Annotated in this window: 59 protein-coding genes, 1 pseudogene and 1 other annotated feature (1 of these 61 running past the window's edge); of the genes and pseudogenes, 17 read left to right on the plus strand and 43 right to left on the minus strand. The window is 39.9% G+C overall.

The features are described 5' to 3' along the window. Together AC2YHV_RS18695 and AC2YHV_RS18700 are read right to left on the minus strand one after the other, a co-directional pair. A protein-coding gene (locus AC2YHV_RS18695; protein WP_063575149.1) for a sugar phosphate isomerase/epimerase family protein crosses the window boundary here: on the minus strand, position 1 shows a 1-nt sliver of it. 770 nt of this gene lie to the left of the window's left edge; just 1 of its 771 coding nucleotides falls inside the window; the start codon is cut by the window's left edge — 1 of its three bases falls inside, at position 1; its stop codon lies off the left edge, out of view. A gap of 72 nt (positions 2 to 73) precedes the next feature. After that, the gene (locus tag AC2YHV_RS18700; RefSeq protein WP_487373812.1) at positions 74 to 1,111 is read right to left on the minus strand and encodes a LacI family DNA-binding transcriptional regulator; all 1,038 of its coding nucleotides are present in this window, start codon (positions 1,109 to 1,111) and stop codon (positions 74 to 76) included. 228 nt (positions 1,112 to 1,339) lie between these two features. Between AC2YHV_RS18700 and AC2YHV_RS18705 the strand changes: the two genes are divergently transcribed. Beyond that, the gene (locus tag AC2YHV_RS18705) at positions 1,340 to 1,762 is read left to right on the plus strand and encodes a hypothetical protein (protein WP_098936237.1); all 423 of its coding nucleotides are present in this window, start codon (positions 1,340 to 1,342) and stop codon (positions 1,760 to 1,762) included. A gap of 82 nt (positions 1,763 to 1,844) precedes the next feature. Here the strand turns inward: AC2YHV_RS18705 and argS are convergent, their stop codons facing one another. From argS to AC2YHV_RS18725, 4 genes are all read right to left on the minus strand, one after another. Further along, the gene (argS, locus tag AC2YHV_RS18710; protein WP_487373814.1) at positions 1,845 to 3,524 is read right to left on the minus strand and encodes an arginine--tRNA ligase; all 1,680 of its coding nucleotides are present in this window, start codon (positions 3,522 to 3,524) and stop codon (positions 1,845 to 1,847) included. A 34-nt stretch (positions 3,525 to 3,558) separates the two neighbouring features. Continuing rightward, positions 3,559 to 3,777, minus strand: a binding site (T-box leader). A gap of 67 nt (positions 3,778 to 3,844) precedes the next feature. After that, positions 3,845 to 4,387, minus strand: coding sequence for a response regulator (locus tag AC2YHV_RS18715; RefSeq protein ID WP_487373815.1), 543 nt, complete (start codon positions 4,385 to 4,387; stop codon positions 3,845 to 3,847). Between the two features lie 93 nt (positions 4,388 to 4,480). Continuing rightward, a complete protein-coding gene (gene desA / locus AC2YHV_RS18720; protein ID WP_202311864.1) occupies positions 4,481 to 5,512 on the minus strand; it encodes a Delta(5) desaturase DesA in 1,032 nt (343 codons plus the stop codon). Between the two features lie 268 nt (positions 5,513 to 5,780). Beyond that, positions 5,781 to 6,290: a DinB family protein gene (locus AC2YHV_RS18725; protein ID WP_487373816.1), complete on the minus strand. Its 510-nt coding sequence runs from the start codon at positions 6,288 to 6,290 to the stop codon at positions 5,781 to 5,783. A 270-nt stretch (positions 6,291 to 6,560) separates the two neighbouring features. On the opposite strand from AC2YHV_RS18725, the gene AC2YHV_RS18730 reads away from it, so the two are divergent. After that, complete coding sequence (locus AC2YHV_RS18730) at positions 6,561 to 7,970, plus strand: LysM peptidoglycan-binding domain-containing protein (protein ID WP_487373817.1); 1,410 nt, start codon at positions 6,561 to 6,563, stop codon at positions 7,968 to 7,970. 24 nt (positions 7,971 to 7,994) lie between these two features. Here the strand turns inward: AC2YHV_RS18730 and AC2YHV_RS18735 are convergent, their stop codons facing one another. Together AC2YHV_RS18735 and AC2YHV_RS18740 are read right to left on the minus strand one after the other, a co-directional pair. Beyond that, complete coding sequence (locus tag AC2YHV_RS18735; protein ID WP_487373818.1) at positions 7,995 to 8,891, minus strand: DMT family transporter; 897 nt, start codon at positions 8,889 to 8,891, stop codon at positions 7,995 to 7,997. 43 nt (positions 8,892 to 8,934) lie between these two features. After that, positions 8,935 to 10,068, minus strand: coding sequence for an NADH-dependent flavin oxidoreductase (locus AC2YHV_RS18740; protein WP_487373819.1), 1,134 nt, complete (start codon positions 10,066 to 10,068; stop codon positions 8,935 to 8,937). A gap of 133 nt (positions 10,069 to 10,201) precedes the next feature. On the opposite strand from AC2YHV_RS18740, the gene AC2YHV_RS18745 reads away from it, so the two are divergent. Continuing rightward, the gene (locus tag AC2YHV_RS18745) at positions 10,202 to 11,068 is read left to right on the plus strand and encodes a LysR family transcriptional regulator (RefSeq protein WP_106028572.1); all 867 of its coding nucleotides are present in this window, start codon (positions 10,202 to 10,204) and stop codon (positions 11,066 to 11,068) included. Positions 11,069 to 11,131: 63 nt separating this feature from the next. Here the strand turns inward: AC2YHV_RS18745 and AC2YHV_RS18750 are convergent, their stop codons facing one another. From AC2YHV_RS18750 to AC2YHV_RS18785, 8 genes are all read right to left on the minus strand, one after another. Continuing rightward, a complete protein-coding gene (locus AC2YHV_RS18750; RefSeq protein ID WP_057276417.1) occupies positions 11,132 to 11,335 on the minus strand; it encodes a zinc ribbon domain-containing protein in 204 nt (67 codons plus the stop codon). A gap of 428 nt (positions 11,336 to 11,763) precedes the next feature. Further along, positions 11,764 to 12,306, minus strand: a complete 543-nt coding sequence (locus AC2YHV_RS18755; protein WP_487373820.1) for a hypothetical protein — start codon at positions 12,304 to 12,306, stop codon at positions 11,764 to 11,766. Between the two features lie 80 nt (positions 12,307 to 12,386). Continuing rightward, positions 12,387 to 12,542: a hypothetical protein gene (locus tag AC2YHV_RS18760; RefSeq protein WP_164468796.1), complete on the minus strand. Its 156-nt coding sequence runs from the start codon at positions 12,540 to 12,542 to the stop codon at positions 12,387 to 12,389. Positions 12,543 to 12,694: 152 nt separating this feature from the next. Then, positions 12,695 to 13,648 (minus strand): DUF2705 family protein, encoded by a 954-nt coding sequence (locus AC2YHV_RS18765; RefSeq protein ID WP_191929407.1) that lies wholly within the window; start codon positions 13,646 to 13,648, stop codon positions 12,695 to 12,697. Beyond that, positions 13,648 to 14,580 (minus strand): ABC transporter ATP-binding protein, encoded by a 933-nt coding sequence (locus tag AC2YHV_RS18770; RefSeq protein WP_098866310.1) that lies wholly within the window; start codon positions 14,578 to 14,580, stop codon positions 13,648 to 13,650. The genes AC2YHV_RS18765 and AC2YHV_RS18770 overlap by 1 nt, the downstream gene beginning before the upstream one ends. A 266-nt stretch (positions 14,581 to 14,846) precedes the next feature. Next, positions 14,847 to 15,086: a hypothetical protein gene (locus tag AC2YHV_RS18775; RefSeq protein WP_487373822.1), complete on the minus strand. Its 240-nt coding sequence runs from the start codon at positions 15,084 to 15,086 to the stop codon at positions 14,847 to 14,849. A gap of 49 nt (positions 15,087 to 15,135) precedes the next feature. After that, positions 15,136 to 15,630: a GNAT family N-acetyltransferase gene (locus AC2YHV_RS18780; RefSeq protein ID WP_487373823.1), complete on the minus strand. Its 495-nt coding sequence runs from the start codon at positions 15,628 to 15,630 to the stop codon at positions 15,136 to 15,138. 113 nt (positions 15,631 to 15,743) lie between these two features. Next, positions 15,744 to 16,397 carry an HAD family hydrolase gene (locus tag AC2YHV_RS18785; protein WP_487373824.1) on the minus strand — a complete coding sequence of 218 codons (654 nt, stop codon included), beginning with the start codon at positions 16,395 to 16,397 and terminating at the stop codon, positions 15,744 to 15,746. Positions 16,398 to 16,687: 290 nt separating this feature from the next. On the opposite strand from AC2YHV_RS18785, the gene AC2YHV_RS18790 reads away from it, so the two are divergent. Further along, complete coding sequence (locus AC2YHV_RS18790; RefSeq protein WP_063575137.1) at positions 16,688 to 17,485, plus strand: peptidoglycan-binding protein; 798 nt, start codon at positions 16,688 to 16,690, stop codon at positions 17,483 to 17,485. 93 nt (positions 17,486 to 17,578) lie between these two features. Here AC2YHV_RS18790 and AC2YHV_RS18795 read toward each other — a convergent pair whose 3' ends face one another. From AC2YHV_RS18795 to AC2YHV_RS18810, 4 genes are all read right to left on the minus strand, one after another. Beyond that, a complete protein-coding gene (locus AC2YHV_RS18795) occupies positions 17,579 to 18,103 on the minus strand; it encodes an N-acetyltransferase family protein (RefSeq protein WP_487373855.1) in 525 nt (174 codons plus the stop codon). 20 nt (positions 18,104 to 18,123) lie between these two features. After that, on the minus strand, positions 18,124 to 19,128 hold the full coding sequence (locus tag AC2YHV_RS18800) for a phosphotransferase enzyme family protein (protein WP_487373825.1): 1,005 nt from the start codon (positions 19,126 to 19,128) through the stop codon (positions 18,124 to 18,126). A gap of 404 nt (positions 19,129 to 19,532) precedes the next feature. Further along, positions 19,533 to 19,730, minus strand: a complete 198-nt coding sequence (locus AC2YHV_RS18805; protein ID WP_063575134.1) for a hypothetical protein — start codon at positions 19,728 to 19,730, stop codon at positions 19,533 to 19,535. A 63-nt stretch (positions 19,731 to 19,793) separates the two neighbouring features. Continuing rightward, positions 19,794 to 20,057, minus strand: coding sequence for a hypothetical protein (locus tag AC2YHV_RS18810; protein ID WP_057276427.1), 264 nt, complete (start codon positions 20,055 to 20,057; stop codon positions 19,794 to 19,796). A 479-nt stretch (positions 20,058 to 20,536) separates the two neighbouring features. Here AC2YHV_RS18810 and AC2YHV_RS18815 point away from each other — a divergent pair. Continuing rightward, positions 20,537 to 20,725, plus strand: a pseudogene (locus tag AC2YHV_RS18815) (SDR family oxidoreductase); the annotation flags it as partial. A gap of 51 nt (positions 20,726 to 20,776) precedes the next feature. Here AC2YHV_RS18815 and AC2YHV_RS18820 read toward each other — a convergent pair. The 6 genes from AC2YHV_RS18820 to AC2YHV_RS18845 all read right to left on the minus strand — a co-directional run bounded on the left by AC2YHV_RS18820 (position 20,777) and on the right by AC2YHV_RS18845 (position 25,313). Next, on the minus strand, positions 20,777 to 21,196 hold the full coding sequence (locus tag AC2YHV_RS18820) for a VOC family protein (RefSeq protein ID WP_487373826.1): 420 nt from the start codon (positions 21,194 to 21,196) through the stop codon (positions 20,777 to 20,779). Between the two features lie 26 nt (positions 21,197 to 21,222). Continuing rightward, positions 21,223 to 22,122, minus strand: coding sequence for a DMT family transporter (locus AC2YHV_RS18825; protein ID WP_487373827.1), 900 nt, complete (start codon positions 22,120 to 22,122; stop codon positions 21,223 to 21,225). A 541-nt stretch (positions 22,123 to 22,663) separates the two neighbouring features. Then, entirely contained in the window at positions 22,664 to 23,161 is a 498-nt protein-coding gene (locus AC2YHV_RS18830; RefSeq protein WP_454861769.1) for an SRPBCC family protein, read from the minus strand. 26 nt (positions 23,162 to 23,187) lie between these two features. Further along, a complete protein-coding gene (locus tag AC2YHV_RS18835) occupies positions 23,188 to 23,499 on the minus strand; it encodes a hypothetical protein (protein WP_487373828.1) in 312 nt (103 codons plus the stop codon). 95 nt (positions 23,500 to 23,594) lie between these two features. After that, positions 23,595 to 24,239 (minus strand): Type 1 glutamine amidotransferase-like domain-containing protein, encoded by a 645-nt coding sequence (locus tag AC2YHV_RS18840; RefSeq protein ID WP_487373829.1) that lies wholly within the window; start codon positions 24,237 to 24,239, stop codon positions 23,595 to 23,597. 195 nt (positions 24,240 to 24,434) lie between these two features. Further along, positions 24,435 to 25,313, minus strand: a complete 879-nt coding sequence (locus AC2YHV_RS18845) for a LysR family transcriptional regulator (RefSeq protein ID WP_096340491.1) — start codon at positions 25,311 to 25,313, stop codon at positions 24,435 to 24,437. 127 nt (positions 25,314 to 25,440) lie between these two features. Between AC2YHV_RS18845 and AC2YHV_RS18850 the strand changes: the two genes are divergently transcribed. The 4 genes from AC2YHV_RS18850 (at position 25,441) to AC2YHV_RS18865 (ending at position 28,793) form a co-directional block, all read left to right on the plus strand. Next, entirely contained in the window at positions 25,441 to 26,418 is a 978-nt protein-coding gene (locus tag AC2YHV_RS18850) for a 2-hydroxyacid dehydrogenase (RefSeq protein ID WP_487373830.1), read from the plus strand. A gap of 42 nt (positions 26,419 to 26,460) precedes the next feature. Next, entirely contained in the window at positions 26,461 to 27,180 is a 720-nt protein-coding gene (locus AC2YHV_RS18855; RefSeq protein WP_487373831.1) for an RraA family protein, read from the plus strand. Between the two features lie 254 nt (positions 27,181 to 27,434). Further along, the gene (locus tag AC2YHV_RS18860; protein ID WP_487373832.1) at positions 27,435 to 27,695 is read left to right on the plus strand and encodes a hypothetical protein; all 261 of its coding nucleotides are present in this window, start codon (positions 27,435 to 27,437) and stop codon (positions 27,693 to 27,695) included. Further along, positions 27,696 to 28,793, plus strand: coding sequence for an MFS transporter (locus AC2YHV_RS18865; RefSeq protein ID WP_487373833.1), 1,098 nt, complete (start codon positions 27,696 to 27,698; stop codon positions 28,791 to 28,793). Between the two features lie 379 nt (positions 28,794 to 29,172). Here AC2YHV_RS18865 and AC2YHV_RS18870 read toward each other — a convergent pair whose 3' ends face one another. Further along, positions 29,173 to 30,375, minus strand: a complete 1,203-nt coding sequence (locus AC2YHV_RS18870) for a macrolide family glycosyltransferase (RefSeq protein ID WP_487373834.1) — start codon at positions 30,373 to 30,375, stop codon at positions 29,173 to 29,175. Between the two features lie 289 nt (positions 30,376 to 30,664). On the opposite strand from AC2YHV_RS18870, the gene AC2YHV_RS18875 reads away from it, so the two are divergent. Further along, entirely contained in the window at positions 30,665 to 31,240 is a 576-nt protein-coding gene (locus AC2YHV_RS18875; RefSeq protein WP_145504811.1) for a pyridoxamine 5'-phosphate oxidase family protein, read from the plus strand. A 44-nt stretch (positions 31,241 to 31,284) separates the two neighbouring features. Next, a complete protein-coding gene (locus AC2YHV_RS18880) occupies positions 31,285 to 31,926 on the plus strand; it encodes a DUF2306 domain-containing protein (RefSeq protein ID WP_487373835.1) in 642 nt (213 codons plus the stop codon). Positions 31,927 to 32,265: 339 nt separating this feature from the next. Here AC2YHV_RS18880 and map read toward each other — a convergent pair whose 3' ends face one another. Next, positions 32,266 to 33,006 carry a type I methionyl aminopeptidase gene (gene map, locus AC2YHV_RS18885; RefSeq protein WP_487373836.1) on the minus strand — a complete coding sequence of 247 codons (741 nt, stop codon included), beginning with the start codon at positions 33,004 to 33,006 and terminating at the stop codon, positions 32,266 to 32,268. Positions 33,007 to 33,197: 191 nt separating this feature from the next. Then, entirely contained in the window at positions 33,198 to 33,458 is a 261-nt protein-coding gene (locus tag AC2YHV_RS18890) for a hypothetical protein (protein ID WP_487373837.1), read from the minus strand. Positions 33,459 to 33,768: 310 nt separating this feature from the next. Here AC2YHV_RS18890 and AC2YHV_RS18895 point away from each other — a divergent pair, with 310 nt between their 5' ends. From AC2YHV_RS18895 to uraD, 3 genes are all read left to right on the plus strand, one after another. Next, complete coding sequence (locus tag AC2YHV_RS18895; RefSeq protein WP_487373838.1) at positions 33,769 to 34,110, plus strand: Na-translocating system protein MpsC family protein; 342 nt, start codon at positions 33,769 to 33,771, stop codon at positions 34,108 to 34,110. A gap of 209 nt (positions 34,111 to 34,319) precedes the next feature. Then, entirely contained in the window at positions 34,320 to 35,585 is a 1,266-nt protein-coding gene (locus AC2YHV_RS18900) for a nucleobase:cation symporter-2 family protein (protein ID WP_336059329.1), read from the plus strand. Positions 35,586 to 35,606: 21 nt separating this feature from the next. Then, positions 35,607 to 35,981: a 2-oxo-4-hydroxy-4-carboxy-5-ureidoimidazoline decarboxylase gene (gene uraD / locus AC2YHV_RS18905; RefSeq protein WP_487373839.1), complete on the plus strand. Its 375-nt coding sequence runs from the start codon at positions 35,607 to 35,609 to the stop codon at positions 35,979 to 35,981. 95 nt (positions 35,982 to 36,076) lie between these two features. Here uraD and AC2YHV_RS18910 read toward each other — a convergent pair whose 3' ends face one another. After that, on the minus strand, positions 36,077 to 36,310 hold the full coding sequence (locus AC2YHV_RS18910) for a hypothetical protein (RefSeq protein ID WP_063575122.1): 234 nt from the start codon (positions 36,308 to 36,310) through the stop codon (positions 36,077 to 36,079). Between the two features lie 258 nt (positions 36,311 to 36,568). On the opposite strand from AC2YHV_RS18910, the gene AC2YHV_RS18915 reads away from it, so the two are divergent. Next, a complete protein-coding gene (locus AC2YHV_RS18915) occupies positions 36,569 to 38,026 on the plus strand; it encodes a S8 family serine peptidase (RefSeq protein ID WP_487373840.1) in 1,458 nt (485 codons plus the stop codon). A 538-nt stretch (positions 38,027 to 38,564) separates the two neighbouring features. Here AC2YHV_RS18915 and catA read toward each other — a convergent pair. From catA to AC2YHV_RS18940, 5 genes are all read right to left on the minus strand, one after another. Then, positions 38,565 to 39,212, minus strand: a complete 648-nt coding sequence (gene catA, locus AC2YHV_RS18920; protein ID WP_487373841.1) for a type A chloramphenicol O-acetyltransferase — start codon at positions 39,210 to 39,212, stop codon at positions 38,565 to 38,567. A gap of 266 nt (positions 39,213 to 39,478) precedes the next feature. After that, a complete protein-coding gene (locus tag AC2YHV_RS18925) occupies positions 39,479 to 42,550 on the minus strand; it encodes a collagen-like protein (protein ID WP_487373842.1) in 3,072 nt (1,023 codons plus the stop codon). Positions 42,551 to 42,759: 209 nt separating this feature from the next. Next, entirely contained in the window at positions 42,760 to 43,848 is a 1,089-nt protein-coding gene (locus AC2YHV_RS18930; protein WP_487373843.1) for a tetratricopeptide repeat-containing glycosyltransferase family 2 protein, read from the minus strand. A 606-nt stretch (positions 43,849 to 44,454) separates the two neighbouring features. Continuing rightward, positions 44,455 to 44,838, minus strand: a complete 384-nt coding sequence (locus AC2YHV_RS18935; protein WP_487373844.1) for a VOC family protein — start codon at positions 44,836 to 44,838, stop codon at positions 44,455 to 44,457. Between the two features lie 108 nt (positions 44,839 to 44,946). Then, positions 44,947 to 45,222 carry an ArsR/SmtB family transcription factor gene (locus tag AC2YHV_RS18940; protein WP_034304356.1) on the minus strand — a complete coding sequence of 92 codons (276 nt, stop codon included), beginning with the start codon at positions 45,220 to 45,222 and terminating at the stop codon, positions 44,947 to 44,949. Positions 45,223 to 45,593: 371 nt separating this feature from the next. Between AC2YHV_RS18940 and AC2YHV_RS18945 the strand changes: the two genes are divergently transcribed. Continuing rightward, the gene (locus tag AC2YHV_RS18945; protein ID WP_487373845.1) at positions 45,594 to 47,009 is read left to right on the plus strand and encodes a PQQ-dependent sugar dehydrogenase; all 1,416 of its coding nucleotides are present in this window, start codon (positions 45,594 to 45,596) and stop codon (positions 47,007 to 47,009) included. 57 nt (positions 47,010 to 47,066) lie between these two features. On the opposite strand, the gene AC2YHV_RS18950 is transcribed toward AC2YHV_RS18945, so the two are convergent. Next, positions 47,067 to 47,621 carry a hypothetical protein gene (locus AC2YHV_RS18950; RefSeq protein WP_487373846.1) on the minus strand — a complete coding sequence of 185 codons (555 nt, stop codon included), beginning with the start codon at positions 47,619 to 47,621 and terminating at the stop codon, positions 47,067 to 47,069. Between the two features lie 158 nt (positions 47,622 to 47,779). After that, entirely contained in the window at positions 47,780 to 48,163 is a 384-nt protein-coding gene (locus AC2YHV_RS18955; RefSeq protein WP_063575117.1) for a cupredoxin domain-containing protein, read from the minus strand. Positions 48,164 to 48,551: 388 nt separating this feature from the next. On the opposite strand from AC2YHV_RS18955, the gene AC2YHV_RS18960 reads away from it, so the two are divergent. Next, positions 48,552 to 49,322, plus strand: a complete 771-nt coding sequence (locus AC2YHV_RS18960; protein WP_057216934.1) for a sporulation protein — start codon at positions 48,552 to 48,554, stop codon at positions 49,320 to 49,322. Positions 49,323 to 49,919: 597 nt separating this feature from the next. Here AC2YHV_RS18960 and AC2YHV_RS18965 read toward each other — a convergent pair. The 6 genes from AC2YHV_RS18965 to AC2YHV_RS18990 all read right to left on the minus strand — a co-directional run. Continuing rightward, the gene (locus AC2YHV_RS18965; RefSeq protein WP_487373847.1) at positions 49,920 to 51,071 is read right to left on the minus strand and encodes a DUF4179 domain-containing protein; all 1,152 of its coding nucleotides are present in this window, start codon (positions 51,069 to 51,071) and stop codon (positions 49,920 to 49,922) included. Next, entirely contained in the window at positions 51,055 to 51,582 is a 528-nt protein-coding gene (locus AC2YHV_RS18970) for an RNA polymerase sigma factor (protein WP_487373848.1), read from the minus strand. Before AC2YHV_RS18970 ends, AC2YHV_RS18965 begins: the two co-directional genes overlap by 17 nt. A gap of 268 nt (positions 51,583 to 51,850) precedes the next feature. Beyond that, complete coding sequence (locus tag AC2YHV_RS18975) at positions 51,851 to 52,072, minus strand: DUF3953 domain-containing protein (protein ID WP_239861535.1); 222 nt, start codon at positions 52,070 to 52,072, stop codon at positions 51,851 to 51,853. A gap of 196 nt (positions 52,073 to 52,268) precedes the next feature. Then, positions 52,269 to 52,529: a hypothetical protein gene (locus tag AC2YHV_RS18980; protein WP_487373849.1), complete on the minus strand. Its 261-nt coding sequence runs from the start codon at positions 52,527 to 52,529 to the stop codon at positions 52,269 to 52,271. Between the two features lie 595 nt (positions 52,530 to 53,124). After that, positions 53,125 to 53,670 carry a hypothetical protein gene (locus AC2YHV_RS18985; RefSeq protein WP_487373850.1) on the minus strand — a complete coding sequence of 182 codons (546 nt, stop codon included), beginning with the start codon at positions 53,668 to 53,670 and terminating at the stop codon, positions 53,125 to 53,127. A 424-nt stretch (positions 53,671 to 54,094) separates the two neighbouring features. Further along, positions 54,095 to 54,627: collagen-like triple helix repeat-containing protein (locus AC2YHV_RS18990; protein WP_487373851.1), on the minus strand; the 533-nt coding region annotated here is incomplete at its 5' end.

A 54,627-nucleotide genomic window follows, 5' to 3' on the forward strand; every position in this document is an offset into this window, starting at 1 on the left:
TATTAATCCTCCTGACCCCAAAATGGTATCGGTACCATTTTGTGAGTTAATAAAGTCTTCAAGTTTAGAAGACTTATGATTTTTGTATAAATGGAGTCGTTTCCCTTATATTCAATTTCGCTTGATACGCCATTGTCTGCGCTGGGGAAGCCTGTCCATCAATGCGGCGCAGGATCATTTCCATAGCAGCGACCCCGATTTGGTATGTGGGCTGTTCAATCGTTGTAATGCCCGAATAAACGATGGTGCTCCAATCCGGATTATCAAATCCCATCATTGCTAAATCTTCCGGGACTGACAGTTTCTTTTCTTGTAAAAGTAGAATTAATTTTAATAGCACGACACTATTTGCCGTCAATATAGCTCTTGATGCGCCTTTTGAGTCATCTAAAAAATGCTTGAGCTTGGACTCGACATCTTTTAAATCATCGACATTGACCTCATAAACATCACCTGAACTCGGATGGCTGTGGCTCATCAACGTTTGCTGAAAGGATAGCCGCCGCTCATGCCTGGTACTGACATTGCTGGCAGGTTCGCTGAAAAAAGCAATTCGTTCATAGTTTTGGCCAACCAAATAATTGACCGCTTGTGAAGTAGCCTGAAAATTATCCAATCCTACCGTATCGATTTCAAGATCTGGCACCTTCCGATCCAAAAGGATGATCGGGGTCTTTTGCTCTTGCATCTGTTTTAGCATGTCGTGATTACCGCCAGTCGTATGAATGATAAGCCCGTCGATGCGATGGGATAAAAGCATATCAAAATAGCCTCTTTCCTTCTCGGGGTTATTATCCGAATTGCAAATCATCAGATTATATCCATTCTGGCTGCATATATCCTCAGCCCCCCGAAGGATGGCCGTCGTATATGGATTGTTGATGTCCGCCACGATGATTCCAATCAAATAACTCTTATTGCTTTTGAGCCCTCTTGCCATCGTGTTTGGGCGGTAATCCATTTTGTTGATTGCCAGCTCGATTTTCTTACGGGTTTTGTCAGAGAGTTCATCAAATCTCCCCCCTAAATACCGGGAAACAGAGGTCTTTGAAACACCTGCTTCTCTAGCAACATCGTAAATTGTAACCTTTACGTTTTCTTGTTTAACCATTACATTCATCCATTCGCGAATTTTGGAACCGCTTCCATTTTTATAAATATTAACACATTACCAATGAATGTCAATCCATTTTATTCAAATTCTTTTTCTTCCGCTGAAAATGCGTAGCTAAGCTGACAGCCCGTTGTTTTTTTTCACCGCACTCCTTCATTTCCCTATACTAAAATATATTAACTAAACTGTATAATATAAACAGTTACAGAGAGGGGAAGGCTTTTTTTGATGAAAAATAAATATTCAAAATGGTTACTTGTTGTAGTTATATGTATGGGTGTTGCTATCGGAGGTTATTTGTATTATTCCAGTATTGCAATTGGAGGCACATCTGATAATGGTATGTGGAAAGCAAATTATAAGAAAAACTCTGATGAAACAGTTGGCGGATGGATTGGACATCTTCAACAAAAGTCTGGTGGCAAGGTCAAGATAAAAGTAGTAACCTTTACTGATAATGGAAAAATAGTAGTGGAACATAAGGGATTTACAGAAGGAAAAAGTGAAGATGGCTCTGTTACAAAATTAAATCCGTTATCAACGGATTTTTATTTGGGTGATCCTCCAAAAAAAGAGCATGTGTACAAGTTGCATATTACATGGGAGAAAAAAGGACAGCCCAAGACAGATACTTTTCTTCTAAAATAAAAGAGCTTACGTTCATGCAAGGATATATCTGATAAATTATGGAGCCATTTTGAAACAAAATGGCTCCTTTTATAGACATGCATTACATTTTATTCGGCGTTGAAATTCCCAATAAACTTAGCGCATCCTTCAATACGATCGCAACGGAAAAAGCGAATGAGAGCTTCATTTGTTTCCATTCATCTTCCACTAGGATTTTCGAATGTGCATAATACTTATTGAATGCACGCGATACATGCAAGCTGAATTTCGCGATTTGTGATGGATCGGCTTGTTCAAATGATTTTTGGACAATGATCGGGTATTGCTCCAGCAGCTGGATGACTGGCCACGCATATTCGCCTAAAGCTTCATATTGGATGGCCTGCTCTTTAAAATCACCTTTTTCAAGCAAGGAGGAAATTCGCGCATATGTGTACTGTACATATGGGCCCGTTTCTCCCTCAAAATTCATCATTTGCTCTAATGAAAAATCAATATCGTTCATGCGGTTATTTTTTAAATCATTAAAGATTACCGCTCCGACACCGACCTGTCTTGCAACCAGTTCTTTCTGTTCAAGCGCTTGATTTTTTTCTTCAATATTGCGCTTCGCAGTTTCGATCGCCTCTGCCAATACATCCGCAAGCAGCACGACTTTCCCTTTACGGGTCGACATTTTCTTACCGTCTTTTAGCATCATGCCAAATGCTACGTGCTGTAAGTCTTTTGACCACTCATACCCCATTTTTTCAATGACGTTAAAGAGTTGTTTAAAGTGCAGGGATTGTTCATTTCCGACCACATAAAATGTCTTCTTTGCCTCATACTGTTTTTTACGATACATGGCTGCAGCTAAATCACGTGTGGCATAAAGTGTCGCACCATCGGTTTTCGTAATCAAACAAGGCGGCATATCTTCCAATTGCACGACATAGGCACCTTCTGAAAGGGCAAGCAGGCCTTTTTCTTTTAGTTCCCCGACAACCGCATCCATTTTATCATTGTAAAATGCTTCGCCGGCATAGGAATCAAAACGGATGCCCAATAAATCATAAATCGTCTCGAATTCTTTTAAAGACGCATCCCTGAACCATTTCCACAATGCCAGTGCTTCCTCGTCCCCGTCTTCAAGCGACTTGAAGCTTGCTCGTGCTTGGTCATTCAACGATTCATCGGTTTCTGCTCTTTCATGGAACTTCACATAGATTTTCAATAATTCCTGAATCGGCGAAGCTTCGATTGCCTCTTTGTCTCCCCACAGCTTATACGCGACAATCAACTTGCCGAATTGCGTGCCCCAATCTCCTAAATGATTGATACGCACGGCATTGTAGCCATTTTTTTCGGCAATGTTGGCCAGTGCATTTCCTATGACCGTAGAGCGTAAGTGCCCCATGGAAAAAGGCTTGGCAATATTCGGGGAGGAATAATCAATCACGACATTTCCCTGTCCAGGCTGCATCGAACCATACTGATCCTTTTCCCTTAATATCGTTTGCAGCACGTTTTCCGTCACCATCTGTTGATTGACGAAGATATTCAGATAACCTCCCACTACGTTCACTTCTTGAATCAACGTACTGTTTAGTTGTTGAGCTATTTCCGACGCAATCACCTGAGGCGATTTTTTGAATTTTTTCGCAAGAGTAAAGCATGGGAAGGCGACATCACCTAACTCCATCAATTTCGGCTTTTCCATTAATTTTTCTATTTCACTTGCTGGCATTTCATTGTTCAAAGCAGTTGAAATCAATTCTGCAATTGGTTTATTCATCGACATTTTCCCTCCTAAACAAAAAAGCCCCCGCCTCTAAATAAGAGACGAGAGCATGAATTCCCGTGGTACCACTCTAGTTGCCACAAATTGCGGCCACTTTCCATTGTTAACGAGGTGACTCCCCGATATTCCCTACTGAACGTTTCAAGAAATTTCTCCAAAGTGCGCTTCATTCATCCGACCTGCATTAGGCTCCCACCATCCCTAACTCGCTTTCCATTTCAAAATGAACTACTCTCTTCATCACAGAATTTTCAATATTATAATTTAATCCATCGTACACAATTTAAAAAAACGTGTCAACACAATTTAAGAAACAAATCCTAACCAGCCGGTAACTTCATTTTATCCTTGATCGTCGAAAAATACTTCCGTACTGTCCCAATTGTGCCGCTTTGATTGGACGGCTCAATATTGGATGGACCATCGGCTAACAGCCCTAACACTCCCATTTCCCGGCCATTATGGCTGGTAGGCCCATCAATAAGCTCTGGGGAGTATATTCGCTTGCCATCCATTATGCTGCGAATCGAGCAGACTAACTCTTCACCCGGGTTATCCTTCAATAAATAACCACTTACATCAGCCTTTAATGCGAGTTGAAAATAACCAGTCCTTCGAAATGTCGTTAAAATGACCACTTTGCATTCAAATGACCTTAATGCTTCCGCTGCCTCAAGTCCGCTCATTACAGGCATCTCCATATCCAAGATGCAAACATCAGGCCGTAATTGCTGTACAAGAGCCATCGCTTCTTCTCCGTTACTGGCTTGCCCGACAATTTCTATATCTTCTTCAAGATTGAGTAGAGAACTTATTGCCTCTAAAAGCATTTGCTGATTTTCTGCAATGACAATTCGAATCATTTTTAAGTTCTCTCCTTTATCGAGTTCCTTATATGAAACAAAGACTCCCCAAATCCGAGGATTATTAAGGGAGTCTTGAATGATACATGAACGTTACAGTTCAGATTTCACTTGAGCGGGAACACTTTTTTTCGTTAAATATTTTATGTCCTTGAAACTGACGAAATTCTTGGATTCCTCATCCCATAAACGGAAACGGAGTGAGCGCAAGCTTGTCGCAAGAGTGATCGTCGGAACGTTCTCTAAAGGCTGCGTATTATTATGCGCCATTTCCAATTTATAGTTAGGCACCCTTGGACTTAAATGATGAACATGATGGTAACCGATATTGCCAGTAAGGAACTGCATCAGTTTTGGAAGCTTATAAAAAGAACTTCCCTCCACTGCTGCCAATACATATTCCCACTCTTCATTTTCTTCAAAATAAGAGTCCTCGAATGTGTGCTGGACGTAAAACAGCCAAATGCCGATTGAACCGGAAATCATGAAAATGGAACCTTGTACCAGAAGGAACGACTGCCAGCCTACTGCCAGGCAAAGCAATGCCGCAAAAACGACGATTAATACATTCGTCAAATACGTATTATTTTTTTCCTTCTTTCTAGCACCTTTACGGTTAAATCTATTTTTAAGAAGGAAAACATAAATCGGCCCCAAACCAAACATGACCAACGGATTACGATAAAAACGATAAGCAAAACGAAGTTTAAACGGTGCAGCCAAATACTCATCTACCGTAAGGGTCCAAATATCACCTGTACCCCGCTTATCCAAATTACCGCTTGTTGCGTGATGCACAGAATGCTCATGTCCCCATTGATCAAACGGGAATAAAGTCAAAACACCCATGATCGTACCGACGATTCTATTCGCACGGCGGTCTTTGAAAAATGAATGATGCGTACAATCATGAAAAATGATGAATATTCTCGTCAAGAATCCTGCAGCAAACACAGCTGGGATTAAAGCTAACCAATAAGAAACGGAAAGACTTATATATGCTAGGTACCATAAAATGATGAACGGCCCCAAGGTATTGATGATCTGCCATATACTTTGCTTTGTCGTTGATTGTTCAAAAGGAGCAATTTGTTTTTTCAAGGATTTCGTATTTTGCAAGGTCATATTTCAATTGCACTTCCTTTTATTTGTCGTTATCCATAGTATAAAGAATCCAACCTGATTTTATTAGTACCAGGTGTCATGACTAGAAGATGACAAATGTCATGTACAAGTCATTTCCAGTGACAAACGTAAAAAAGGCCAACCAGGAAGAACCGGTTAACCTGTACACAAATATAGGATTTCTTTATCTTCAAAATAACAGGCGGCCTTACTTTAAGAACAGGACTGTCAATGCTTACAGTCCCATCAGTAAGCAAATGAAGGCCCGTTACTCTCCTTTTAAAAATAAATAAAGACCATAATCCGTCGAAGTTGAGGCATAACCCATTTGGCGCAGCATGGCCGTGATATTGCCGCGATGATAGGTTCCATGATTCACGACATGCGGTACCAGTTCGGCTGCACTTGTTTTCATTTGTCCGCCAGCTGGATTCTCAATCATTAGAGGCTTATCTAAATTTTCTTTTTGGCCAAGCAGCGATTTGTACCGCTCGGACAACTCAATAAACATGGCCTCCATTTCCTCCAATTCCTTTGACTTCATTTGTTCCTTCCGTTGTTCAGCCAGCTCCAATGCATGATTCATGCTTTTACCGGAAAAAACCTCCGCCCACCCCAGATCGGAAAGATACACATGGGCCATCACACTCGATATTGATGAAAACACACTTTGAACTTCTTGATGGTATACATCCTTTGGAAGCTCTTTTAAACGGTTGAAAATCTGATTATTTGCCCATATGTTGTAATCATAAAACTGTAATGCAAAATTTGACATATAAACCCTCCCCTTCTACTTACAAATCACTTGTCCTTCTTACGGAATAATTCGTCCCACACGATGGTTAGAAATGCCTTTCCACAATGTACCTCTATTTATATGGCTATTCTCCATAGTAAACTAGTAAAGTTAAATTTTACAAAGGGGAATAAAATCATTGTGAAAAAATTCTTTGGATGTTTTATCATGCTAAGCCTTCTTTGTATGTGTCTCTTTCCAACCAGTGGTCATTCATCAAGTAAAACCCAATCCATAGGTTTTGTTAAAGTGGACAATACAAAAGTTTTTAGTTCTCCTAAATTAGGTTCCACTCTATTAAAGACATTAAAGAAGGGCGAAGAGTTTCCCATCATTTCTTCTTCCGTTGGGGATTCCGCAGGGCCCATCATTCATAAAGTGAAGTCTGGAAACACACTATGGAAAATAGCAAATCAATATGGTGCTTCAGTAAGTGAGCTGCAAAAAGTAAATAAATTAACTTCTTCCGAAATAACTGTTGGCCAAAGCCTGAAGATTCCCCAGAAATATAAGATCCATAAGGTTGTATCAGGCGATACATTGTGGAAGATTTCTACTAAATACAAGGTAACAACAAATGATTTGACGAAATTAAATAACTTACGCACGGTTACCCTTAAAGTGGGCCAAAAATTGAAGGTTCCTGATTATTACTACCAGGTTCAATTGCTTGGCGGAAAAAAGGGCTGGATAAAGAAATCCCAGCTTCAAAATAAGGTGCAAAATCGTATCGTCATGGGCTGGAAGCATAACGGATCGAAAGAAAGCTATACCCAGCAACTTAAACACCCCAATTTGAATGTAGTATCTCCCCGTTCTTATACGCTGACGGATACCGGTAATTACGTTTCCGTTTCTGTAGATACAAAATACATCCAAGCTGCCCATAAACAAGGAAAACAAGTTTGGCAGCTTATCGGGAATAAATTTGACCCTGTATTAACTGGTTCTGTACTAGGCAATACAAAAAAACGCCAGAAATTAGTTTCAGCTTTACGCGATTCACTTGTTAAAACGAAAAGTGATGGAATAAATGTAGATTTCGAAAACATCGATCCAAAAAATAAGAAGCACTTTGTACTTTTCATAGGCGAACTGAAAAAGGCACTAAAACCGCATGGAATTAAAGTGTCTGTGGATGTCACCCGAGAAAATGAAGACCCTTATTGGTCAAAAAGCTTAGATAGGAAAGCACTTGGCAAAGTAGCCGACTATATAATCATAATGGGTTATGACGAGCATTGGGGAGGGAGCCCAGTAGCCGGGTCCGTTTCCTCGTTACCTTGGATCAAAGAAGGAACCAAGCTTTTAATGAAAGAAGTTCCTGCTCATAAGATCATATTGGCTGTACCATTTTATACGAGAGAATGGGTGACCGATTTGTCGACCAAAAAAGTGAAAAGTCATGACCTTACCATGGCTGAGGTCAACAAAATCATTTCAACTCAAAAACTTAATAAGGTATGGGATAAAAATACGCAACAAAATTACGTGGTGTATACTTCCAAAGGGAATAAGCATCAAATTTGGATAGAAGATAAAAAATCGATGAAGCTCCGTATGGACCTGGTTAAACAAAATCATCTAGGCGGTGCAGCTGCTTGGTACATTGGATCAGAAACCCCTGACATTTGGGATGTCTATCATTTTAATCAATAGGTACATGCATAAAGGAAAAAGGCCTCACATTGTGTGCGGCCTTTTTTGCATGACATCATTTTCAGTCGGTCCAGTCGTTTTAAGTGAATAGACCACCCCAATAAATATCAAGGAAATACCCAGAATTTGAATCCCGTCCGGTTTAAATCCTGAAAGCAGAATATCCAAAAGGATGGCAACTGCCGGATCGACAAAAATCATGAAAGATACTACATTTGTAGGCAAATGGCGAATACTATTAAAAAACAGCAAATACACGACGCCTGTATGGATGATGCCGGTAAGCACCGTATAAAACCATTCGGAAGATTTTAACGTTGAATATACGGAATAATCGACAAAAGGAATCAGTAATAGAAATCCAATGAACATTTGCAGAAATGTGGTCGCATATACACTGGTCTTTGTAATGCTCTTTCCTAAAAGCATGGTTGCCGCATAGAAAAAGGCAGCAATGATCCCATACATGATGCCCTCCCATTCAGGAGATGATGATCGAAATCCATCTGTCCCCATAATGAGTAATGTGCCAATGAAGCAAAGGGAAATGGCCAAGATGGAGAATACATTCATTTTCTCCCTAAAAATGAGGCTCCCTATAATGAGTACAAGGATCGGCGCTAAATGATAAAGCGAAATGGCGATTGTCACCGATATCAGCTCAAAAGATTTAAAGAGGAATATCCAGTTTAACAAGTTGGCCACCGCGCAGAAAATGATGAGCATTACCTCCCTGCCATTCCATATTTCGTTCTTGAAATGTCCGGTAATCATCCAGGCTGCACATAAGAAAACGGCAGCACAAATGCAGCGAACAAAAACAAGTTCCAATGCAGGAAGTCCTGATAGTTCCGAAAAGAAACCGACAGAACCGAAGATTGTCATGGCTAGAGACAGTTGAAGAAGTGCTATTTTATTCATTTAATTTCCCCTCATGAAATTTCCATTTTTTACATTTATACTATCATTTCTCGGGCATGCCGTCACGAGTAATGATATTCGCCCACATTTGATCCGGAATCATTAATGCACACCTGCTATCGCGCGGTAAGGTCGTCTTGATCTCGTCTTCCCTGCCTTCCATTATTTTGGCAGCCCAGTCCGGTTCCATCAGCAATTCCCTTCCTAAAGCGAAAAGCGGTATATTTTTCTCAAGCACAGCATTTGCTTCCTCTGGAGTATGAATCGATCCAAGTGATATGAAACTGGTCCTGCCAGCGATGACATCGCGGAGAATTTCGGTCCTTGTCAATCCCCTGTTCAATCCGCTTCTAGGCATGGACCAGACATTTTTAACAGAAAGATGTAAATAGGAAAGCCCCTGAGTTGCCAATTCATCTACCCATGCAGCTGTATCATCCATTTTCAATCCGCCTTCTTCCGGTTCTTCGGGGGAGAACCGATACCCAATAACGAATTCCTTGTCTGCATATAGATCACGGATCCGCTTCACCTCCGCGATGACGGCAAGTGGAAAATGCATTCTATTCTTCAAACTCCCTCCCCAATGATCTCTCCGTCTGTTAGAGTGGGGGGAGAAAAACTGCTGCAGGAGATAGCCATTCGCTCCATGGATTTCCACACCGTCGAATCCTGAACGAATGGCATGGCGGGTGGCTCTTCCAAAGTCTTGAATAGTGGATAGAATCTCAGTGTGGCTCATTGACCTTGGAATGTACTCTTCGCCCATTCCTTTATAAACGCTTGCAATGATTCCGCTCGGACTAACCATTTTTTCTCCGCCTGTACAGCTTGGAAGGCTCTCGCTTCCGCCATGATGAAGCTGGAGAATGGCTTTTGCACCTTTGGATTTGATGGTTTTTGAAAGCTCAGTGAGTCCAGCGATGCTTTGTTCATCATATACTTTCATTTGCCGGGGAAAGCTTGTCGCAACAGGGGAAATGGCGGCAGCAGCAGTAATGAACATGGCAGGTCCATCCGCCCTTCTTTTATAGTAGGCTAATTCCTCGTCAGAAACCAAGCCATCCTCTTGACCTGAATAAGTGGTCATCGGCGCAACTACAATCCTGTTTTTAAGAACCGTTCCATTAGAAAGCGTGTACGGTGAAAAAATTTGCCCGTATTTCCGTTTCATCATTTTCCATCACCCATTCGTATTTTAATTTGTAATGTTATTGTATTCTCGACCACATCATAAGTAAAATGAATGTTTTTCATTACTTGGATTAGAGTTTCTCATGTATAATTCATAGAAGAAGGGTGTGGGGCATTTGAATTTTTTTCAACTGGAAGTCTTTTTACATGTTGTTGAACACGGAAGTTTTACGAAAGCGGGAGACCGGATCGGACTGACTCAATCAGGCGTGAGCCATAACATTACAGCACTTGAAACGGAACTTGGTGTGACTTTATTGAAGCGTGACCGAAAAGGTATAACACTCACGACTGCGGGAGAACAAGTCATTCCACATATGCGGGCCATTGCTGCCAACCTTGCACATATCGAACAAAAGATTGCAGCTGTGAATGGAATGGAAATCGGTAAAATAACGATTGGCAGTTTTCCAAGCTTCACTGCCAGATTCATACCAAAGCTATTCTCCATCTTTAAAGAAAAATACCCTAATATCGATTTGCTGATTCATGAAGGTGGATATGAGGAAATCTTAACATGGATCGAAGAAGGAACAGTGGACATCGGCTTTGCAGCAAAACCAGTAAAGAACGTGGAATTCATCCCTCTGCTAACAGATCCTCTATCAGCTGTCGTGTACGAAGACCATCCGCTTTCAGGGAAAACCTCATTGAACCTGGAAGACTTCGTTGATCAACCATTCATCATGCTGAGATCTGGCTGTGAAACACTCATAGAAGATAGATTCCTGGAAGCCAAGATAAAACCAAACATTTCATACGACATTAAAGACAATCAAACGGTGCTCTCAATGGTAGCAGGAAAATTAGGCATCACGATTATGCCAGACCTGGCTTTACCGGAAAAACCCGAACGCATCAAAAGCCTGCCCTTGAACCCGGAACTTTCCCGGGAGATCGGATTGGTCATGAAATCAGCTAAACACCTTTCACCCGTCGCCAAGGAATTTACAAAAGTCGTTCAAAATCACTTCATCGGGTAATGGGCAGTATGAAAAAAACAAGAATCCTCTTTTCATGAAAGGGGATTCTTGTCGTGCCGATGATCATCCAAAGAATAGATCCAGCAGATTACTGCCTGCAGATGATTGCCTATTATAAAACTCCGAATAACCGCACTGCTTGCAATACACAACCGTAAATTGATTATTCTGGACATCGAACATTTTTGACAAGCCTGTTCCTGTCATGGCTACATCCTTCTTGGCAGCATCATTGCTTCCGCATTTCATACAACCCTTTTCGCTCATGATCCTTCATCTCCCAAATTTATTAAAATGATAAATGCTTATAAATACCGGAGCTTCCCGGCACCGTTCATACTTACATATACGGATAACGTGGATAAATGGTTTCGGAATTCATGCAAAAATATGTAAATTCCAATGAGTACTGTTTTATTGGCTGCCTTTTTTATTACGGTTAGACTTAATGGTAGGCAAAGCATTATACACACTACTTGCAAAATAATAGATTAAAATCATATGCATGGCATCACTTATAGGAACGGGGTATCATCAAGCTTAAAAATAGCAAATAATGCATATACCCCAACAAATATGATCGGATAAATGATGTAATGATAGATGAAATTTTTTATGAACATATTATTTTATCGCATCGCTTTCTTATTCACTTAAACAGCTAAAACCGATAATCGGGGACGCTGGTGAAATCATTAAATGACATCTGCATCATCCAATCGTATTTCGGCGACCCTTCCACCTGGTACACACCAGAATTCCAAGGTAATATTTCGTTTATGGTCAATGTATCCGATAATATCGGCTCCCTGTTCATAACTTTTATAATAATGATCTCCGTACTTCGAAAGGACGTCCGCTTTCTTACTTCCTAATTTAATGCCTTTGCTTGTTTGAAGGGAGTTTTCAAATTGGGCGTCGTCCGTACTTGAAATGATCAACCGCATGATTTTCCCTTTTTCCTCGTCTGTATTGATAGAGGCCGTTTTCAACCCGCCCTTCCAATAATAATAATCATAAGCCTTATTATTATCCTGATCGATGGGTTCTCCATATTCCCTGATGAATTCCGGACTCGATATGTTATCAAACACTTTAAATCCCCCGATAGTTTCATCAGACAAATCTGTTGATTTTGTCAATTTTTGAGAGAATGCCGAGTACACATAGAACCCTAACGCTATTCCAATAATTATAAATACAATGACTAACTTTCGTTTATAATGCATTTTCCCCATCTTTAAATCTGCTCCATCTCTATCAGATTATTTCCGCGAAGTCCGCAATTAACTAGTGTATTGTTCATATGTACATGGAGCTACTGACTAGCAAACAGGTAGGAACTGATCCCCATTACGAACCCCCCGCCTATCCCGATCACTACGCCAGCAACTGTCCATTGTGATATCACCATGCCCATTAGAAATAAAGAAAATCCTATAAGTCCAATTAATAGAACCTTGTTTTTATTCATTTTCCACCCCTAAACCCAACTGAATATCCTCATATTATCTTATACGGATAATTTTGGATAAAGGTTTCACTTTATGCCAGATTCTAAGCAGCAACATTCCTGTTGTATAAGAAAAACCGAAATCATCCACTGATTTCGGTTTTTCGCTCTATTTAATTAGTGATATCTTTTTTCTGGAAGAAGAAGAAAGTTAGCGCTAAAAAGATAAGATAATAGATTCCCAGTACACCCATCGAGAATCCAAGTGTAGCTCCATCGAACATGTCTATCGTTCCGGAAATATAGCCCCTTAAATCGAGATGGGGGAATAAGACGAATTTTAACCACTCGTATTTTCCGATGAATGATTGAATGACCATATTTAATGTCGAAGAGGCAAATAGGATGAAAATGGATATACCTACTGCTAGTGCTTGGTTTTTAAATAATGTGCTTAACATGAAAGCGATGGTCGTGATGACTAGGAATCCTGGTATCCAGTAAACGATCATGTCCACGAAATATTCGCCGACTACCACCGGACTGAATTCGAAAGATGCAGGATCCATGATTTTGTCTGAATACGAACCATTGCCAAAGAATATGATTCCGATTAGATAACTGAATATAAGCAGGCTCGCAAGTAATAACGCTGCAAATAACAAGGAAGTAATATATTTGGAAAGAAGGATCTTCCAACGTTTATAAGGCCTGATCAACAGTTGTTTAATGGTCCCATCGGAAAATTCCGAGGAAACGAGCGAGCTGCAAACAATAACGACGAATAAAGTGACAAATGATGTTAATGTTGTAGTCCATTCAGCCATATAGGTCCAATTCGTGTTTAAGTCAGGGTTTATATTATCAGCCAACAGTTGCTTGTTGTAAGTAATTTCTTCCATGATGGCGGCTTTTTCTTCTTCACTGATTTCCTTAGCTTCCAAAGCCTTTTCCTGTTCTTGGATATCGGCGTTTAACTCTTGCTTCCAATCTTTATTCGTTTCGTCAGGACTTAGTTTATAATCGATGACCGCAGCCCCTAATGCTGCCAATAATAGAAAAGCGATGAATATATAAGTTGATACTTTTGAAAAGATTTTCATCCATTCATTTTTTACTAAGGACATCATACAGACTCCCTCATTTCCTGCTCAGTAATTTCGAAGAATTTATCTTCCAGCGTTTTTCTGGTTATGCCAATTTCAAAGACATCCAGATCATTTGCATTAAAACTCCTGTTTATATGGGCTGTTTGTTCTCTGGTGGCCGATACGGAGATTTTCTTCGCACCACTTTTTAGGATCGTGATATCCGCAAACTGTTCTTGAAGGATTTTTTTAGCTAGCTTCCCATCACTGACGGTGAATGACACTTCATTGATCGTTTCAGTTTTTTCATCAACAATATGTTCTTTCGTATGGATCAGTTTTCCCTTTTCGATAACGGCAAAACTATCACACATCAATTGCATTTCCGATAGTAAATGTGATGAAATCAATATCCCGACGCCTTCACTTGCCAGTACTTTCAAATAATCACGAAACTCGCGAATCCCTTGCGGATCCAAGCCATTCGTCGGTTCATCAAAAATCAATAACGACGGTTTATGTAAAATGGCCTGTGCCACGCCAAGGCGCTGGCGCATTCCCAATGAATAGGTTTTAACCTTCTTATCAATGGCATGATCCAGTTTGACAAGCTTAATGACCTCTTCTATTCTCTCATTGGATATGTCATTGGATGACATCCGGGCATAATGCAGGATATTCTTTCTGCCTGTCATATATTTATAGAACTCCGGATTTTCAACAATGGCCCCCAATTCATGCATCGCACCTTCGAAATCATGATCGAGGTCACTGCCATTGATCATGACCGTACCGCCCGTACGATTGATGAGACCTGTGATCATACGGATGATCGTGGTCTTCCCAGCACCATTCGGACCTAGTAAACCAAATATTTCATTGCTTTTTATTTCAAAGCTAACATTGTCTACGATGGTTGCTTTTCCAATTTTTTTAGTTAAGGATTGAACCTTAAGAACCGATTCAGACATATAATACCTTCCTTTTTTATAAATTTCCAAAATCACACAAATTCAACATTACCATATTATGCATATTATTACTATACTGATATTCTTCTAATTAGGTATATTGAACCAATGCCTCCGCCGGCGTCAACTTCCCGCCCCCATTATCCCAAAACACTGCCTTCACTTTTTTTCTTCGAAATAGCAACAACTCCTATATATCGTTACCATTTTATACGATTACGTAAGGAGAAAGTTTCAGGATTATTTTATCTGATAAGGAAAATTCACTATAATTTATACAATATATAGGTAAATCCAATAGAAATGGCCAGACCCAATGCAAATAGAAGGATTTTTCTAATAATGGAAGGTAAGAGCTTATATATCATCATTACAATTACATCGATGAAATTTGTGGGTATTCCGGAGCCGAACTCTTTGATTTCTTTCTTTTTGCCAAATAGGGCGAACCACATTATAAAAAGACCGCATAAAATAAAAATGATGGAAAAAATCTTATATCCCATTGAATGTCACCCGTTTCCTCATAGGCTAAACGATATTGTTATTATTATCTTAACTTTCAAGTTTCAAAATGAACTCTTCAACCTCTTTGCCTCTTGCATGGGAATACCCTTTGTCCTCATCGAATCTTTCAAATCCGCATTTTTCCAGCACCCGGATGGATGCAAAGTTATCCTTGGCTGAGCGGGCATAAACAGGGCGGACTTTTATTTTCGGCAAAAAATGGAGCAGTGCACATGTAGCGATCCCTTTACCCCAAAATTGCTTCCCGATCCAATAACTGACTTCCGGGTTACCAAACTGTTCAAACTTGAGAATGCTGCCTGCCACACCCCCATTGCAGAGTATGGTCATTTTTTGAATATCCCGGTTCGATAAGATGTTCTTCCAGTGAGTCAAAAAAGCCGCCTTGTCTGATGGATCCTTAGATGTGAAAGCAGCCATATAGTTTGCGGCAGGATCCAATTGCTGCTCGAAAAAGATAGGAAGATCACTCTCCTTGACCTCCCGCAAGCGGACTCCTTCGTCATTCGTTTGCAATCCCATATACTCATCCCCCACACCAAAATATAACATTCATTAAAACTGGAAAAACCGAAGACTCTGCCATCTTCGGCGCGGTTTCATTCTTTCATCTTACTATAATTGCCGTTGAACTGTTATTGCTCAATATGCTTGATAACGTCAGACAAGCTCTTATCCGCCATGGATCGGAGGCGAAAATGATGATTTTCAAAAGCTAAAGCGTCCGTCACGGGATTTGGTACGATTACACACTTTAACCCAGCAGTCAGGGCCGCTTGAAGCCCATTTAACGAATCTTCAAATGCTACGGCTTCTGCAGGCTGAATGCCTAGGACTTCAATTGCCTTTACATACAAATCGGGCGCTGGCTTAACTTTATCAACATCATCCCCTGTGATCATAACTTCAAAATAGTGTAACAGCCCGAGTTCCCCCAAATGATGAGTGACCCATTCTTTTGTCGAGCTTGAAGCGAGGGCGATTGTATATCCATTTCTTTTTGCTTCTTCTAGATAATCCTTCACACCTTCACGTGCCTGTGCTGTTTTCATCTTTACTTCATGGAGGCTTTTTGCTCTGGATTCAATTTCTTCAATATTACACCTTTCCCCCAGCTGATCTTTGAAGTACTGATTTAGTTCAGTATTATCGGTTCCGATACATGTAACAAAATGTTCGAGTGGCAAATCAGATTCATAAAAAGCCATCGTTTCTTTATAGGCCTCATACCAAACCGTTTCCGTGTCTAAAATTAAGCCATCAAAGTCGAAAATAACTGCCTTAATCATATGATTCCCTCCTTTAACCTTACAATAGAATTTATATTAACTTAAACGTACATGAATGAATGCCCCTGTTCAACCAAACGGTTCCGTTAGTTTCATATGAAACTTGATTTTTTCCCATAATTCGACAATTGATAAGGATATGGTAACCCGATGTCAGCCTCATTTCTTTTCTTTTTGTTACATGTTTTAACAATTACTTAGTGCCTTCGCGGTGTTTTTCCTTAACTGCGCCTAAAAGAGTGATAGTTTAACGAATGGTTTAATTGCAGGAAACAACGAGGAGGATAAACATGAAGAAAATTTTATTAACGATCCTAACGGCTTCTGTATTCATTCTAGGAGTTTGCATGCCAACTAAAGGCGAAGCCGCTGCTTTGGATCGCACACTTTCATTTGGAATGAGTAATAGTGATGTTAAAGAATTACAAGAATTATTACTGACAAAAGGGGTTTTTCCCTATCATGAAGCAACAGGTTACTACGGCCCGATTACAAAGGAATCCGTAAAGAAGTTTCAGGAAAAATCAGGGCTGAAAGTCGATGGAATATCAGGAACACAAACGAATCAGAAAATACAGGTACTGAAAAGCGGGGATATGGGAAGACCTGTAGCTGAACTGCAAAGGCTATTGAAAGCCTGGGATGTTTACTCATCAACGGTCGATGGCATTTATGGATCAGGTACAAAACAAGCAGTCATGAACTTTCAAAAGCAAAAGGGATTATCCGCTGACGGTATAGCCGGTGCACGGACCTTCAGTAAATTAGAAGAAAGAGCCAGTTTAGCAAGCTCAGCCGTTAAAGAATTGACGGTTACAAGTACGGCTTATACAGCAAGCTGCGAAGGATGTTCAGGAAATACAAGAATGGGTGTCGATTTAGAAAAATATGATGATGCCAAACTGATAGCAGTCGATCCGAACGTGATTCCGCTAGGCTCCATCGTGGAAGTCGAAGGCTACGGACAAGCAATCGCTGCAGACACGGGCGGTGCGATCAAAGGAAACAGAATCGATGTATTCATCGCGAAAGAAGCGGATGCTCTAACGTGGGGAAGAAAGCAAGTGAAGGTAAGAGTCATTAGATAATGCATGACATAAATATCGATTTACTATAAAAATAGATACATACCCAAACCGCAAAGAGCATGTATGGAATCCATTCATGCTCTTTCGGTCTGTTTAAACCAATTTGTACATGATAATGTCATCAACGTATTCACTTTCGCTCATCTTGAATTCTTTGATTTTACGGCCTTCTTCTACAAACCCCAGCCGTTTATACAATGATATTGCCCGATGATTCGTTGAAAAAACCCCCAAACTCACCTTTTCAATCAACGGATTGGCTTCTGCCCAATCCAATAACGCCTCAATAAGCTCTTTTCCGATTCCCATCCCTCTGAAATTTTTTCTGATCATCACCCCAAATGAGCCCTTGTGGAACATTCTCTTCCTATTTTCCGATTGAAAGGCTATCCATCCGACCACTTCATCATTCATTTCAGCCACGATGATGGTTTCCCGTTCATTTTCCAATAAACTTCGTATCCAATCTCGTTGCTGTTCAGGTGTTTTATTGAACTCCTCCGATACGGCAATAAAATACTCGCCTTCGGAAATAACGGAATTCTGTACATCCAAAACCGCTTCCGCATCTTCCAATACACCATTCCGGATCATATATGCAAGCCGATTATTTTTCATTCCTGGCATTCCAATCCCCCTTAATGAACCATGTTCGGATCGAAGTGAACAATAGTCCGGCCTTCCATGATTCTTTGTTCAATTTTTTGAACGGTATTGGATAATGAACGATCCGCATTCTTCAAATCATACTTTTTATGAAAAAAGTTATATAACGTTAAATCCCTTAGCTTTAAAAATAGAGGAATCGTTTCGTATTCCACAGGTGCCAGGATATTTTCCGTCTCATACCCTTTTATGAATTCCCTCATGAACTTGGCAGCATATTCATCGAGCCCTTTTATCCCTTCACGTTCCAAACTCCACATCAGATAGTACAGAGGGATCGCCAAATCGCTGGCAAACCAGTGATAAGAACAGTCATCAAAGTCAAAAACATGAATCCGCCCCTCATGATAGTGGAAATTGCCGTTATGTATATCAGAATGAATCAAGCCAAAATTATCTTGATGAACGGAAAGGGCATTTAAATGCTTGTTGATTATTTCTTGTTGGCGGATCACTTGCTCCGGTACATCGGATTGATAGAGCTGGACATTCAATAATTCCTCTTCATGCCAATCCAGCCGTTTATATTTCGCTTCAGGCTTATAACTTTTTGTTTGTTTATGCATTTGGCCAATGGTTCTTCCCCATTCAAAAAATAAAGGTCCATCGAAATTTTCATCAGTGACTTTCATCCTAACACCAGGAGCTTTTTCAAACAGGCAACAATAAAATTCCGTACCATCCGAGCCCTTTACAATTTCAACTAAATTCTTTTCTAACGAAAAGAGAACTTTAGGAATTTCACTCCCATTATTCTGTAAATGCTCAATCCACTTTAACTCAGCAAGCACTTGATCTTTTGTACGATGTGATTGATGGGTCATTCTTAAGATATATGCCGTCCCATCCCTGTAAACCTCAAAAACGTAGTTCTCTGCATCTCCAAGTTTAACCGGATTCCCAGCATTTACTTGAAAAAAATCCCCCGCCAATTTCACCAATTCATTAGAAAAAATTCGTTCTACCGCTGCTTCCATGATCTTCACTCCCATTGCCAACATTATTAATGAAAACGATTTATACTATGCTTTATATACGATACCAAGATGCCATTTTCCTTTATTTGTATTTTATAAATCTAAAAAGTATAGAAATGTTCTTTGCATAATCATTTATTAACGGCTCCTTCGTCTTTCTCAAAGGCTGTTTTCACATACTCTGTTGCTAGTTGAATTCCCCTCCAGATGCTCGCTTTCCTTGGTGCGGGCGGTGAGCCCCCTCGGCGTAAACGCCTGTGGGGTCTCACCTGTCCCGCCGCTCCCGCAGGAGTCTCGCACTTCCGCTCCAATCAACCTTAGATAGTTTCGTTTTAAAAACAACAACCTTTACGAAAAGAGCCTTCTCAAAAAAAAAAAAAAACGCCCTATAGGGGCGTCCAAAATCAAGTTTCCTTTTCTTCTTCATTCGCTATTTTATTGAACTTCAAGATTGTTTCTTCGATTACCGGATTATTGAATTCCTCTTGGATGGCTGATTGTACAAATTTATCTTCTTCACCATTCATTTCATCCCACTCATTAACTCTGTATTCTGGATCCCGACGATTTGATTTACCGTTTTGTTCCTCATTATTTAGCAACTATCTTCACCTCTTAACCATAGTAGAGTTCGAACCATTCATAAGCAGAAAGAATATATCCTTTCAATAATCATCCTTGATTGAAATGGGTGAACCCGTTGAGGTATGTTGATTAACCCAGTCGAGCGATACTTTTGAAACGGCATCCCATTCAGGTATTTGGGCTTTATGTTGTTCCACCCAGCTCATGCAATATTGCGGGTCAATATTGCTTTCTTCAGATTTTGCCAAAAATGACTGAATTGTGGTTTCCGTACAATTTTCCCATGATCCACATGTATCCTGCCAAATATGTTCCATTTTCATTTGGATATTTTCGTTAGCCATTGGGATTCCTCCTTAATTAAATATTACTTATTGATATCTTCATTAAGTATGTCCAAGGCTAAATAAATCATTACAAAAATTGGGGTTTTTTAGCGAAAGAATGAATTTACAGTCGTAAAAATGATGAATAAACTGATTACGATAAACAAAATCCGCCAAAACCAATAGCTGCTTACGAAAGGAAAATCATTGCCTTTTCAATCTCCTTTACACCTTTATACAGCCAATTGTATTGAAACAAACCAGTTTTGGAGCATTTCCAGTAAGTTTCGGGCTATTATGCGTGAATTGGGGCATATACTCGTGAATTTTTCACGCTTTTATTTGTCGAATCGGCGTTTACTCGTGAGTTTTAGCGTTTTACTCGTGAATTTTAGCCATTTACTCGTGAGTTTAGCCGATTTACTCGTGAATTTCAGCGTTTTACTCGTGAATTTCACACTTTCCCCATAGAATGGCAAAAAAAAAAGCTGAATGCTTGGACTCCGCTGATCCCGGCGACGTTCGACGAACAATCCGTTGCCGAGTTCGGTACAGAGGCACCGCTTGGGCGCCCTGGGCAACCAGCAGATCATGCGGGCGCCTATGTGCGGCTAGCATCTGATGAAGGTGCTTATATAACAGGACAGTGCATTCATATCAATGGCAGGATCACGATGTCCTCATAACTCCAAAACGACCGAAAGCATGGTGCTATTCGGTCGTTTCCTTTGTGAAATTTAATTTCCTATGCCGGGCGAATTCATCAATACAATTCTCCAACCATCCGGATCCTCAATGGTAACACCTGATTTTTCCCAATATGGATTTTCCGGAGAAACCTGTTCATAGCCCATACCTTTCAACCTATTCGTGATTTCCTCAATGGTTTTACGTTCAGGAATATAAAAGACAAGCAGATGATCTTTTGATGGGGCAGGACAAGGACTGCCATCCTTATGTTGGGTAAACTCCAGATGATAGCTGGAATCCGGAAGTCCGATCATGATGCCGTCATATCCCTCGTGCCCTTCAAAAGATCCGATTTTTTTCAATCCTAATCCTTCACAATAGAAGTTTACTACCTTTTTTAGTTGATCAGTAGGACGTGCAACCCGGATCTGCGCTACGTTCATTTCAGTTGGCCATTTACTTTCCATTGTCCCATCCCTCTCTGTAAATCGAATTACATTTCTTCTTTCAAATTACTTTTACCAATATTCATGCCAAAACCTAATGCTATCGCCGCACCTAAACAACTGAAAAGACAGCCAGCTCCCAAGAAAATGGTTGGATCTGATTCACCAATCATCACTGAAGCTATACCTCCAATTGCCGGAAAAAGGGCAACCATGTATCCACTTTTCGCCCCGCCTATCTTTTCTACAAGCTTGAGGTAGAATAGCCAAGCTCCAAAGGAAGCGAATATAGTTAAATAGAACAAAGCAGATAAATATGTAATGGATGTCGGTATAGTGACTGCTTGTCCTTGGATGAACACAATGGCCGCCAAAAGAATTCCTCCTGCTGCAAATCCAAGTACATTGGCATAGATTGGGTTCACTTTCTCCCTGGCATTTCTAGCAGAGCTTGCATCGCCCAATGCAGTGAGGATGGTACCAAGAACAGCCATCATGATGCCCTTTATATCATTGAACCCATGAATATCATGTAAACTCGGATAAATAACAATACAAACAGCCAGCACACCAATTATCCCGCCAATTAAGATACGTGAATGCAATGGTTCCTTCAAAAAAACACGAAGGGCAATGGGCGTTAAAATGACTTTCAATGAAAATATTAACGTAACCATTGCTGCTGAACTTAAGATAGTGGCGTAATAAAGGCATAAATAGCTTAAAGCAAAATTACAAATTCCAAACACAATAATGAATGGAACATCCTTTTTCTTAGGTTTTCCTTTAGGTCTAAGCATGCACAATAAAATGAAAAATAGGATGGCCGTCAAACCTAAACGATAGGTTAAAGATAATTCTAAACTCACAGGTGTACCTTGAATCTTAACGGCAATAAAATTAAGACCCCATACTAATAAACAAAATATGTACATTAAGTTAGTCATAATAACATGACCAATTTGCGATATTGCCCACTTTCTATCAGTTTATGAAACTCGTCGTAACTGATTTTCCCATCCATAATTAAACCGCCTTCTATTAAAAATCACATATGTAATAATAAAGTAAATATTACCAATTAAAAGGGGATTGTCAATATATCAAACTACATTCCGAAAAGCCCTCCAGTTAATTTGGAGAGCTTTTCATTGGCAAACGGCTATTAGCACAAACTCGTTAATTGAGTTTCGAAAACGTTCCAGTCGATTTCAGAAATCCGCTCCCTTTCCGCCGACTGTCTGTCAAGCCGCCTCGGCACAAGCGTCTGTGGGGTCTTGGCTAGCCAGTTTTTCGGCAGGAGTGTCGCACATTTCTTCCATCCAATTAGGATTACTGAAAAAAACTTAAAAACATATTTCGGTGTGAGATCAGCCTACAGTTTTTTTCCAGAAAACGTTCCAGCTGATTTCTTCAATCCATTCCAACTTTCAGGGTTCGGGATGCGATTCCGATTTCCTATTGTCTAAAAACTGTGGCCAACGACTATTAGCCTTTATAGCTGACTTGTCCAGTTTCAACCAATTCTTTCAGTCCCATAAACATTAAATTCCAGCCGTGTTCAGATCCATCGTGATACTCTCCGAGTGCTTTTTCGATATCGGATTGTGTCCAATTTTCTTCATGAGGAACGGTGATGTTTTGTGAAAATGTCATTTCACAGCCCTTTTGAAGTTCTTTCAGCTCAACTGTAATTGTATCTATCTCTTCACTGAATTGCGGCATTTTAAAAGTGAACACTAATTTATTGGGACGGTCCATTTCAAGGTACTCCCCTATCGCCCGATAATCTTTTCCATCGCGATGATCAATAATCTCCCAAGCTCCTCCCACTTGCGGATCATTTTGTGCCACTTTATTTGTCCCCTCCAATGTAAAAAGCCATTTTCTCATCATCCCGGGGTCCACCCATGCAACAAATACCCTTTCAGGCATTACATCAAAATTTCTAATCATCTTTAAAGTGGTTGTCGAGTATTTTTCCATTTACATACTCCCTCCTTATATCATTTTTATATACTTTTCAATTCTTCTTTTGAGACAGCATGCCAACCGTGTGCTTCCAGTTTCTCCAAATAAGTTTCCATCCTGATTTCCTCGATTTCGATCGCAAGCGGGTGCAGGGATACCAAACATTCATCCGAAGCATAATTTATGGTAACCTTTACAACCTCATATCCATTATGAAATCGTGGATCGAACCCGGGATCATCGATTATATCCCCTGTAACAGGACGAATATCAGATTCAAATGTTTTCATCAGTAACCTATTCTTTTCTTGTTCTTTTATTGATGTAATGAAGATCATTAAATTTACTTTCATTGCAGTCTCCTCTTCTCTATCCTTAACTTCCTGCGACCTTTCTCCCGATATGAAAAATGCTGCTGCGGCTTATTGGGAGAAAGCGCCTGCCCGTTTTATAAGACTTTGGAATTCACTATTTCCTTTTTCATATTTTGAAAGGAATAGATATCATTTATACCTTTATATAGTTCCCCGTTCTTTGAGAAAACTGCACTTCCATTTGGTATTGCATATATCTTTCGTTCATTTGATAAGGGAAATAATTCTCCATCTATATTATCCTCGTAATGGACCTCAACGCTAAACCCCACTAATCCTAAGCCCTTGATCACTATCGTTTCTGGATAGTCTTTATCTTTTGTGATTATGCAATCATGGCCGAAAGCTAATGAACCCGCACTATATCCAATGATTAAACCTTGAAAGTTTTTGATAATTGCGGTAAGTCCCTTTTCTTCAATTACATGGATTAACCTTTCTGGCTTTCCACCTATAAAATAGAGAATATCATGTTCCATTATAGAGTTTTTCATTTCTTTGCCTGAAAGGTCTTCATTTAATAATTCAATACTTACATTCTCCATGATTGAAAAGGCTTGTGTAATACTTGCCATCCAACTTTCATACCTGGAATTGTCGGTTGCAAAAGGGATTATTAAAATCTTCGCTTCAGGTTTAATCTTTTTTGAAAGTTCCAGGAACACTTCACGTAATTCATTATTCGTGTGATTTCCGCCACCAATTAAACAAATTTCCATATATGTCCCCCATTCATTTACATGCTATTCTCTTAAAATATTCTATGTAAAAAAGACAATACCTTTATAGGACACCGCTTTGCAGCTAAATTGCCCCCGTAGCTCAACAAAAAAAGGCTGCCACAGCAACCTTCCTACTTGAAGTAAAGCACCTTTAAGATTTGTAGACACCACCACAATTAGTGATAGGAACGTTTAATAGAATTCTTCCTGAAAGTAGTGATCAATAATTTCTATAGCCTTTTGCTTAAGCGTTGTTTGTTTTATATGAGTAAGTTCATAAACTGTATAATCCGGGGGTGAATCTGTAAGTTCATAAATTTTGTAACTTCCACGTTTAATTGCTTCATCAGCTATCCATTTAGGAACAATAGCCCACTGTAATGGATCTTGAAGAAGATGTAGAAGCAAATGAGTACTGTCTAGTTTTATTCGTGAAATCGATAATGGATCCCACCAATAAGAATGCCAAGATTGATATTCAACTCCCCAAGGCATGAATAGTTCGTAATCTGAATCTAATTCTTTAGGATGAAGCTTTTCCGAACTATAACAACTTATATCTGAAGTTTGAAGAACAACCATAGGTGATGTAAAGCACTTTTTAACTTTTACATTTGGATGGACTCTTTTTCTAAGGGAATAAGCCACATCAATATGTCTATTTTCAACTTCAGAGTATAGATTATCAGAATGTAAGGTTCGGATTTGAAGTTTAATTGGAGGATGATGGTTACTTAGTTTTTTAAAGACTTTTGGTAAAACAAATGTATTAACACTATCAACACCACCAACAATCAAGGGTAATTGTGGGCCTTGCGTTTTTAATAGCTTCGCTTCTTGCCCTAAACGACTCCATTCTTTCGCTAATTTATAAAATTCCTCACCCAGAGGAGTTAAAATGATTTGTTTTATTCCTTTCCCGCGTTCAATTAATTGAACCCCAATTTCTTTTTCTATTACCTTTATTCGTTGACTTACGGTAGTTTGCGCTAAATGTAATTCTTCTGCTGCACCGCTAATGGTTTTTGTTCGAACGACTGCGAGAAAGGTATCAATAGAATGAAAATCCATTATTCCGCCTCCATATAGCAATATTTATGTTATTAAATAGCTAATTAATTCGTTTTACAATCTCATTTTCTATATTTAATATAAAGTTAATTAATTATTTTGTCTAATTGAATTGGAGGAATGTACCTTGAGTTGTAAAGTTATTTATTTTGAAAAAGTATTCACAGCAACACATGAAATAATAAATACATTCAAAAGTTTGGATATGGAGGTTAAATACTGGATTGATTTGGATGAAGTAAAAAAAGAACAAGCATTAGATGAAGCAAACTATTTAATTACAGCATCTTATCCTATTACGAGAGAGTTATTAGAAAAAGCACCCAACGTTAAATTGATTCAAAAAACCGGAAGTGGTGTTGATAATATTGATTTGAATGCTGCTAGTGAATTGGGAATCCATGTTGCCAGTACACCAGGAGCAAATTCAAACAGTGTTGTGGAATTGACCATCGGCATGATTATAAGCCTGTACAGAAAACTTCATTTCTTAGATCGAGTAACAAAAAGTGGTGAATGGAAAATGTGGGAATACCGCCCATCAATGTTCGAAGTGAACGGTAAAACCCATGGGATAATCGGTATAGGAAACATAGGAAAAAAAGTTGCAGCATTGTCAAAGGCTTTTGGAACTAACGTTGTTTATTATGATGTGAATAGATTATCAATGGAAGAGGAGAAAAAATTAGGATTAACTTATGTACCTTTTAATGATTTATTATCACAGTCGGATATTATAAGCCTCCATATTCCTTTAATACCAGCCACAAGGAACTTGATTGGTGAAAAGGAATTGAAACTTATGAAGTCTTCAGCAATTTTAGTTAATGTAGCCCGAGGTAATATCATTGATGAAAAATCACTCGCCGAAGCATTAAAATGTAATCGTTTACTTGGCGCAGCCATTGATACCTGGTCATCTGAACCCATAAATTCAGATAATCCATTATTAAAACTTGATAATATACTTGCTACTCCTCATATTGCAGGGGGGACTAGGGATGTGTTGGAAACTGTACTGCGCTTATCCTTTGAAAATATAAGAAAAGTAGAATATGGGAATCTGCCTGATAATTTAGTGAAATTGACTTCAGCATCTGTTTAACTCTAAAAACTGAATGTAAAAATAGAAAAGAGGACCTACATTATGTCTAATATTGGAATGCGTGTGTATACAAACATTAATCGTCCAACTAAAGAAGCAGTAAACGAGTTTAAAGGGTTACCCGTATCTGTAATTGCTGATAATATGAACCGTATGTTTTGCATGAATCCCAAAATTCGTCCAATTAATGATAAGCCATTACTTGGGCCAGCTTTTACAATTAAAACACGTCCCGGTGACAACCTCATGCTTCATAAAGCACTTGATCTTGCTCAACCCGGCGATATATTAGTTGTTGATGCTCAGGGGGATTTAACAAATGCAATCATGGGCGAACTAATGGTATTGTGGGCTCAAAAAAGAGGATTAGGCGGGTTTATAATCGATGGTGCCATTCGTGATGTTGGAGCCTTAAGAAAGATGGATATCCCAATCTACGCAGCAGGTGTCAATCCACGGGGGCCATATAAAGACGGACCTGGGGAAATTAATGTACCTATTTCTTGTGGCGGAGTAGTGGTTCATCCTGGAGACATTGTAGTCGGCGATGATGATGGTATTGTGGTCATTAACCCGCAAGATACGGATGAGTTAATAGAAAAATCGAAAGCTAAGTTCCTCAGGGAACACCAGGAAATGGATGATATCATGAATATGACGTGGGATCGAACTTGGGTTGATAAAAGTCTTCAAGACCGGGGCTGTGAAATTAAAAATAAATCATCCAAAGTAAAAGAATTGATTACAGGTAATCGAGACTAACTATGGTGTATGTTAAAGTTCTTGTAACTTAGCATATTCTCACGGTACTCGTTAAGTTGTGCGTTGTTATACAGGTTGATACGACGGTAACCCTCTTCTGTGGATTACTCTGGAATTTTCCAGACATTTATAATGGTGTTTGGAAATTAGACTGGAGTTCTCCATTCCTTTAGACACTATTACTTACAATTTTAATGACAAAAGAAGGAAATCGTTACTGTGCCAAATTATTTATGAGGAGGGGAAGAAATCTAATGCAGAATTCATTACAAAAAAAGACTCGATTTCGTTGGGTCGTCATGTTATTAATTTTTCTAACTTATATGATCGCTGGTGCAGACAGGGCAAATATCAGTGTAGTCATTCCATATTTTCAAAAAGAATTTGAATTGAGTAACACTGATATTGGTGCAATGGCTAGTCTTTTTTACATCGGATATGCAATTATCCAGATTTTCCAGCTGGGTTCATCTATAGTAAGTTTGGGACACGAAAAATATTCACCTTCTCTATGATTGTTACTTCGGCTGCCACATTATTTTCGGAACGGCCAGTTCTGCCCTTCAACTTATGGCAGAATATTACTAGGTGTTGCAGAGGGACCACTTCCAGTCGGAATTATTTCCACGATTAACCGATGGTTCCCTGGAAAGGAAAAGGGAACTGCGACAGGAATTTATATGTCAGCAATCAAGTTCGCTCCTGCCATTGTTCCTCCGCTGTGTGCTTACATCATTTATGCTTTCGGCTGGCGTGAAGTTTTCTATATATTTGCCATTCCGGGCTTTATCTTCGCTTTATTTTGGCTCTGGCTAGTAAAGGATAATCCGGAAGAAAGTCCACATTGCTCAAAAGAGGAAATAGATTATATCAAATCAGAAAAGCCTTCGACCATCGATGAGAAAATCAAAGGAAATAAGAAAAAATATTCGATGAAATGGGTAGACAAAATTATTCGTACCAAGAAAGTAGATTTCCTTGATACAAATAGGAAGATTTTTCTTTCATGGAATATATGGGGATGTACGTTGGGGTACTTTTTCATGGTCGGTATTGTTTATGCCATTATGACATGGATACCTACTTATTTGGTTAACGTCAAAAAGTATTCCATTATGGAAATGGGATTTGTTGCCTCTTCTCCGTGGATAGGGGCCATGTTAGGTAATCTAATAGGCGGTTGGATTTCGGATAACATCTTTAACAAACGTCGAAAACCTCTTATGATAGTGACTGCAGCATCGACAATTTTCAGCATGTATGCATTGTTGTACGCCCCAAATGACCCAATGTTTTTAAGTATCGTTCTTCTTATTACGGGTATTTTGTTGAATTTGGGATATTCAGCGTTTTTAGCATATCCTATGGGGATTACCTCCAAAGAAAAGTTGCCCCTTGCCGCTTCAATTGTTAATACTGGAGGATCGTTAGGCGGTGCATTTGCTCCATTCGTAGTAGGTTTGATCTTAGATTCATTTAATTGGAATACGGTATTCATGTTTTTATCAGTCAGCTCTTTAATGACCTTTATCCTCCTCTTTACGATCATTGAACCAATGGAAAAGACTAAACTAGCGATAGAGAAAGATGACCATGAAATAGCTACATCATGATTCTTTAAAAAATGTATCCGTTTACATCATTCTTTTCAAAGATCAACCAGTAAAAATCGCTGGTTGATTTTTTTTAATATTAATGACCCTTTTGCTCAACAAAAAAAGGCTGCCGCAGCAACCCTCAATTAAACCCTTGCCTATTTTCTCAAATATACGACACTGTCGTTTCTGTCTATTCGAATTTTTTTAATCATACTTAATATTAAGCATATAGCCGGCATTCTCAAATTCAAAAAATATACCATATCCATTATTCTCAGGTTAACCATATAAATAGCAGACCACTTTTACATCTTTCAAAAATACAATTTGATTCATTCCTTCATTTACAATAAAAAAGAATTGCCGCTAAAAAAATGCCGCCGATCATACATTTTTAAATATCGTATTGTCTTTTAAATTCAAAAATCTCATCAACAGCTTGGTGATATCCACCCGACTTTTGAAAGGATTCTTTTAATTTTGAAACAGTTTTATGGAAGGTTGGGTCGTTTAACACATGATCTGCGGCCTCACGCAGTTGATTTGCAGTCAAGCTTTGCATTTGTAATGTAATACCGGCTCCGATATTGGCAACTTGCCCTGCAATCATCGGCTGATCCGCGCTTTGCGGGATGACAATTAGCGGAACTCCATAGTAGAGACCCTCATTGGTACTATTCATTCCGCCATGTGTGATAAATAATTTAGTGTATTTTAGCACGTCCGTTTGTGGAACGTATTTTTTCACAATGAAGTTTTTGGGGATCTCTCCTAAGTCAATTAGCGGGGTTTGTTGACCGACCGACATGACCACCGTGTGATCGCTATTTCCAAATGCTTCAAAACAAAGCTTGTAAAAATCAAGAGACCGGTTAAAAACCGTCCCAAGCGAAATATAAAGGGGACTTTTTCCATTGATATCAGCAAGGTCAAAGTTATCCTGCTTTATTCGTGAAGAAATGGACGGACCTACAAATTTGTAAGTTTGGTCGAATGCTTCTTTAAAAGGTTGAAACTCCCTAGTTGTATAAACGATTGAAAGTGGTGCAGGATTACAAAAAACTTCGTAAGCAGAATGGATCTCCACATCATATTTTTCCTTCGCCATTGCCGTCAGTCTTTGAAATTCATCTTGTATAGGTTTACCTATTTCTGGAGTGATTTCTTTAGAAAGCTGTTCCAGCATTTTATCGAATGATGCTTTTGTCTGCGCAAAAGAAGTACAAGAATTGATTGCGGGAAGCTTAAGGATTTGGGCAAGCATACGTCCACAGCCAAACATGGAGTCATGGATGATGTAATCGAAATGCTCTCCTTTGATCTGTTCAAGCACGCTAGGTATGACGATATCTATCGTATGTAAAAGACCGTTGATTCTTTCGAGTAAATAATTTCTTCCCCCTGAGAGAAAAGCTTCTATGAATTTTTCACCGTCAATTGTTCGTACAGTAGCTCCCGTCTTCTCAATACGTTCCCGAAAAGACTCTATCGTAAAGTACACTACCTCTTCTCCACGCGAAATAAGCTCTTGCACAACTCCAATAGTTGGATTGATATGTCCTTCTGATCCAGCATTAATAAATAAAACACGTGCCATTCTACCACTCCTTAAATGATTCTGTAAGAGTATGTTCACTCTCCCATACCCTTCCAAATTCAAACAATATAAATTTATCATAGTACAATACTGGAAAATCTCAAATTCTTAATCACCCTTGTAATCTAAAATTAATATCGTTCATAAAGGTCAGCCGGATTCTTAAAGGGAAAATGAGCGCTGTATGTAGCTGTCGCTTTTTTCATCAGGGCAGTATAGCTGAAAAAGGTAATCCACTCATTAATAGAGAACTTATATTTTAAAATGGATTTCTTTGGAGGGAATAATGATGGCAAAGTATTTTCCGGAAATGTTAGCTGAGCATCAAAACTTCATAAAGAAACAGCATTTGTTTTTTATTGCAACTGCACCTTTGGATGCGGCTGGGCATGTAAACCTTTCTCCAAAAGGGTATGATACCCTCCGCATCCTATCATCTACCGAAATTGCGTATTTGGATCTAACCGGGAGTGGTAACGAAACAAGCGGACATATTAATGAAAATGCCCGGATCACCTTTATGTTTTGTGCATTTGAAGGTCCGCCGATGATCTTGCGCTTATATGGTTCAGGTAGGGTGATTCTGCCTGAAACAGAAGAATGGGATCGGATGATAGGTCATTTTGAAATGATGCCCGGTGCAAGACAAATCATTTTAGCCAAAATTCATAAAGTCCAAACCTCTTGCGGATATAGTGTCCCCTTCATGACCTACTCCAATGAACGTGAAACATTGAATCGGTCTAACATGAAAAAGGGTGAAGCTGAACTGGAAAATTATTTGCGTGAAAAGAACTCCTCCACCATTGATGGCATTCTGACACCATTAGGGAAAAAATTATCGAATGACTCTAAAACCACCTAAAATTCTGCTTGTCAGGTACAAACAATAAAGGAGTTAAAAAAGGTATGATGCAAAAAAAAGGTTGTTGGATTTTAGTTATAGTCTCGGTTGGGATTATGATTCCTTTCATGATTCCCTATCTAACTTTAAATCCTGCTAACAGCCGTGTAGATATTAATTCGACAACACAATATTCTATACTGGTTACACATATTGGTTGCGCCTTTATTGCCTTAATAACAGGTTTTCTTCAGTTTATGGATCGTATTCGTTTGAAAAACCCAAAGGTTCATCGCTATGTGGGGAGGATTTATGTTGTCAGTGTTTTTATTAGTGGAATTCTTGCTCTTGCCGTTGTCTTCTATATAGAAAGTTTCACAAAAGCAGCAGCTTTTCTTACTCTGGCCATTCTGTGGTTATTCACATGTTGGAAGGGTTACCGTACAGCTGTTAAAGGGCATTTTCATGCACACCGAATATGGATGATGCGTAGTTTTGGTATAACTCTAGTAGCAGTCAGTGCACGTGTACTAGTCCCCGTCCTTCTCATTACTTATTACACTTTTAATGGATTTATGCTTCCAGAAGGAAGAGATAAGATGATCGAAGAAGTATTGAATGTGAACATTTGGGCAGGGCTCGTTCTCAACTTTGTCATAGTGGAGTGGATGATCCTTAATAAAAAAACGGGTAGAGAAATCAGCTAATTGACTTGTTTGGCGAAGATTCTTTGTAACTAAAAAAGTAACTATTCGCCGCTAAGAATAGTTACTTCAAATGAACCGGATGGGAATAAATAGGACAGGAGAGAGTTGTCCTATCTACTTTTTATTATATGGAGTAACGATTACAAGGTGAATAAATTATCTGTTAGAAAAAAATCCGAAGAAACTTTGTTTAACCTGCCTCTATAGTTTCATATGAAAAAGGAGCTGCAAAAGCAACTCCTTTAGATGCGAGAAACATTTTTTAAAACTGTACGAATTCATATGTTACTTCAGGCGAACAACTTATATGAATACGCGCCTTTTCCGTCTATGCTTGAATTAAAGCGTGACAATGATCGGTCCATTTTTAGTAAGGATAATCGTATGTTCCACTTGAGCTACAAAGCTTTTTTCAGTAGCATAGGTCCAACCGTCTTCTTTTTGGAATACTTCTTCTTCAAAGGTTGAGATGAATGGTTCGAATGCGATAACCATCCCTTCCTTTAATATGTCATTATCCCATGGATCATAATAATTACAAATATGGTCAGGTGCTTCGTGTATTCTACGTCCAACACCATGTCCTGTAAGGTTTTTGATAACCGTGAATCCATGCTGTCTCGCTGTTTCGAACACCGCTTTTCCGATTCTGCTTTTTTTGGAACCGGGTTTTGCTTTCTTAAGACCCGCTTCAAATGCCTTTTTGGCGACGTCGCATAATTTCGTTAATACTTCTTCTCCTTCGCCTACTACAAATGAGATTCCTGTATCTGCGAAATAACCGTTCTTTGAAGCAGATACATCTATATTTACTATATCCCCTTCACGAATAACCCGCTCACCCGGAATGCCATGTGCCACTTCATCATTTAGGCTTATGCAAGTATAGCCAGGAAAATCATATTCACCTTTTGGAGCTGAAACTGCACCCGCTTTTTCTAAACGTTCCCCGGCTATATCATCAAGTTCTTTGGTCGTTATGCCCGGAATTGTTCTTTGTACCAATTCATCTCTAATGGAGGCAATAATTTTGCCAATTTCCTTCAAACCATTAAAATCATCTTCTGTTTTTGCAATCATTTTTTTCTACCTCATTATCTTTTATCATCAATAAACTATATAAGCATTCATTATACCCTTTATTTTAGCGAAAAATAAAAGCAATGTACATATTTGGGTACGATGCCCCTCAGCTTGAATTTTTCTTCAATCAGGAAAAAGACAACAACATTTGCAGCAGTACTTTATTTTATCCTATAATGATGCGCTCTTTAGGATAGTGATACGCATGTTTTTAATGGTTTGCCCCCCATACTGAATAAGAATGTAAACATCCCGATTTTCCCTATAAATATTAAAGTCAGGATTACGACCTTCCCGGCAGCACTCAATTCCGGTGTAATAACAAGCGAAAGGCCTACAGTTCCAAAAGCAGAGGCGCCAATAGCCCTTTCTGCTATTTTTCCCCATTCATATGCTTTTCCAAATGGGACACCGAGTCCTTTGAGTTTTCTTACTCTCGTTCTTGGCAACTTCCATTGTTTCCATAAGCTCTGATTATCACGAAAATGCTAGATTAAAGCATGAATCCCCAACAGGCATTTAGTAAATCCAGGTTTAAGTATTGGAGGAGTTGAATGAGAATATGGTCATGTTAATGCCATTCTTATCGAATATCAAGGCTTCTTTTTTCGGGAGGTGTTGATTCCAAGACGGATGGAGCTGCTATGGACTGGTAAGCAAATGTAAAATACTATGTTAGATTTCCTTACATTAATAGTGACAAAGGGCAATAATATTTATATGATTAATTCAAGAACTAGAAGCAGCAGGTGAGTATGGATGAATTCTTCTTTTAAAAAGCAGCTGTCGCAGTTATATAATGACATCAACCAAGAAATTTATAGTGCGGGAGTTAGTAAGCAAACAATTGACATCCAGGATAATCGCATTGTCATTTTTGCGCAGACGAAGCGCTCGCCTTTAATCTCAGTATTAAGTGAAAGGTATTCTGAGCTGACCTTATCCGTCGATGGGGCTTTAGCCATGGAATATAAAATTCGATTAAAAGAAAACTTTGAGAAGCGATTTGGAGTGAAGGTCAACACCATATTTAAGGATTACGATTCTACAGGTGAGCATGCTTGTACGGTGATTTACCTAGAACAATCACTTGGTATCTAACCAACCTTATTATTGGAGAAATTTTGATTTATCATTTTTTCTTCACGGACTTGTTTCAGGGATTCAGGAGCTTAAATTTCGTTATACGTGGTTTAGGAGCCGTAGATATAGGAGGAGACCCCTTCTATTTCTGCGGCTTTTGTTATAAAGCAAATTAAGGGGGAATAAAGGTGAATTCAAAAGTATTCTCGTTAGGATTCCAGCACGTCATGGCGATGTATGCTGGGGCGATTCTTGTTCCATTGCTTGTTGGGAGGGCATTAAACCTTACTCCGGAGCAATTGGCTTACTTGGTCGCCATTGACTTATTAACCTGCGGTATCGCTACCTTACTGCAAGCATGGAAAAACAAATATTTTGGAATTGGTCTACCCGTTGTATTGGGTGCTTCGTTTGTTGCCCTGTCGCCGATGATCGCTATCGGATCACAATATGGTATTCCTGCCATTTACGGTTCAATTATAGTAGCAGGACTCTTCATTTTTTTATTTGCTCGCTATCTTGGAAAACTCGTAAAGTTCTTTCCACTTGTTGTCACGGGAACTGTCGTCGTGATCATTGGACTATCGTTAATTCCATCGGGAGTTAGAAATATGGCAGGCGGAGCAGGGAATCCGGACTTCGGTAGCTTAGATAACTTGATATTGTCCATGGGTGTTATCGCTATTATTCTTATTATCAATCGTTTCTTTAAAGGGTATGTCCGCTCTCTTTCCGTGCTCTTAGGGATTGTCGCAGGTACAGCACTAGCAGCGATGATGGGGAAAGTAGATTTCCATGAGGTTTTAGAAGCTTCATGGTTCCGTATTCCTCAACCGTTCTATTTCGGTGCCCCATCCTTCGAGATCGGTGCAATACTTACGATGTTAATTGTAGGATTAGTCATTGTAGTTGAATCAACAGGTGTATTTTTTGCCTTAGGGGAAATTTGTGATCGTCCTGTTACACAAGATGATCTCACTCGAGGATATCGAGCAGAAGGCTTGGCCATCACCTTGGGAGGGATCTTTAATGCCTTTCCCTACAACACCTTTGCGCAAAATATAGGGTTGGTTCAACTATCTCAAAACAAATCAACGAACGTTGTGGTTGCAGCAGGTAGTATCCTAGTATTTCTTGGTTTAATTCCTAAAATTGCGGCCCTTGCTACCATTATTCCTGCCCCGGTACTTGGCGGTGCTACGGTTGTGTTGTTTGGTATGGTCGTGTCTTCAGGAATTAAAATGCTAGGTTCAGTAGATTACAACAATCAACATAATGCACTTATTATTGCTTGCTCAATTTCGTTAGGACTAGGATCAACCGTCGTACCTGAGTTATTTAGTCAATTGCCTCCATCCCTTCGAATCATCGTTAGCGATGGAGTGATTACCGGAAGCCTAACTGCTATCTTTATGAACCTATTTTTTAATTTCCGTACTGTTCTAGCTCCAGCATCCCTCCAGCATGAGGAAGCTAACGAAGCACATGTTTAATGAAAAAAAGATAAAGGGGTTATGATACATGCAACTTTGAATGCATTAAATGAAATTCCATTGTCTGAGTTTGTGGAAAAGTTAAAGGACATATTTGAACACTCTCCTTGGGTAGCCCAAAGGGCAGGGGAGTTTCGTCCTTTTAGTTCCTGTGAGTCGCTTTATGAGAGGATGGTCAGCGTTGTCCAAACAGCGAGTGAGGAAGAAAAGTTGAACTTCATACAGGCCCACCCCCATTTAGGAACACGAAAAACGATGAGTTCATTTTCCCAGAGTGAACTAAAAACTCCTGGATTGAGTCAGCTATCAGAAGCAGAATATGAGCTTTTGCTGGATATGAATAAAGAGTATGTCCATCGATTTGATATTCCCTTTAATTGCTCTTTTCGTCAATGATTTACCGAACGGTCCTGCCCCTTCTCCATAAGAAAAAGCTGCCTTAAAGGCAGCTCCGACCTTCAGCTAACGCACTTGTTAGCTGAAAAAGCCGGTTACTTTCCGGATTTCTCATCAACAGGTTTTCGTTTATGTTTTTCATTAATGATCTTTTTATTAAATATCTTAACTTCTCCAACCATTAGTAACCTCATATCCTCTACAATATACTTGGCTAACTCTTGGTCAGTGATGTCATCTCCATCAATATCAAGGCGGAATTCCTGCCCTTGAAGCCCACCGCCATTAGTAAACTTGATTTCAAAGTCAAATTGAACTCTTTTATCCATTTGAACCCTCCTCATATATTGATTGATGCTGAATTGCATTGATATATAAACCTTTTGGCGACACAGGTTTTTTACACCTTTCACAGTTCCCACTATACATATTCCAGACAAAAAAACCATTCCCTTCTTCAACTAACTGCCCCGATCAAAAAGAGCTGCCAATTTCAATAATAGATTCATTAGAAAAACTTGGAATTTTAGTTGTTGTATATTAAGATAGTAAATGGTTAATATTTTCCATTATATAGGAGGAGACATATGAAAAAGAGAATTCTACATACGGTACTTTCGATTGCTGTAGGAGCTGGGATACTTTCCGTTGGTGATGTTCCTGCCCAAGCAAAGAGTCAAAATCAGGAGCTGAATGACTCATACGCAATAGCCTTTAAAGGTGGTTTACCAGAGAATTATCAAGAGGTAATACGGAAAGCCGGTGGTAAAATAACCAAAGTCCTTCCCGAGGTTGGCGGAATAGAAGCTCAATCGGACGAGCCTTCTTTTCTTAAAAACTTAAAAGCTCATTCTTCAATAGAAGCTGCTAACAGAGAAATTCCCCTAACCTTAGACAAAACAGCAGTCAGCCCTTATAACTATGGATCCAGTATCATCAGCCAGCAAGATTCTGAGAGTTATTGGGACTCCCAATGGGATATACAAAGGGTGACCAACGACGGGAAATCATATGATTTAGAAACAGGCGGATATAAAAATAAAGATGGAATTATGACTCATAAAGCAGTGGTGGGAGTGATAGATACCGGAATTGATGAGTCTCATCCTGACTTAAAGAATAATATATTAGGCGGACGTAATCTTGTTCCTGCTGGAATGGATGAATCTGAAACAGGTGATCCCACTGATATTAAAGACCGCAATGGGCATGGCACTCACGTTGCCGGGATCATTGGCGCAAATGGTAAAGTAAAGGGTGTAGGGCCGGATTTAGGAATCAGATCCTATCGCGCATTATACTCAGAGCAAGCCCTTGGATTACCAACTTGGATTATAGATGGAATCATTGCAGCAACAAATGACAAGGTAGATGTTATTAATATGTCTCTACGTTTCTATAATAATAACAAAATGACAATTGAGGGAGAAAGTTATAAATCAATCGCTGAAACGTTACTTTGGAAGAGAGCCATTCAATATGCAGTAAAGAATGGAGTAACTGTAGTGGCCGGCAGTGGTAATGAAAGTTTAAATTTAGATGATAAGAAGGAAGTTAACGAATTTTTAAATAAATTGTATGAACCATATGGTATGAGCGTGAAAGGGCCTGCAACCGTGGTACCGGCACAGCTGCCAGGAGTCATTAATGTGTCTGCCTCCACAAAATGGTCAACTCAACAGCTTGCTTTCTACTCTAATTATGGAAACAGTGCCATTGACGTGGCAGCTCCCGGAGGGGATTTCGGGCCTGAATATGCAGAAACCAATGACCCTGCGGCGGCTGATCCAAGTAACTTAATCCTTAGTACTTGGCCTACCTATTTAGGTACTTCATATGAGTTTAATGCTGGTACTTCCATGGCCACTCCTCAAGTAGCTGGAATTGCAGGGGTTATTAAGGCAGCTCATCCGGAGTATAAACCAGCCCAAGTAACAGCTCGCATTAAGCAAACAACTCTTGACTATGGAAAGAAAGGACAAGATGCTTTATTTGGTTCAGGAGAAGCAAATGCTTATAGAGCATTGGAAAATATAAAGAAGTAGCTTATTTAAAAGTACAAGCCCGAACAGTAATTAGGAAAAATATATCCATAACAATAAAGGCTATATGCCTGAAATATAAAAAACGGAAACACATAAAATGCGTGAAGCCATATTCTAATTAACACAACTCACCAGTTAAAATTCATCCCCTGCTTAATTGCAGGGATTTTTTGTTTTATCGCTTAATTACAAATTCTAGTCCAAGTAAATATGCATTTTCCAATTTGTGTTATGGAATTATCCTGCCCCTTTAGTTTCATAAGTAATGGCAGCCGGCTAGCCTCACCTTTTTACGATTTTGGCAAACTTGAAAATTCCAAAGCCGCAAAGAATTATGAGACCCATTATAATAATTGGTATCAAAATATTAAATGACATTAAATCATCTCCCTTTAAATTATGTAGGTCATTCTCACATCCATATAATACCACGCCAAAAACATCTACTTATTGAACTAACGGTACATAAACCTTTTTTTAATTCTATAAAAAAAGGAACTGCTTTCACAGTTCCCTTTTGTATTTTCCTGATGAACAACTAGAGCCAGTCTGCACTTTCATCAGCAAACCTCTGGAAGTCATTCATAAAAACACTTGCATGATACCCATCACAAACTGCATGATGAATTTGCAACGAAACAGGCAAGAACCATTCATCTTTTATTTGTGAATATTTCCCCCCAGTTATAATGGGTAAGAGAAAATCGCCACCATTATTAATATTTAAATTAAATGCCGTAAAAGAACTCCAAGGGATCATGGATATCGGAATATGATTATCTGGTATAGGGGTCTTTGGAAATAAACCACCCGTACCATTGTATTCTTCTATATCTTTTTCATACTGGGAATGGAATTCAGAAAACCTACTTGCATTTGGTGACCAGATGCTAGAAAATGTGTATGTCTTCTTATCGAAAATTGTATAAGAAGGCAAAACTTCTGACCAATAACCTAAATTCCCTTCTTGGTTAAAGCTGGTTCTAAATTCTCGATGGGAATTAACTATTTTTGTAACCATGAAAATAAACGCGGGATATAACTTATAATTTTTCTTCTTTAAGTTTTCCATAAGAACAGTAATATTCATTTCATTCGTTATACTGAATGTTGTTTGTTGTTGTAAATAGTGTTCAAAGTACTCTTTTCGAACCCAATTTTCACGATCAATCATATTGAATTTCATATACAACGCCTCCTAATGTGTTTTACTTGATTTAGGAGGCTATTTCCTCTGCTTTTTTCATGACAGTCATCCTTTTGTAAACGAATTTATACCCCTACATTATCAAATATTCCCAGACTAAAATCAACTTACAGAGATTACTTTCTTTAACGATCCTGCCCCATTAATAACATAAGGCATTAAGCATCACCATTTCTTATTCTTATGTCCTAAAAAAAGGCCATACCCTCTTGAAGGATATGGCTGGTGATGTGGAGTTACTTTCATTACGGAAAGCGTATTGCGTTAATATCGACATTAATAGCACTTGAGGAGGTTACATTAGTTTCAACTGTATAAGCGATTCTAATTTCATATGTTGAAGTTCCAGTGATCGTAGCAATATTTACATGAGTAGAAGCAACAGGAAACCTTGATGTACCTGCAGAAGTTACACTTCTTTGAACCGCACGTGTATCCATTAAAACACCATTACGATATAGCCTAGTTTGAAAGGTAAAATTCGAGTTGGCCGTAGTGACCACATCAATTGATACCGCAAAGTCCACTTTAATGCTCTGGCCAACAGTAGTTGGTACATTCATTGTAACCACTGTCGTTTCGGTTCCAGTCGTTGTGAGAGCGATTGGACCAGCCGCTTCAGCAAAAAATAATTGAGGAGTTACACCTGTGGCGCCTGTTGCTCCTGCGACTCCCGTGGCCCCTGTTGCTCCGGCGGCTCCCGTGGCTCCGGCGGCTCCCGTGGCTCCCGTCGCTCCGGCGACTCCGGTTGCTCCTGTTGCTCCGGTGACTCCTGCTACACCTGTGGCTCCGGTTGATCCGGTGGCTCCTGCTGCTCCGGTTGCCCCTGTGGTTCCGACGGCTCCCGTGGCTCCGGCGACTCCGGTGGCTCCCGTGGCTCCGGTTGCTCCTGTTGCTCCGGTGACTCCTGCTACACCTGTGGCTCCGGTTGATCCGGTGACTCCTGCTGCACCGGTTGCCCCTGTGGTTCCGACGGCTCCTGTTGCTCCGGTGACTCCTGCTACACCTGTGGCTCCGGTTGATCCGGTGGCTCCTGCTGCCCCGGTTGATCCTATTGATCCTGTTGCTCCCGTGGCCCCGGCTACTCCCGTCGCTCCCGTGGATCCGGCGGCTCCCGTGGGTCCGGTGACTCCTGCGACACCTGTTGCTCCTGTCGCTCCCGTGGCTCCGGCGGCTCCCGTGAATCCTGTGGCTCCCGTGGCCCCTGTTGCTCCAGTTGCTCCGGCGACTCCTGTCGCTCCTGTGGCTCCAGTGACTCCCGAGGCCCCTGTTGCTCCAACGGCTCCCGTCGCTCCTGTTGCTCCAACGGCTCCCGTCGCTCCTGTTGCTCCGGCGGCTCCCGTCGCTCCTGTTGCTCCGGCGGCTCCCGTCGCTCCTGTTGCTCCGGCGGCTCCCGTCGCTCCTGTTGCTCCGGCGGCTCCCGTCGCTCCTGTGAATCCTGTGGCTCCTGTTGCTCCGGCTACTCCCGTTGCTCCTGTGGCTCCGGCTACTCCCGTGGCTCCCGTGAATCCTGTTGCTCCGGTGGATCCCGTCGCTCCGGCGGCTCCGGCGGCTCCCGTGAATCCTGTTGCTCCGGCTACTCCCGTTGCTCCAGCGGCTCCCGTGGCTCCTGTGGTTCCGGCTACTCCCGTTGCTCCTGTTGCTCCGGCTACTCCCGTGGCTCCCGTGAATCCTGTTGCTCCCGTGGCCCCGGTTGATCCTATTGATCCTGTTGCTCCCGTGGCCCCGGCTACTCCCGTCGCTCCCGTGGCTCCGGCGGCTCCCGTGGCTCCAGCGGCTCCCGTGGCTCCTGCGACTCCCGTCGCTCCTGTGGTTCCGGCTACTCCCGTTGCTCCTGTTGCTCCAACGGCTCCCGTCGCTCCTGTTGCTCCAACGGCTCCCGTCGCTCCTGTTGCTCCGGCGGCTCCCGTCGCTCCTGTTGCTCCGGCGGCTCCCGTCGCTCCTGTGAATCCTGTGGCTCCTGTTGCTCCGGCTACTCCCGTTGCTCCTGTGGCTCCGGCAGCTCCTGTTGCTCCGGGATCTCCTGTTGCTCCCGTAAATCCTGTTGCCCCTGTGACACCTGGATCTCCCGTGGCTCCGGCTACTCCCGTCGCTCCCGTGGCTCCGGCAGCTCCGGTTGCTCCGGTGGCTCCCGTGGCTCCTGTTACACCTGTGGATCCGGCGGCTCCCGTGGCTCCTGTCGCTCCGATGGCTCCCGTGGCTCCTGTCGCTCCTGTTGCTCCCGTAGCTCCGGCAGCTCCTGTTGCTCCCGTAGCTCCTGGTTCTCCTGTTGCTCCCGTGGCTCCGGCAGCTCCTGTTGCGCCGGGATCTCCGGTTGCTCCTGTTGCACCGGTGGCTCCCATGGCTCCTGTGGTTCCGACGGCTCCCGTCGCTCCCGTGGCGCCGGTGGCTCCCATGGCTCCCGTCGCTCCGGCGACTCCTGTTGCTCCGGTTGCCCCGGCGGCTCCGGTGGCTCCGGCGACTCCTGTTGCTCCTGTGTTTCCGGCGGCTCCGGGATTTCCCGTGGCTCCGGTGACTCCCGTAGCTCCTGGTTCTCCTGTTGCTCCCGTAGCCCCTGTGGCTCCTGTGGCTCCTGTGGCTCCCGAGGCGCCGGTGGCTCCTGTTGCTCCTGTTGCTCCTGTTGCCCCTGTTGCTCCTGGATCTCCGGTTGCTCCTGTTGCACCGGCGGCTCCTGTGACCCCGGGATCTCCTGTGGCTCCCGTGGCTCCGGTGACACCTGGATCTCCCGTCGCTCCTGTGGCTCCGGCGGCCCCGGCAGCTCCCGTCGCTCCCGTGGCTCCGGCGACCCCTGTTGCTCCTGTTGCTCCTGTGGTTCCGGCGGCTCCGGGATCTCCCGTGGCCCCGGTGGATCCGGTGGCTCCTGTAGTTCCACTAGCTGACACATTAAAGCTCTCAGGACCAACACGCGTAGCATCTGTATCAACTGAACCAGTAATGTTACGAACAAAAGCTGTATATTCTAAATATCCTAAACCTTTGGGGACATTGTAATCTGCAGCTGAAAATGCGTATTCTTGAGGTCCGACCTCAGAGCCATTAACAACAATAGTCTTAATACCGCTAAAAATTGTATTAACATTAGGATTGGTCCCTCTAACAATTTTAATTTCAATAAAATGTGCAGGAACGCTGGCTTCTGGATTTATTTTCAAGGTGATGATCCCGTCAAATTGAACACGAATCATTGAAGTGGGAATTGCTTCGCTAACATTAAGGCCAACCTGTCCAAAAAGTTGGTACTCAGACGAAGTGGGAATGTTAATGGAGTTGGCATAGGAAGCATTTTGAGATGTTATTCCATCAAAGAATTCTGGCATACTTTGTTTCACCCTCTTAATGTTTTTCCAAATACTAGGTGTTTTTTTGGACGTAAGAACCTTATAATAATTTATGAAATTTGCAACAACAGTGAAACGGCACAAGCCCTTCCGCATAAATTATCCAGTATTCTGCCATGGGCTAATTGAATCATCCTATTTAACTTTTCAAGAAGCAAAAAAAGGCTAATCCCTTGGCGTTCAAGAGATTAGCTTTTTTCCTTTTTTTCGATACTCTGAAAGTAGCTGCGGTTATAGTCGATGGAAGGGTGATCTGGAAAGTATTCAGCAGCTAACTCATTATGTCTTTTTGCTTCCTCTAGCTTGCCGATGCGGTCAAAACATACGCAAAGCTGAATGTGCGGCAGCCATGTGTAACAATTCCGCTCGATAAAAGGGCTTTTTGTTTCTGGTATTTCTATTTGTGTTGCCAGATTGTACCAGAATATGGAGCGTTCATATTCATGCTGCTCCATATGGATGTATCCGAGCCGACAGCATATTTCCCCTCTTGGTGTATCGTACTCGAAAGACTTTAAACAGCTCTGGACAGCTGAACTCCAATCTTTTAATTGAATATGACAGTCCGCCAACTTGCCGCAGGCTTGAATGTTATCCTCGCTCCATCCTTTACCCTCATCAAGAAATTTATGATACCACTGGATGGCATCATCATATAAACCATGGTCATTGCATTCATTCGCATAGTAATATTTGTCGCGCGGTGAAAAATCCATTCCTGATTGAAGGGCCTTCTTGTAAATTCTCAAATTACGATCATTAAAGCTTTTTACCTTTTTATGATGTATGGCAATATCCGATTGAAATGTGAGTCCGGTCACTTCAAGATACTCATGAACGAATCCTATCCATTGGAAACTCTTTTCCCGTTTTACGAGCCGGTTGCGCCTGGAACTGAAGCTGGGGTTTCCATTCCCATCAAAAGAAAGATGATAAAACATCATGACAGAATCGAAGTGCGGAGGAAGCTCTTTTTTCAGCGTTGAAAATTTCTCCTTATTCTCTTCTGTTAAAATATCATCCGCATCAAGCCAAAGGATATATTCTTTTGTCGCTTTAGAAAAAGCGAAATTTCTCGCAGCCGAAAAGTCATCAATCCACTCAAAATCATAAACATGATCAGTGAAGACTGAGGCAATTTGTTTCGTGTTATCTTTTGATCCTGTATCAATGATAATCATTTCATCGACTAGTTCCCTAACAGAAGCAAGACAGGTAGGAAGGGATTCTTCTTCATCCTTTACAATCATGCATAAACTAATTGAAATCCCGCCCATTAAACCACCTCCCATAACAGCATATTAGATTCTGCCTGCTATAATGTCTGGAGATAGGGTGATCTAATTAAATCCAAGACATGACAAGGAAAATCGTTAATTGCAGGAAATTTAAGATTTTTTTGCAAACGCATTTTTGTTATAATTCCTTTGCTGAAGGACCTAATTTGTTTTATTTTTTAAATAATAATACGTATTTTCCTTATACTTGCGCATATTAAAAACAATAATATTGAAAGCGAGATGGATACGTATTGTCTAAACAAGGGATGCAAAACAAGGATCAAACGAGAAAGCAAATCGAGAAACAGGATAAAAGAAATGATGTTGAACTAGGTAATGAATTTCAAATTGGAAACACAAGTTCACAGAGCTCAAAAAAAAGTGGACGCCAAGTAAATAAAAAATAACCCCGATCTTTCGGGGTTATTTTTTCGATTTATAAACTTTTTAAAATGTTGAGAATGACAACATTGTCATTTATTTTTACACTCCAAAAATATAAAACCCTGTCCTAAAATCAGGACAGGGTTAACTTAAAGTTGTTTAAGATGAACACACTTCCTCCAACTTAAAAACATTACAATAAAACTATTTCACATAAAATTACTGCTGCACTATCTGAATAAGGTTGCCGCATGTATCATCGAAGACCGCTATAGTGCTTTCTCCCATTTTTGTCGGCTCCATCGTAAACTTCACGCCGTTTTCCAATAGCCGTTTGTACTCATTATGAATATCTGCAACGCCAAACATTGTTGCTGGGATGCCTTCGGCTACTATCTTCTTTTGATATTCCTTTGCGGCAGGATGCTCATTCGGTTCGAGTAAAAGCTCGGTACCATCATGAGCATCGGGAGAAACAAGCGTAATCCACCTGAATTTCCCCATGGGAATGTCATGCTTTTTTACAAATCCCAGCTTTTCCGAATAAAATTCCAGTGCCTTGTCTTGGTCTTCTACAAATAAACTGGTAACAATGATTTTCATAATCTTTTGCCTCCTCTAATATTTACCACGCTGGTGCTCTGCAAATAAACTGGTTCCAAACAGAAAAACCCACACATTCTTCTGAAGTCCTGTTTCGATTATATAAAATTACTCTATCCATCCTTTCAGCAAGTCTTTAAGTGGTTCGTTATTGAACATTAGTACTCGATATTTTCCCTTTCGTTTTGATTTTACGAGTCCTGCATCTTCCAATGCAGCTAGATGTTTAGCGATTGCCTGTCGCGAAATGGCAAGGTCGTGCTTCGTAATGAGACGTACCGTAAGCTCATACAACGTCAGCTCGTTGCGTTCAGATAGTTCGTCCAATATCAGCCGCCGAGTCGAATCGCCGAGTGCTTTGAATATAGCGTCTTTATCCCACATACATCGATTATAAGCAACTCCACAGTTGCGTGTCAACAAGTATAAGCAACTGTGTGGTTGCTTGTCAATGGCACCTATTCCTGATGGACGAAAGCGACAAATACATATGTTGATCTATTATTTCCATCATCAGGCCCCATCATGTATAACCCAACACTCATTCATTTCCCATAATTGCAGACAATTTAAGTATTGGTTTTGGTTTTTCACCTTAATCCGCCCCGTCACGTAACGCACTCCATCAGATTCCTTACGCTCCTGCTGAAAGTGGTGCATTGCCTTATCAGATTCCCCCTGCCTAAATTGGTACTAACGGACAGTTCTAATCATATTCTTATTAAAGAAAACCATAAGAAGGGGGGCAAAATCAGTTGATAAAAGTGAAGGTTGGTTTACGGCCCATTGTAAGTAAGATAAATTTACCTACTGTTTTGAAAACGACTATACTTCCGGGTGACTCCATTGAAAGATTATTTATTGCAACCCAGGTAGGGGAGATTTTTTACATAGGAAACGGAGAGATAAGGACTTTTTTAGATATTCGCCCGCGAATCCTAAAACTTGGCGCTTCTGGTGGCGGATATGATGAACGGGGATTGCTGGGGCTGGCGTTTCATCCCGAATTTTATCATAACGGTCTGTTTTATCTTCATTATTCAGTGGCCGGAACACAAGGACCAGGTGCTCTTTCTGAGTCTTTTAAGCCTGACCCGTGTGATCCCAAAACATTAAACCTAAGGTGGGTGAATAGAGAAACTAAATATGACCATATTGATACAATTGAAGAATGGATTTTACAAGCGAATGGTCAACCCCAAAAACGACGGACTTTACTTAACTTAAGACGGCCATTTTTAAATCATAATGGGGTCAATAGTTTAAACTTTTCACCTGAAACAGGAAAACTTGTATTAACAACCGGGGATGGCGGATCAGGCTATGATCCATTTAACTTAAGCCAGGACGATCTGGAAATCGCCGGTAAGATAATTGAAATGGATGTAGATAAGAATATCTCCTACAATAATCCACCCATTGTCACACGTTTTAATGAACTTCCCACAACTATTCAGGAAACGCTCATGGTAATGGCCAAAGGGGTGCGCAATATACCAGGCATTTCATTTCAAAGGTTTTATAATCAGTATATTAAATATGCGGGAAATGTCGGCCAGAATTTGGTCGAGTCGATTTTTTCATTCGTTCAGTATAAACCAATACCGGTTACTGAGCTTGTTCAAGCTCCTTTCATGAATTCTGAACCTGACAAAGAAGGGTTCATTAACTTGGGCTGGCGAGGCTGGGAAGGTGCTTTTCCTGCATCGATTATCAGAAGATGCACGGATAATCCGGCATTGGATGAGAAAACCATTGCTTATTACAATGAAGCAGCTGCGCTTTCAGGGAGCCGTCTTCAGCCTTTGACTAGTTATTTTCATGAAGATTCCAGACCCGATAAGTTTGGAGGAACTGCACTTACAGGGGTGCAAGCCTATATGGGGGAAAGAATCCCTGCTTTGACAGGAAGCGTTGTGTTTACCGATCTTGCCCGGAAAGAATCTCAACCTCAGGTAAGAGGGGCTTTAGCTTATACCACCGTAAGACCAAATGGTGAACAAAATGAATTTAGTGTGATACAGACCGATTATGATTTTGGGTCTCAATCAGCTTATTATGTTAATTTGGGAACGAACCTGGATCAAACCAGACTATATTTAGGGGTCTATGGCTCTATGAAAGTGACTGATTTTAACCAAGGTACGATTTTTGAAATCGTTGAATCCTAACTAAAATTCTACTTAATCAAGAATGAATTGAAATTAAAAACGAGTGATGGAGACTCACTAAACTATAATCGTTTTTAATCTTTTATAAATCATCAAAGCAACTTCAACCCAAAACCAGCTATAAATGAAAGCTAATAAAAAACCAGTTATCAGAATTGAAAAGGAAACAGGCACGGCTGGACCTAAAACCGGAAAGTGAAAAATAAATAGTAGACTCATAATTCCTGACATTAAAAGAATGGCACCAGCAGCAATAACACTTAATCTCTTCCTCAAAAAAGAAAAAGATGCCCCTATGCCAAGTCCCAACAATCCTGTTGTAAAAGGAAATACAATGAGTTCAGTTGGCTGTAGGATGAATAACAACATAATTGTCAAAAGGTAGCTCACCACTCCAAATGGAATGGAAAACATGGAACCTAACAGGATGGGCGCAGTGGCTAGGGGACTTATAAAGTATCCTATACCTGGTAAAAAGCCACCAGCAGCCTGAAGTATGGCAGCAATGCAGGCAAAAATGGACACTAAAATGAGCTTCATCGTTCTATTATGTTTATTGAATAGGATTTGAGATAAACGAACCTCATCAGAAATAGGTTTAAAAAAATACACATTTCCACCTCATTCTAAATGGTTTATACGTTACCCTACATTATATTTGCCATTCATTAGAGGTGGAACCATTATTAAAGATCCAACATCCATATCCTGAAATGAAAAAGGATTTTCCTTTGCCTAATAAAAAAACAAGGCCATATTGGCCCTGCCTTTTATTCGACGATCACTTTCCCAACCATTCCTTCCTGGAAATGGTACCGGCATATCAGTTCATATGTACCCGGCTGTTTCGGTTGCACGGTAATGGTTTTTTCTTTACCTGCCTGAACCTCTGCGTCTATTCCGAGCTTTTCCACTGTGAAGGTGTGCTCTTTCTTACCTTTGTTTTTCAAAATCAACGTTGTGGCTGTTCCATTCGGAATAGTGATGGCTTCCGGATTAAAGAAATCATCGTTCAACTCGACCACAATCGATTTCACCGCAGGCTGAGCTACAACACGGGATTCGGCAGATACGCCGAATGATCCTAGAGTTGTCACAACTACAACCGTTGCAAGCATAACGACCAATCCCGTTACCCACTTTTTCACTGACATTCGCAATCCCTCCTTCCCTCCCTATCTTTTTCTAATTCATAAAATATTATTACTATTAATTTGGTTACAGTGCGCGTTCAAATAGGTGAAAAGAAAAAGATCGCCACTAATGACGATCTTCTGGAGTCCAATCTTATGATTTTGCATCATAGTCTTTTTCACATTTTACCATTATAAATTTAAATAGAAGGAAGATACACTCTCCATTCTTTCCAAGCTTTAAGATAGCCACTTAAGTCATGCGGATGAACTCTAATACAAACGCCTATACGTGTGTTAGATATGCATAAATTTTTGTGGTTTCACTTTTTCATGGCCCCCTTCTAGAGGCGCCCATGAACCTATTATGCTATGCTATTTATAGACTTACAAAGGGGGAATTATGTACATGTCATTTTTTGATAAAATGAAAGCAAGCATCGGAATCGGTGCGGCAAAAGTGGATACAAAATTAGAAAAAGATTCATACAAACAAGGAGAAACGGTAAAAGGGAACGTGTTTGTCCTTGGCGGAAACACCCAACAGGAAATCAATGGGCTGTACATCCATGTGATGACACAGGTTTTGAGGGAACAGGATGACCGTAAGTATTTAGATGATGTTACCCTTTACAAAATAAAGGTTTCGGATGCATTCGTCATTGAAAAAGGCGAAGAAAAGGTGATTCCGTTTTCCTTGCAACTTCCGTACGAAACGCCAATCACGATAGGGGACGTGTCTGTGTGGATGAAGACGGAAATGGATGTGACGTTCGCATTGGACCCTAAAGATAACGATTATATAAACGTATTTGAAAATGAAACAGTCAGTAGCTTCCTAAAAGCAATCGAATCATTAGGGTTTTACTTGAACAAAGTGAAAAATGTACCCTTCAAACGTAGCAAAACGGGTGTCTTTCAGGAATTCGAATACAAGCCAAAGGGCGGTCCATTCCAAAGAAGCCTTGATGAGGTTGAAATCGGATTCGTCGCGGACGCTCAATCCGTAGATTTATTCATCGAAGTGGATAGAAAAGCAAGAGGACTTTCTGGGTTTTTGGAAAGTGCAGCAGGAATGGATGAATCCAAGATCCGAGTGCAATACAAACATTTCCAAAAAGAAAGTGTAGAAACAGCCAAGCAAGAACTGATGGATATACTATCCCGTTATTCTCGATAAATTGGATTTGCTTATCTGCCTTATATAAACCCCATACATCAGTTAAGGTCATACCTGTTTCTCTCCAATCAATACCATATTAATAGACAATATAGTCAAAAGAATAACGATTATACTAGATTATTAGATTTTTCATTAAACAATAATACCTATTAGTTCATTAAAGGCTGTCGAGGGTTTCTCAACAGCCTGAGCCAATCACTGTATTAATGATCAGCTTTTTTCTTACCAGAATCTCCAAATAACCAAAGTAAAAGTGAAAGAAATGCTACGAAATAGAATGCGTATGCTACATTCCCTAACCAATTTATCGTTTGTCCCCTGAAGTATTGCAGACCAGAGCTTGCAAGATACTTGAGTATGATACCCACTATACAAATAATGAAGAATCTTTTCTTTGATATTGCCATAAATTCAAACCACTCCTATTCTTTGGCTGGCAATCCAACTAAACAATCCCCTATTTTTTTATGATTTTAACAATAAATGAACTTTTTCCTTGTTAAACTAATCTGCCCCGATAGTTGCATAAGAAAAGAAGCTGTTTCCAGCTCCATAGAGAAGTAAAGTACCTGTTAGTCGAAGAAGCAATATATTTTAATTGTGCAATTCCTCATACAATTTCTTATGATCTTTATCACGTATAATGACTTTATATGGTATTGCTTCAACGGATAATTCCTTCCTTTTTACTTCAACTACCTGTCTTGCATACTCTTCAATTCTTTCAGCTTGCTCTTCAGTCTCCTCTCCTTTGGATAATGAAGTCTTTAAAATGATTTCAAGAGGTTTTGGATGAAAGGAGTAGGCAAAACCATTTGTTTCTTTAAACTTTTTATGTGTTTCTTCCATAACTGCTGTAAAAATAGGCTGCCAACTCTGACCCTTAATTTCGTCTTCACTTTCTCTTTTGACTTCAACTTTAAACTTCTCATGCTTTTTTGCATATATTACATCATGTACATGTTTTTCTATTTGACTCTCCACTTTTTTGTAATGTTGCTTTGTTCCTTCAATCCCCACTTTAACGGTAACCCTTTTGGGGTTCGTAGATACTCCACTAGCTAAAATGGTATAACCCTTTTCTTCTACAACCTCTTGCGTTATTGTAAGTATTTCATCTGTAAGTTTCTCTAATTCTTTATTTTTTTCACTTGGTTCAACATTATCCCGTACTTCTAGTACTACCTCAACTCCATCAATTTTATAAGACTTAGCACATTTAAAAATAATATCTTTAATTTCATCCTCATGTTCTTGTTTAAAATCTTCATCCCCTACCCAAACAGTGAATGAAGGAGGCTCGGAGGAAAAAAGCCATGACATTCCTACTTCTACTTTTCCTTCATACTCCTTATTCTCGTTTAACTTTTTAGATATCTCGTCATATAAAGCATCTAGCTTTCCTTTCCTGTCATCCGTTTCCTTCAAGCTTTGCACAATTTGATTTATGAAAGAGACTTTTGATACAACCTCTGCCATTGCTGGAGAGATAAAAGCTGAGCCAATAAATAAACCCAATAATATGATCAACGCGATTCCAGAGTATGTTATTTTCTTGATCAGACTTACTTTTTTGATACTAGTTGATAGGATAGGATTCTTATTTCTCTCTTGGGACTCCAACTTTTCAATATCAGAAATGATTCGTTTTTTCAGTTCTTGTTTTTGTTTGGTTTTCCACAGTAGATCGACATTTAACTTCTTTAAGGAGATATCTAAATCAGTATCTTCATATTGTTTTTTCATCCAAATACCCCTCCTTTATTAGTTGTTTTTTTAAGGCTGGAATAGCTCTAAAAAGAGTTGATTTAACTTTACTCTCAGTCCAACTCAATATCTTTGCTGTATCCTCAATCGAAAAACCTTTGATTTTTCTTAAAACGATCACCTTTAGATATGTATCTTTGATTTCCCCTAACGCTTTATATAGTTCAGATGATTCCTCTTTTATTCGAATCATTTCTTCAGGTAATGAGGTATTGTCCTTTTGCAAGAGAAACACTTCTTTAAAGAACCTGCTGGGTTTGCGTTTTCTTAAAAAATCAACCGTTAAGTTGTGAGCGATACTGAATAGCCATGTTCTTTCACTGGAATGCTGTTTAAATGAATTATGATATAAGTACGCTTTTACAAAGGTATCGTGGGTCAAATCCTCTGCTTGTTGATAATCCTTAACCATCAATAAAATAAAGCTTAAAATGGATTTACTATGTTGGTCATACCAATCTGCAATTTCTAATTTTCTGTACTCCGACAAGTCTCCACCCCTCCTTTTCTTAAATTTTCAATACTTAGACGTACTAACTAAATAAAAGTTGTGTTTTTGCGTAAAAAAAATCTCTAAAAGTTTAGATTAGAGATCTTTTTGTTTTTATAGAACTGATGTTTATCAGTTGTCTTAGAAATAAGGTAAAAATCATGCTCTAAACTCATGATGATCAAGGAACTATCCTGCCCCTATGGTTCCATAAGAAAAAGCTGCCTTTAAAGACAGCCCCGATCTTCAGCAAACGCCCCTGTTAGTTCTATAAGAAATACGGTATGTAAAAAATGAAAATAAATAAAGAGATAACAATATTCATATATCCCCAAAATCCTTTTCTGTCTTTTTGAAGTTCGATAAATCCTGACACTAAAATAAATGCCCCAAGGATAAACATATAATAGGGCATTAACTCAAAGGTTTGAGTTATTAGACTATAACCTGATAGAACAATAACCACTATCGCTAAAATAGTTCTAACCACTTTCAAAAATATATTTCCCCCTAAAAATTAAATTCTTTTCCAATCATACCATTTAACACCTTGTCGTTTGTATAAAAAATGGAAATTAATTCTTTCATTATCCTGCTCCGTTAGTTCCGTAAGAAAAAGCTGCCTTAAAGACAGCTCCGATCTCCAGTAAACGCACCCGTTACCTGCAGAATAACATTGTATAAAACTACCTCATTGCACTTCCCGACATAACCATGCCAATAAATCCATATACAACGGTAACTCCCAAACCATACAAAATTAAGTTATCTTTTTTAAATAGTCTGATCAGTTCAAAGAAAGAAATGACAATCCGTAAAACCAACAATAGTCCAAATATACATAAAAATGACATCCCGAAAGCCATTGGAATCTCTGTCACTAACCTCATACCATCTGACTCATCATTTGAGATTACTCCAATTCCCATCCCAATATAAATCCACAAAAATGACCTCAATATCAATGTAAAGAACAAAATGTAGTAACGATGAACATTAGGTGCTAAAGAAGAATCCACAGACGTTATCCATTTTATAAAATACTTGATACATAACCTACACGAAATAATAGGATGTAACCACGCAAATATAAAATCTGTTTCATCGTCCTTAACATAAGAATTCCTTCCAAATGTCATATTAATTATATTTGATTCGTTTTTCTTGTTTTATTTCCTTTTCATCTTCAACAACCAATCTAATAGTCATAGTATAAATCGAAATTATAACATAAACGAGGTTAAAACTTTTTCTGTGTTAAAGAGTCATTTAGGTATAAAACAACATTGCATCAACTGCGTTCACCTTCCTCAGGAATACGAAATACTTAGTTCCGAATTTTTACATTTCATTGTTGTGGGGTTTATATAGAAAAGGTGCTGCAACAACCATTATGAAATATATTTTCCATTCCTTACTTTAATGAATTGATTTAGTGCAAAATCCAATGCGTTAAATCTTTATAGTCCTCAACAAACAGGGCGCTTTAATTAAATAAAACGAGAGCACACTTGCATAATATGACTCTTCATTTATAAGCTCTTATAGGCCACCATCTAAACCGTCAATTTTCACCCCTCTACTCCAATCACGATCGATTTTTAATTCATTATTTGTAGTGGATATGGTTAATTCTCCTTCCTTTTCATAAATTTTAGATGAATTCTCGTCATAAACTTTAAATGTTGTTGTATATAAGTAATCTATTGTGCCATCATCATTTTTGCTTTGTTCTTCAAGTTTCACATCTTGTACTTCAATACTTTTATTAATTTGTTTGGATACCAATTCTGGTATTTGAAATTTACGGTTAGCGATTTCAGCATTATATTGTTCTTCTGTTAAATATAATTTAATCTTTTCTGCGATTTCATCAAAAGTTGGGGGATTGGATGGATCTTTAATAGTATATAGTTCTTTACTATAGTTATTAAATAGTATTTCTGCCTCTTCTACTTTGACCACATTTTCCTCTTTTAGGGGTTTTTCTTCACTGTTTTCTTTGATCACATCTTTGTTACAAGCAACTGCACCAATAAACAATACAAACAAAAACAATAAACTAAGAATTTTCTTTATGATAGCCACCTCATTTCCTTCAAATGAACCTACTCTCTACATATTCTATACATATTATGAATTAACCTTGTTAAACTAACCTGCCCCGTTAGTTCCATAGAGAAAAAGCTGCCTAAAAGACAGCTCTGATCTTAAGCTAACGCCCCCGTTAGTTGAAGAAGGGTGCTTTTTACTTTAACTTAAATAGATGATTTTTCTAATTTCGCACATTCAAAAAAACAAATTTGGCAGCCTTCTTCTTGGAATTCGTAACCTTAAGTTCAATATAAAACAGTTGGGATTCTAATAAATCAGGCAAATCCCATTTGCTCCTTTTCATATTATTAGGAGGTTTGATTTCTTAAACTTTATTTAACGAGTTGTTAGTGAGAAAGATGCTACCAAACCAACCTAGCTTGGTTCGGTATAGGGTAGGTCATTCAATTTTCCCCAACTAGCTGAGTCGCGTGATAACAAGGTGTGCTGAAACAGGCCTTGTTCCTCCAGCCAAAGGAGTGATGGTAAGCGCCGTGGAATTGCCAGCAGGATTTCGTACAGTGAGTATTGAATTGATGACTGATGTTTGCACAAGAGCCATTCCTACTATCTGAGACGTACCGGTTGCCCGCCCGATCACCGTATAGGCTAGGTCAGCACCATTGAGAGTTAAAATCAGTTGGCCTGCTTCGGTCACACTCACCTGAAACAAGATCTGGTAGATACCGATATCTCTTAACACAAATTGATCGGGACTGGCACCATTACGGAAAATGCCCCCCCCACTATTAGGTCCATCTTGCGGAAAATCGACGTCTGTACCAGGAGCAACTGTTGCTGCATTATCAGGTGGCATCAATGCATAAAAATCCGCGAAATCTAATACTGATCCTTGTGCTCCTGTAGCTCCTGCTGGCCCTGGAATCCCTTGAAGTCCTTGTGCTCCTGTAGCTCCTGCTGGCCCTGGAATTCCTTGAAGTCCTTGTGCTC

This window comes from Peribacillus sp. SRI_006 (genome assembly GCF_057586375.1).

What these genes read in the sequence shown, in the direction of transcription:
- AC2YHV_RS18820 (WP_487373826.1), bottom strand. Translation starts at nt 21,196, where the DNA reads ATGGAAAGTAAATGGCCAACTGAAATGAACGTAGCGCAGATCCGGGTT.
- AC2YHV_RS18755 (WP_487373820.1), bottom strand. Translation starts at nt 12,306, where the DNA reads ATGGGGAAAATGCATTATAAACGAAAGTTAGTCATTGTATTTATAATT.
- AC2YHV_RS18740 (WP_487373819.1), bottom strand. Translation starts at nt 10,068, where the DNA reads ATGATGAAACGGAAATACGGGCAAATTTTTTCACCGTACACGCTTTCT.
- AC2YHV_RS18700 (WP_487373812.1), bottom strand. Translation starts at nt 1,111, where the DNA reads ATGGTTAAACAAGAAAACGTAAAGGTTACAATTTACGATGTTGCTAGA.
- AC2YHV_RS18965 (WP_487373847.1), bottom strand. Translation starts at nt 51,071, where the DNA reads ATGAAAAAACAATATGAAGATACTGATTTAGATATCTCCTTAAAGAAG.
- AC2YHV_RS18895 (WP_487373838.1), top strand. Translation starts at nt 33,769, where the DNA reads ATGAATTCTTCTTTTAAAAAGCAGCTGTCGCAGTTATATAATGACATC.
- AC2YHV_RS18845 (WP_096340491.1), bottom strand. Translation starts at nt 25,313, where the DNA reads ATGGATTTTCATTCTATTGATACCTTTCTCGCAGTCGTTCGAACAAAA.
- AC2YHV_RS18840 (WP_487373829.1), bottom strand. Translation starts at nt 24,239, where the DNA reads ATGGAAATTTGTTTAATTGGTGGCGGAAATCACACGAATAATGAATTA.
- AC2YHV_RS18860 (WP_487373832.1), top strand. Translation starts at nt 27,435, where the DNA reads ATGCAGAATTCATTACAAAAAAAGACTCGATTTCGTTGGGTCGTCATG.
- AC2YHV_RS18775 (WP_487373822.1), bottom strand. Translation starts at nt 15,086, where the DNA reads ATGGGATATAAGATTTTTTCCATCATTTTTATTTTATGCGGTCTTTTT.
- AC2YHV_RS18750 (WP_057276417.1), bottom strand. Translation starts at nt 11,335, where the DNA reads ATGAGCGAAAAGGGTTGTATGAAATGCGGAAGCAATGATGCTGCCAAG.
- AC2YHV_RS18800 (WP_487373825.1), bottom strand. Translation starts at nt 19,128, where the DNA reads ATGGAAGCAGCGGTAGAACGAATTTTTTCTAATGAATTGGTGAAATTG.
- AC2YHV_RS18785 (WP_487373824.1), bottom strand. Translation starts at nt 16,397, where the DNA reads ATGATTAAGGCAGTTATTTTCGACTTTGATGGCTTAATTTTAGACACG.
- AC2YHV_RS18795 (WP_487373855.1), bottom strand. Translation starts at nt 18,103, where the DNA reads ATGAAAAATAATCGGCTTGCATATATGATCCGGAATGGTGTATTGGAA.
- AC2YHV_RS18825 (WP_487373827.1), bottom strand. Translation starts at nt 22,122, where the DNA reads ATGACTAACTTAATGTACATATTTTGTTTATTAGTATGGGGTCTTAAT.
- AC2YHV_RS18770 (WP_098866310.1), bottom strand. Translation starts at nt 14,580, where the DNA reads ATGTCTGAATCGGTTCTTAAGGTTCAATCCTTAACTAAAAAAATTGGA.
- AC2YHV_RS18810 (WP_057276427.1), bottom strand. Translation starts at nt 20,057, where the DNA reads ATGGCTAACGAAAATATCCAAATGAAAATGGAACATATTTGGCAGGAT.
- AC2YHV_RS18725 (WP_487373816.1), bottom strand. Translation starts at nt 6,290, where the DNA reads ATGTCAAATTTTGCATTACAGTTTTATGATTACAACATATGGGCAAAT.
- AC2YHV_RS18960 (WP_057216934.1), top strand. Translation starts at nt 48,552, where the DNA reads ATGTCATTTTTTGATAAAATGAAAGCAAGCATCGGAATCGGTGCGGCA.
- catA (WP_487373841.1), bottom strand. Translation starts at nt 39,212, where the DNA reads ATGAAATTCAATATGATTGATCGTGAAAATTGGGTTCGAAAAGAGTAC.
- AC2YHV_RS18790 (WP_063575137.1), top strand. Translation starts at nt 16,688, where the DNA reads ATGAAGAAAATTTTATTAACGATCCTAACGGCTTCTGTATTCATTCTA.
- AC2YHV_RS18935 (WP_487373844.1), bottom strand. Translation starts at nt 44,838, where the DNA reads ATGAAAATCATTGTTACCAGTTTATTTGTAGAAGACCAAGACAAGGCA.
- argS (WP_487373814.1), bottom strand. Translation starts at nt 3,524, where the DNA reads ATGTCGATGAATAAACCAATTGCAGAATTGATTTCAACTGCTTTGAAC.
- AC2YHV_RS18855 (WP_487373831.1), top strand. Translation starts at nt 26,461, where the DNA reads ATGTCTAATATTGGAATGCGTGTGTATACAAACATTAATCGTCCAACT.
- AC2YHV_RS18830 (WP_454861769.1), bottom strand. Translation starts at nt 23,161, where the DNA reads ATGGAAAAATACTCGACAACCACTTTAAAGATGATTAGAAATTTTGAT.
- AC2YHV_RS18925 (WP_487373842.1), bottom strand. Translation starts at nt 42,550, where the DNA reads ATGCCAGAATTCTTTGATGGAATAACATCTCAAAATGCTTCCTATGCC.
- AC2YHV_RS18765 (WP_191929407.1), bottom strand. Translation starts at nt 13,648, where the DNA reads ATGTCCTTAGTAAAAAATGAATGGATGAAAATCTTTTCAAAAGTATCA.
- AC2YHV_RS18760 (WP_164468796.1), bottom strand. Translation starts at nt 12,542, where the DNA reads ATGAATAAAAACAAGGTTCTATTAATTGGACTTATAGGATTTTCTTTA.
- AC2YHV_RS18875 (WP_145504811.1), top strand. Translation starts at nt 30,665, where the DNA reads ATGGCAAAGTATTTTCCGGAAATGTTAGCTGAGCATCAAAACTTCATA.
- AC2YHV_RS18735 (WP_487373818.1), bottom strand. Translation starts at nt 8,891, where the DNA reads ATGAATAAAATAGCACTTCTTCAACTGTCTCTAGCCATGACAATCTTC.
- uraD (WP_487373839.1), top strand. Translation starts at nt 35,607, where the DNA reads ATGATACATGCAACTTTGAATGCATTAAATGAAATTCCATTGTCTGAG.
- AC2YHV_RS18870 (WP_487373834.1), bottom strand. Translation starts at nt 30,375, where the DNA reads ATGGCACGTGTTTTATTTATTAATGCTGGATCAGAAGGACATATCAAT.
- AC2YHV_RS18900 (WP_336059329.1), top strand. Translation starts at nt 34,320, where the DNA reads ATGGCGATGTATGCTGGGGCGATTCTTGTTCCATTGCTTGTTGGGAGG.
- map (WP_487373836.1), bottom strand. Translation starts at nt 33,006, where the DNA reads ATGATTGCAAAAACAGAAGATGATTTTAATGGTTTGAAGGAAATTGGC.
- AC2YHV_RS18910 (WP_063575122.1), bottom strand. Translation starts at nt 36,310, where the DNA reads ATGGATAAAAGAGTTCAATTTGACTTTGAAATCAAGTTTACTAATGGC.
- AC2YHV_RS18715 (WP_487373815.1), bottom strand. Translation starts at nt 4,387, where the DNA reads ATGATTCGAATTGTCATTGCAGAAAATCAGCAAATGCTTTTAGAGGCA.
- AC2YHV_RS18915 (WP_487373840.1), top strand. Translation starts at nt 36,569, where the DNA reads ATGAAAAAGAGAATTCTACATACGGTACTTTCGATTGCTGTAGGAGCT.
- AC2YHV_RS18780 (WP_487373823.1), bottom strand. Translation starts at nt 15,630, where the DNA reads ATGGGATTGCAAACGAATGACGAAGGAGTCCGCTTGCGGGAGGTCAAG.
- desA (WP_202311864.1), bottom strand. Translation starts at nt 5,512, where the DNA reads ATGACCTTGCAAAATACGAAATCCTTGAAAAAACAAATTGCTCCTTTT.
- AC2YHV_RS18955 (WP_063575117.1), bottom strand. Translation starts at nt 48,163, where the DNA reads ATGTCAGTGAAAAAGTGGGTAACGGGATTGGTCGTTATGCTTGCAACG.
- AC2YHV_RS18880 (WP_487373835.1), top strand. Translation starts at nt 31,285, where the DNA reads ATGATGCAAAAAAAAGGTTGTTGGATTTTAGTTATAGTCTCGGTTGGG.
- AC2YHV_RS18940 (WP_034304356.1), bottom strand. Translation starts at nt 45,222, where the DNA reads ATGTGGGATAAAGACGCTATATTCAAAGCACTCGGCGATTCGACTCGG.
- AC2YHV_RS18835 (WP_487373828.1), bottom strand. Translation starts at nt 23,499, where the DNA reads ATGAAAGTAAATTTAATGATCTTCATTACATCAATAAAAGAACAAGAA.
- AC2YHV_RS18930 (WP_487373843.1), bottom strand. Translation starts at nt 43,848, where the DNA reads ATGGGCGGGATTTCAATTAGTTTATGCATGATTGTAAAGGATGAAGAA.